Raw genomic sequence first — 46,312 nt, forward strand, 5'->3', positions numbered from 1 at the left:
TTCAGAAAAGAACCGAAAAGAAACAGCCGATGAATACACCAAAGCATCTGTTGAAAAAATGATTGAAACGATAGAAGAGTTAGAAAAAATCAGAGATAAAATCCAAATTATTATTGAAAACGATGAGCAGCTAAAAGCAAAACAAAAAATTCTCTCCACCATTCCCGGCGTAGGCAAAAACACCGCGCAAATCCTACTATCCGTTCTCGTTGATTTAGACAAATTCAGAACAGCAAAACACTTAATCAGCTACTTGGGACTATCGCCCATTATCAGAGACAGCGGCAAATACAAAGGCATGCAAAAAGTCTCAAAAATGGGCGATAAGACATTGAGAAAATCACTGAATATGCCAGCGCGTTCAGCCTGTACAAGAAGCAAGCTATGGCGCGGTTGGTTTAATGAGCAAGTCGCAAGGGGCAAACACCCAAAGCAAGTTTACATTATGATGATGTGCAAAATACTACGCTATGCCTATACCTGCCTGAAAACACAAAAGCCTTTTGACGCAACCATGCACCAAAAAGCAAATAAAATGATTGAAGTGGCTTGATGCCCAATAAAGCGTGCTAGGGCATAGCGGAGCTGTAAAACAGTCAAGGGGGAAGGTTTGTAAAGGCGCAGCCTTTACGAATACCCCCTTGACGGTTTGGAAGCGACCCCACACTCTGCCGAAAGGGCAGGTGAAAGGGGCAACGCCCCGCCCGCCTGCCCGCGCGGCGTCGCAAGTGAGACTGGGGGTGTGGGGGCTAGCCCCCGCAAAGCGGCGAACCCAAAGACAAAGCCAATTCAATGCACAAAAAAGCATGGGTATGGCGGCGCAACGCCATGTAATGGCAAAACATTAACGAAACTTGACTTAAATCAACAATTTTTGCATTTTGTGCTTGACGTGAAATACAGTATCTTTTGTGTGGGGCAACGATAAGGGCAAATATGGAAAACCGCCCGACTATTACCCCAAGCTATCGCTGCGATTTTTAAGCAAGCTATTGAGCGGCTAGGCGGATGCGCGATGGGGCAAAACAAGAGATAATGCGCGGGTTTTTATTTTCAGGCTGCCTATGCTTGTAACCCTGTTTGCGAGCCATGCGGGTAAACAAAAGCAGCGAAAGGAACATCACGATGAAAAAATATTTTTACGCGCTGTTGGCGTGTTTGAGCTTGGCGCAGTTTTCTGGCGCGGCGGTGAACGCAGATGATTTGTTGCCACCTGAACAGGCGTTTGTGCCAACGGTAACCGTGTCGGACAAGGGCGTGGATGTGCAGTTTAAAATTGCCGATGGCTATTATCTGTATCAGGGCAAGATTACGGCGGAGACGCAGCCTGAAAAGCTGTTGCGCGACAAGGCGGCGTTTAGCCAAGGAGAGCAAAAGGAAGATGAGTTTTTTGGCAAGCAAGTGGTGTATCACCGCGCGGCAAATGTGAAATGGGATTACGCCCAGCCTGCGCCGGCATCTTATAAGCTCACGCTGCATTATCAGGGCTGCGCGGAAGCGGGCGTGTGCTATCCGCCTGTGGACACGGAGTTGAACATCAACGGCTCGGGCGTATATGCGCCGCAAGATGGGGCGGGCGATGGTGCAAAGGATATGTTTGTAAAGCCGCAGGGGAGCGTTCAGGCGGATTCGTTAGCCGCGCAAACGCCAGCGGCGGCGCAGAATACTCCCCTTTCGTCCGCAACTGCTGATGCTGATTTCGCCCTATCGCGCGACACGTTGGGCAAAAATTTGCTCACGTTTTTTGTGTTTGGCTTGGGGCTGAGTTTCACCGCGTGTATGTATCCGCTGCTGCCGATTGTGTCCAGCATTATTGTGGGCGACAAATCGGGCAGCAAGCGGCGGGCATTTGCGCTGTCGCTGGTGTATGTGCAAGGGCTGGCGGTTACTTATGCGGCGGTGGGCGTGCTGGCGGGGCTAACGGGCGCGTTGCTCACCGTGTGGCTGCAACAGGCTTGGATGGTGCTAACGGCTTCGGGCTTGATGGTGCTGCTGGCGTTGTCTATGTTTGGCGTGTTCAATTTGCAACTGCCCAACGCGCTGCAAAGCTATTTTCAAAATCAAAGCAACAAGTTATCAGGCGGCAAGGCGGCGAGCGTGTTTGCGATGGGGATGTTTTCCGCGTTAATCGTAGGGCCGTGCGTTGCGCCGCCGTTGGCGTTTGCGCTGGGCTATATTGGGCAAACAGGCGATGCGCTGCTGGGCGGCGCGGCGTTGTATGCGATGGCGTTGGGCACGGGCGTGCCGCTGGTGCTGGTGGGCACGTTTGGCGGGCATATTTTGCCGCGTGCGGGCGATTGGATGAACGGCATCAAATATGCGTTTGGCGTGATTTTGCTGGCGGTGGCGGTGTATTTGGCGGCGGGCTTTTTGCCCTACGCGCTCACTGCCACGCTTTACACGGCGTTGATGATTGCACCCGCGCTGTATTGGTTTTGGCGATTGCCCAAACTATCAGGCAGCCTGAAAACCATTTCGGCGGTGCTGGCGACGGCATTGGCAATCGGCGGCGCGTGGTTTGGCTGGCAAAGCGCAAATGGCGGCACCACCGCGCTGCACGAATTTCTGACGCTGCATCGCGCTGATGCGAATGTGGCGCATGGCAAGAAGTTTACCGATGTAAGCGCGTTGAAAACGGCGATTCAGGCTGCCTTTGCGGAGAACCCCAATCAGCCTGTGCTGCTGGATTTTTATGCCGATTGGTGCACATCGTGCCGCGAAATGGAAGCGAAAACGTTTACCGATGCGGGCGTTCAGGCGGCTGTGCCGTTGCACCGCTTGATGCAAATTGATGTTACCCAAGCCACGCCCGAACAAAAGGCGTTGTTGCAGGAATATGGCTTGTATGGCCCACCTGGGTTGTTTGTGCTAAAAGCAGACGGCAGCCGCAGCAAACCGCTGTTGGGCTATGCGGCGGCGGATAAGTTTGTGGCTTGGTATCAGCAGCAGTAGGCACTTGGGGCAGCCTGAAAATGGGATTTCATTTTCAGGCTGCCTTTTTTGCATTCAAAGGCAGCCTGAAACCCCGCTATAATCCCCACCTTTTCCATCCGCCCCCACCACCATGCTCCCCAAACTTGACCGCATCTGGCAAATCCCCGCCGTCTATTTCATCCTGCTCACCGCACTCGCGCTCGCCACGCCGCTCACCTTTGCCCCGTATTACCAATTTTGGCTGATGCCGCTGCTGTTTGGCGGCTTGGTGCGCCTGATTGAGCTCAAACCCCACCGCGCCGTGCGTTCTGCCTATTGGTTTGGCTTCATCGGCTACACCGCGCAATTTTGGTGGATACACACCGCGCTACACGGCATCGCCAAGCTGCCCGAATACTTCGCCCTGCCGCTCACCCTGCTGCTGCCCGCCTTTTTGGGGCTTTACCCCGCGCTTGCCTTTTGGCTCTATCGCCATTTCGGGCTGCCGCGCAGCATCGGGCTGGGCATCGGCTTGCCCGTGCTGTGGACGCTCACCGAGTTCGCCCGTGAACGCTTGCTCACAGGCTTTGGCTGGGGCGCGTTGGGCTACTCGCAAATCGCCGATAACAGCCCGCTGGCAGGCTTCGCCCCCATCGGGGGCATCCATCTGGTAACCTTTGCCACCGCGCTGGTGGGCACATGGCTGGTGTTGTTGGTGAACAGCCGCGCCGCCAAACCGCGCATCGCCGCCGCCATCGGCATCACCAGCCTATTGCTTTCAGGCTGCCTATTGCGCACCATCGCGTTCACCCAGCCCACAGGCCACCCCACCACCGTAGCCCTAGCGCAAGGCAATATTGAACAGCGGCTAAAATTTGCCCAAAACCAGCTTTTTCCCACCTATCAACGCTATCTTGGCCAAGTTGCCAGCACCCGCGCCCAAATCGTTATCCTGCCCGAAACCGCGCTGCCCGTGTTCCTGCAAAACACCCCCAGCGACATCCTGCAAGATTTCGCCCAAACCGCCCGCCGCAACGGCAGCAGCCTAGCCGTGGGCGTGCCCATGTTTACCCCCGATAGCGAAAATTATCTCAACGCCATCGTCAATCTCACCGACTACACCGCGCAAACGCAGCCTGAAACGCTGCCCATCTACGCCAAAAACCACCTTGTGCCCTTTGGCGAATACAAGCCGCTCAAACCGTTTACCCAGTTTCTCTACAATGCCATGAATATGCCCTTGGGCGATTTTCAACAAGGCGGCGCAGCGCAAGCCCCGTTTAGCATGGCAAACCAAAAAGTCGCGTTTAACATCTGCTACGAAGATGGCTTTGGCGACGAGCTGATTGCATCCGCCCGCCAAGCCACCTTGCTTGCCAACGCCAGCAACATGGCATGGTATGGCGACTCCAACGCCATGTGGCAACAGCTGCAACAATCGCAAACCCGCGCCCTAGAACTCGGACGCTACATGATTCGCGCCACCAACACAGGCGCAACCGCCATCGTTTCGCCGCAAGGCAGCATCGTCAAACAAGCTACGCCCAACACCGCCACCGTGCTAGAAGGCAGCGTGCAAGGCATGGCAGGCGAAACCCCGTTTATGCGGTTCGGTGGCTCGCTGCCCTTGATTGGCTTGCTTGCCGCCATCGCAGGGTGGTTGAAATGGCGGTTTAGGCAGCCTGAAAACGAGTAAAGCGAGTTTGAGCACAGCTAAAACAATTAGAACCTGTATTCACTATTTTCATAGGCAGATTTGATGACATAAAAGCGTGGATACAAGGCAAAAAGCACAGCAAGGTTGGACACCTTGCGAGCATTTTTAACGCAGTAGCCGCGTTTTTAGGGCATAAAAGATGACTATGAAAATAGTGAATACAGGTTCTTAAACCGTTTGATGTCATGCCAACTACGTTTTTACTGAATAGATTAACTTTCAGGCTGCCCCTATCCCAAGGCAGCCTGAAACCCATTAACCGCGTATAATCCGCGCCTTTCCCATTTGCAAAGCAACCCACCATGTTTAGAACCCTACTCGGCGGCAAAATCCACCTCGCCACCGTAACCCAAGCCGACTTAAACTACGTTGGCAGCATCACCATAGACCAAAACCTGCTAGACGCAGCAGGCATTTGCGTGAACGAAAAAGTGCAAATCGTGAACAACAACAACGGCGCACGCTTTGAAACCTACACCATCGCAGGCGAGCGCGGCAGCGGCATCGTGTGCCTAAACGGCGCAGCCGCGCGGCTGGTGCAAGCGGGCGATATTGTCATCATCATGTCGTATGTGCTGCTGTCCGAACCCGAAATCGCCGCGCATCAGCCCAAAGTGGTGCTGGTGGATGGCGCAAACCAAATCCGCGAGATTATTCATTACGAGCCAGCCAATACGGTTTTGTAGCGTTAAGGCAGCCTGAAAAACAAAGCCGTTTGGCATTGCACCAAACGGCTTTTTACTGGATAGATTGGCTTTCAGGCTGCCTATCCCCGCCCCGCCGCCAGCCGATACACCCACACCGCAGCAGGCGGCGAATTGCGCCACACCACCGCGTGCCGAAAGCTCTCAATGCCCGTATCCGCCGCCAACAGCGGAACCGGATTTTTCAGCCCATAAGTAAACTGCACCAACACCGACTGCGGGTTTTTGTGCAATTCGCTCTGCAAAAACAAGCCAATAGCCCGCGCCTCATCTTTCGCCAAACTGCGAAACGGCAGCGACGACACAATCGTTTTGTTGCCCGCCTCCTGCCAATGCGGCAAATCCTGCACCTTGCAACACGCCACCTCAATCTCAGGCATTCTACGCTGCAATTCCAGCGCAAGCGGCTCCAAAAACTCGCACGCCACCAAGCGATTTTTCTGCGCCAGCGACTGTGCCAACACCCGCGTAATCGCCCCATTGCCCGCGCCCGCCTCAATAAACAACGCATCCCGCGCCCCATAACGCAACGCCGCCGAAGTCATCGCCCGCCCCAGCATTTTGGAAGACGGCAACACGCTGCCCACATTGCGCGGATGGCGCGCATAGCGTTTCAGCCAACCTGCCGCTTCATGGCTTTGCTGCGAAACATGGCTAAACAAACGAGAAACAAAACTAGGCTTCATAGCGATAACGTTTTCAATAAAAAGATTTGAGATTATAACCAGTTATCACGCGTTATAGATAACGCCTTTCAGGCTGCCTAAAATAAATACTTTAATGCCATCCATTAAGCAAATTAAGTTCCAAATCAACAAACCCCGCTGCTATTTTTGATATAGTAGGCAGCCTGAAAATCATCCATCCACCCCATCCACGAAAGCCCAACCATGATTACCAAAGCCCAATACCAAGCCCAAGCCGCGCAAGGCTACAACCGCATCCCGCTGGTGCAAGAACTGCTCGCCGATTTAGACACACCGCTGTCGCTGTATCTGAAACTCGCCAACCAGCCGTTTAGCTATCTGCTGGAATCGGTGGTGGGCGGCGAACGCTTTGGGCGGTATTCCTTTATCGGGCTGCCCTGCCGCGACTACATCAAAGTAGCGGGCAATCGCACCGAAATCTACCAAAATCATCAGCTTATCCAAACGCACGATGGCAATCCGCTGGACATCATCGCGCAATACCACGCGCAATTCAAAACACCCTACATCCCCAGCCTGCCCCGCTTCACAGGCGGCTTGGTGGGCTATTTTGGCTACGAGAGCATTTATTATTTTGAACACATCGCCCATAGATTAAAGCAGCCTGAAAAAGCCAACCCTTTGAACACGCCCGATATTTTGCTGATGCTGTCGCAAGAATTGGCGGTGGTGGACAACCTAAGCGGCAAAATCCACCTGATTGTGTATGCCGACCCCAGCCAGCCGCAGGGCTACGAAATCGCGCGCGAGAAGCTGGAAAACCTACGCGAAAAGCTGCGCCAAAGCGTTGCCATTCCGCTGTCGCTGGGCAGCCAACGCACCACGCCGCAGCATCTTACCGGCGAAGCAACGTTTAAAAGCTATGTGCGCCGCGTGCGCGACTATATTCTCAACGGCGATTGTATGCAGGTAGTGCCTGCGCAAAGCATGAAGCTGCCTTTTGCCGACAATCCGCTGCATCTGTATCGCGCCTTGCGCACGCTCAACCCATCGCCTTATCTGTTTTACTACCATTTTAGCGATTTCCACATTGTTGGCTCATCGCCCGAAATTTTGGTGCGCCGCGAACGCGATAAAGTGGTGGTGCGTCCGATTGCGGGCACGCGGCTGCGCGGGGCAACGCCCGAGCAAGACCTTGCCAACGAGCAAGATTTGCTCAACGACCCCAAAGAAATCGCTGAACACACCATGCTGATTGATTTAGGGCGCAACGATGTGGGGCGCATCAGCCAAATCGGCAAAGTGGCGGTTACCGATAAAATGGTGGTGGAAAAATATTCTCATGTGATGCACATCGTTTCCAACGTGGAAGGCAGCCTGAAACCCAACACCAGCAATATGGACATCCTTGCCGCCACGTTCCCCGCAGGCACACTCTCGGGTGCGCCCAAAGTGCGCGCGCTGGAAATCATTGAGGAGCTGGAAACCACCAAGCGCAATATTTTCGGCGGCGCGGTGGGCGTGTGGGGCTTTAATAACGACATGGATTTGGCGATTGCCATCCGCACCGCCATCATTAAGAACGATGAGTTGTTTGTGAGCAGCGGCGCAGGCATTGTGGCGGACAGCGTGGAAGAGAACGAATGGCAGGAAACGCAAAACAAAGCGCGGGCGGTGCTGCGCGCGGCGGAAATGGTGCAGGATGGGCTGGATAAATAAGAAATTTCAGGCTGCCTTGTGAACCGATTAGGCAGCCTGAAAACGTCATTTGGCTATTATTGAATACACCATTTTAGCTTTCAGGCTGCCTAATCGTTGAACAACCAATCAACCCAAAAGAAACCCCATGCAACGCCTAACACTCATTCTCGCTACCCTGCTGCTTGCCACCCCAGCCGTCGCCGCGCCCAAGCTCAAAACCTTCCCCTTGGACGAATCTGGCTGCGCCCAAAACGTGCCAGTCAAAAAAGGCGAACGCTATCGCATCCACGCCGCAGCAGACGGCACAATCTTTACCGTATCCAATGGCTACGCCGCTTATGCCACGCTCTACGCCGCCGCAGGCAAAGCCGTGCCGCCCGAACGCGCCACGCGGGATGACGGCAGCGGCGAGCAATTTGCCGAATTGCGCCAAGGCAACCATGTGCTAAAAATCAACCGCAGCCAAACCATCAAGCGTTTGTGCATCAACGCCGAAAATTAACCGCCCTGCGTTCGTCCCCTCTTTTTTCAGGCTGCCTGTGCATCATATAGGCAGCCTGAAAATTCTGCTAAAATCGCCCCCTTTTTTCACACACACGACACAATGCCTGCCCTATTTATCGCCGTGCTGATTGCGCTGCAACTCTTTATCTATCTCGCCGCCCGCGCCGCGCTGTGGCAATTTCGCATCCAACACCCAGCCCAACGCAAAACGCTCTACATCCTTGCCTACGCGCTGTGCAACGGCTTCACCATCGCCGCGCTGGTGCTGCGCCAAAGCCTGCTGTTTCGGCTCAACGCCGCCATGCTGGTTGCCCTGCTGTATATCGTGCTTACCAGCATCGCCACGCTCATCATCTGGCACATCGCCCGCCCGATTAGGCAGCCTGAAAAGCTCGCCCGCGAGCTGCGCATCCTAGCCCCCGCGCTGCTGATTGCCCTGTTTGCCCTGTCGGTTTACAACGCCTACACCCCCGTGGTGCGCCATATCAGCATCCAAATCAACAAACCGCTTGCCCAGCACATCCGCATCGGCATGGCATCCGACACCCACCTTGGCACGCTGGTGGGCGCGCGCCAGCTAGACAAACTCGCCCGCATCATGCAGCAAGAAAAAGTGGACATCATCCTGCTACCGGGCGACATCATGGATGACGACATCGCCGCCTACACCGCCGAAAACATGAAGCCCCACCTTGCCAAACTGCGCGCCCCGCTGGGCGTGTATGCCACGCTGGGCAACCACGACTACTTCATCAACCCGCAAGCCATCACCCGCGCCATTGAAGACGCAGGCATCCAAGTGCTGCACGACCAAACCGTGCTCATCAACCAGCAATTTTGGCTCATCGGGTGACCCGACAACCTAGACAGCCACCGCCAAAAAACCAGCGAACTCATCAAACACACCAACCCCGCACAGCCCATCATCCTGCTAGACCACCGCCCCGACCAAATCGCCGAACACGCCAATCTGCCCATAGATTTGCAACTATCGGGACACGTTCACAACGGGCAAACCTTCCCCGCCAACTTCATCACCAAAATGCTTTACCCCGCGCTGGCATACTGCTATAAAGCCATCGGCAACGGGCATTTTGTCGTAACCTCGGGCTACGGCTTTTGGGGCGTGCCGTTCCGCCTTGGCTCGCAAAGCGAAGTGTGGATAATTGACGAGAAAGAGAAGTAAGCGGTAATAGGCAGCCTGAAACCCCGCCCAACATTATTTTCAGGCTGCCTATACACCCAGCAGCCTGAAACCACCCCAACCCCAATCATCCTACCCCACCATGCACACCATCCAAGACTATCTCCAAACCCAAGCCCTCACGCTCAACCCCGAAGCCATCGCCATCGCCCGCGCCGCCACCCAAGCCATCATCGCCCACGGGCAAGCCCACATAGACCGCAGCATCCTGCTGCCCAGCCACCTTGCCCCCCTGTTCGCCCAGCAGCCACAAACCGAAGCCCTGCTCAAACCGCTCTACATGGCACTGGATTCCGCCCACAGCCAACACCCCAACCAAACCACCGTCCTTTACGGCAACCACATCCCCAGCCAAAGCCTGATTCGCCTGATTCAACACGGCGCAGCCATAGAAGAACGCATCCCGCTTACCGAACACCACTACTGGCAACATCTCCCCGCCCGCGCCGCGCAATCAGGCTGGGCGCAAATCGCCCCCAACACCCAACAATGGCTTGCCAACGGCGAACTGCACGGCACACACAACCTGCGCAGCTCCAGCCAAACCAGCCTGCCCATCAGCAAAGAAGACGGCATCGTGTACGGCGTGCTGCACCTAGAAACCGCCGCCCCGCTCACCGATGAGCAACTTGCCCATTGGGTAGGCGTAGCCCTTGGCATCCATGCCACCCTAAGCCAACTGCTGCCGCCAGCCCAAAGCGCAGATGAATAGGCAGCCTGAAACCCAGTTCAGCGTAGCAACAACAAAACAGCAACGGCTCATTGCCACAATCTCCCCAGTCAAACCCCTTTTCAGGCTGCCTGCCCCCGATGCAGCCTGAAACCATAAACCCACTAACCACACACAAAGAAAGCAACCAAACCATGCCACTACAACACATCACCTCCTGCCGTCTCCCTACCGAACACGGCATCTACCAAATGCACGGCTACCAAGACAGCCAAACAGGGCAAGAACACATCGCCCTAGTGATGGGCGACATCACCACGCCCGAGCCCGTGCTCTCCCGCGTCCACTCCGAATGCCTAACAGGCGATGCCCTATTCTCACAAAAATGCGATTGCGGCCCCCAGCTTAAAGCCGCCATGCAAGCCATCCAAGCCCAAGGGCGTGGCGTGATTGTTTACCTGCGCCAAGAAGGGCGTGGCATTGGCTTAATCAACAAAATCCGCGCCTACGCCCTGCAAGACAAAGGCATGGACACCGTAGAAGCCAACCTCGCCCTCGGCTTGCCCATTGATGCCCGCGACTTCACCCTTGCCAAAGAAATCTACGACCACCTCGGCATCCACAGCATCCGCCTGCTCACCAACAACCCCGAAAAAGTCCACACCCTGCAACAAGCAGGCATCCACATCACCGAACGCCTGCCCCTACACGTCGGCATCCATCCCGAAAACCAAAATTATCTCAACACCAAAGCCCAAAAACTTAACCACATGAAAGACTAAAATGCTCTATCTCGCCCTACTCTGCGCCGCGCTCACCGCCGCCATCCACTTCTACATCTTCTACCTAGAACTGCTCGCCTACGGCGCAAGCAACTTCCGCCGCGTGTTCCAAATCCCGCCCGAACACCTGCCCATAGTGCGCGCCCCCTTTAACAACCTAGCCATCTACAACATCGCCCTAGCCCTAGCCGCCGCGCTCGGCATCCTGCTGCACATCGTCGCCAACAGCAACTACCTTTACGGCATGGCAAACGGGCTTATCTTCGCCGCCCTTGGCACCGCCACCGCCGCAGGTGTCTATCTGTGGTACAGCCAGCCCAGCAAACAACGCCCCGCGCTGATTCAAGCCGCCCCCGCTCTGCTCGGGCTTATCTGCCTTGCGCTCAGCTAATTGGCAGCCTGAAACGAAGTTCAGCGTAGCTAAAACATCCCAACGCAAGCGAAGCCCAAATAGCGCATTGGCAACTTGGCGACATCAGCCCAATCCATAGCAGAAGTATAGTAAGCCAGAATAAAAGCGGTACAAGTAGGGGGGGTGGCTTTGCCACGCACCATTTGGCTTGGCTAACCGGTGCGCGAACAAGTTCACACACCCTACGCGCCGATTGAATTAGATATTTCTTGATTTATTCCACTATATTTTCAGGCTGTCTTATCCCCAAGGCAGCCTGAAAACAAAACAGCGTGGGCAACCCAAGGGAAGAAGGGTTGCCCACGCTGTTTTGCGGTTTTATAGTCGTTCCACACAGCCTTATACTACGTTGGCTCGCCGTGCTGTACTACTTGTACTATCTGCGGCTCGCCGCCTTGTCTAAGGCTGTGTGGAACGACTATCGCCTTGCGAACTGTTTTTTAGCTACGCTGAGCTTCGTTTCAGGCTGCCTGTATGGTTTCAGGCTGCTTTGGGGTTACTTATCGCTGCCGATGCGTTCAAGTTCGGGGTTGGTGGCGCGAACAGACTCGCCTGCGTATGCCAACTTAATGCGGTCATCATTGCGGAATGAGCCGAAATCGGTGTTTACTGCTTGCAAGGCTGGGATTTCTTGATGGCTGGGTTGTGGTGGCACAGGACGATCAATGATTTTGGCTGCCATAGCGTTGCTTGAAATAACGGCGGCAAGTGCGATTGCGATGATTTTGTTCATGGTGTGGTCTCCAAGTTAAGGGTTAAAAAGTGAACTTTGCGTCATTGTGTTTTCAGGCTGCCTTGGTGGTGCTGCGCTGAAAGTGTGTGCACCATAGGCGATTTATTTTTGCGGAAAAATGCGGTTTTTGGAAAAACGCTTTCAACGTTCAATTTAAAATCGCTTGCTGCTTATGCGCTGTTGTTCAGAAAGTGAGTGCATTGTAGGGGTTGCCCAAAAGGAGAAACAGAGCTGTTTTGACAATGGTTTATTTCTCAATAGGAAATTATGTTGCATTTTAACGGCTTGTAATTCCGCGATAAACGTAATTTAACAACAATTCGCAAAAATAAACGGCTTCCCCGCGTGGATAATCTCTTTTAATATCGTGTTTTTCGTGATTTAGGGCGATTTTTGATGACTGAAAGCATTATTGAACTGCGCCATTTGCGCACTTTGCTGGCGTTGGAAGAAACGGGCAGCGTTTCGCTGGCGGCGCAGCGGGTTTTTTTGACGCAATCGGCGTTGTCGCACCAAATTCGTGCGCTGGAAATTTATTTTGACACGCCGCTGTTTGAGCGCAAAACCACGCCGATTCGCTTTACTCCTGCGGGCGAGCGGCTGCTCAAACTGGGGCATGAGCTGTTGCCGCGCGTGGCGGCGGCGGAGCGGGATTTGATGCAGATTGTGCAGGGCGAAGCGGGCGAAATGCGCATTGCGGTGGAATGCCACACTTGCTTTGATTGGCTGATGCCTGCGATGGGCGTGTTTCGCCCGCAATGGCCGCAGGTGGAATTGGATATTGTGTCGGGCTTTCAGGCCGACCCTGTTGCGCTGTTGCTTACCCATCGCGCGGATTTTGCGATTGTGTCCGAAGCCGCGCCGCAAGCGGGGGTGGCGTATCAGCCGTTGTTTGCTTATGAAATGGTGGGCATTTGCGCGCCCGACCATCCGCTTGCCAGCAAGCCTGTGTGGCAGGCGGAAGATTTTGCGGATGAAACGCTGATTGCTTATCCCGTGCCCGATGATATGTTGGATTTGCTGAAAAAGGTGTTGCTGCCGCGCGGCATCCATCCCAAGCGGCGCAACAGCGAGCTGACGATTACCATTGTGCAACTGGTCGCCAGTAAGCGCGGCATTGCGGCGTTGCCTTATTGGGCGGTGATGCCGTATGTGGAGAAAAATTATGTGGTGCATCGCCCGATTGGCGAGCAGCCGTTGCAAAGCGAGCTTTATGCGGCGATGCGCGAAGGGGACAGCAATCGCGCGTATATCAATGATTTTTGCACGATTATTCGGCAAGAGAGTTTTGCCAATTTGCCTGCGTTGAGCGTGTTGATGATGTGAATACAGGTTCTAAGCCTGTTTACACGCGTTTTCAGGCTGCCTTGGCGGTGACATTAGGCAGCCTGAAAATGAATTGCGCTGTTGCAAGCCTGTTTACTCTTTATTCTCCGCCAACATCGCAGCATCCCATTCAGCTTGGGCGAGAAAATAATCCTGCAAACAGCCTTGCACGGCTTCCTCTTCGTAAAGCAGCGTGCAATCGCCATCCGCGCCCGCCAGCAGCGTCGTGCCATCTATTGCGCCCAATAGCGTGGAAGCGGTATCCAGCATCACCGTCTTAATCAAGCCGATGATGGCGTTTTTTTGCGGGCCATCCAATGGCTGCACTATTTTTCGGACTGCATCATACGTTGTGCCTGTGTCGCCAATTTCTTGGTTTAACAAATGATGTTTGTAGTATTGCATATTGTTGAATAAGCGCGTTGTATATTGCTTCGCTGATTGCTTTATCTTTCATGTTTGCTATTCTTTCTCTATGCCAATTCGCCTTGCGCCATTTTACCTGCCAAAGGTAGCCTGAAACGAAGTTCAGCGTAGCTAAAACCATTTCTTTTACCGCCCCCAAAAGGCAGCCTGAAAATATTTCGGTATAATTTCCACCCCTTTCCCATCCCCCCTTATCTAGCCGTGAAAATCCTGATTTTAGGCTGCGGACAAGTCGGCTCCGCCATCGCCGAAGAACTCGCCGCCATGCCCAGCAACGATGTAACCATCGTGGATACCGATGAACAAGCCCTGAAAAACATCGCCAGCCGCCTTGATGTGCAAACGCTGGTGGGCAATGCCGCTTCGCCCCTGCTGCTGGAACAAGCAGGCGCGCCCGACACCGATATGCTGCTTGCGCTCACCCGCAGCGATGAAACCAACTTGGTTGCCTGCAAACTCGCCGCCACGCTGTTCAACATCCCCCAGCGCATCGCCCGCGTGCGCAATTCTGCCTACCAAGAATACGGCGAAACCGACCAAGACCCCGACACCCTATCCGCCAGCCTGAAAGCCTTTGACATCACCGATTCCATCCACCCCGAGCATCTGCTCACCGAACACATCGCAGGCTTGTTAAGCTATGTGCGCGCCTTGCAAGTGCTGCCCTTTGCCCACGACAAAGTGCGTATGGTGGTGGCGGAAGCCAAAACCGACGACTGGCTGGTGGGCAAAAGTCTGGTGCAAATCAACGCCCAGCTGGGCGAAAACTTGGATTGCCAAATCTCCGCCATCTATCGCAACACCCGCCTGATTGTGCCGCAGCCTGAAACCGTGATAGAAGAAGGCGACGAAATCGCCTTTATGGTGGCATCCAAACACATGGCAGCGGTGATGTATGTATTATTTGAATACAACCAATCCAACCACCGCGTGATGATTGCAGGCGGCGGCAACGTTGGCTTTCGGCTGGCGAAAAAAATGGAAGGCAAATTCAACATCAAAATCATCGAAGAAGATGCCCACCGCGCCGAATGGCTTGCCGAACAGCTAGACAACACATTGGTATTACACGGCTCCGCCACCGATGAAAACCTGCTCACGCGCGAATACATCAACGAAATTGACGTATTCTGCGCCCTAACCAACGACGACGAAAACAACATCATGGCAGGCTTGTTGGCCAAAAACCTAGGCGCAAAACGCGTGATTAGCGTCATCAACCGCGCCCGCTATGTGGACTTGCTCACAGGCAACCAGCTAGACATCATCGTCTCGCCGCACCAAATCACCATCGGCAGCGTGCTCGCCCATGTGCGCCGTGGCGACATCGCCGCCATCTATCCCCTGCGGCGCGGCACAGCCGAAGCCATTGAAGCTGTTGTCCACGGCGACCGCGCCACATCATCGCTGGTGGGGCGGCGCGTGGACGAAATCAAATGGCCACCCGCCTGCCACATTGCCGCCATCGTGCGCGACGACCAAGTCATCATGGGGCGACACCACGACCAAATCCTTGCCGATGGCGACAGGCTGGTGCTGTTCGTTTCCCGCCGCCGCATCTCGCGCGAATTGGAAAAATTGATACAAGTGAAGATGGGTTTTTTTGGCTGATGATTTGTTTTCAGGCTGCCTTGGGGTGGATATAAAAGGCAGCCTGAAAACTATGTTACAATTACAAATCAACAAAATATATTGACACTAATATGAATAAATTACTTTTATTATTAACTGTAAATATGGCATGGTTGCCAATGACTTACGCCCAACAACCTTTATCATCTCAACCACAGAAAGCGAGTAAAAACATGGAAATTTCAAATGAAGATTTAGAGTTTGAGAAAAATAAAACAACATTGCAAAAAATGATTTCGTTTCCAAACGATAAAATCAAAGCAATTAATTTATTAGCGATAGAGTTACATAGTATATACGATTTAAAATTTGATAAAAAAGTCTTCATGCACTATAAGCAAGAAAATACCAATGGGTGGAGAGCATCATTTAATGGTGCTGAGGCAGATGGATGGTTCCGCATAGAAAATGAAAAAATAAACAGTGTTTTCAATGCTATAAAAAATATACCTGCATTACCAAGAAATAACGAACATTACATTTGGCTGGGAGAAATGATTGAAATAGAATATTTTAATCAAAAACCTGTCTACATTATTATTGAGGGACAAAATTCATCTAAACAGAAATATTTAATAGCAGAAATTGAAGGTATATCAGATAAACCCATACGAATTACTGTTCCATTAAAAGATATTCAAAACTTATTTTATTCTATTGATAATACACATATTTTATTTTCTTATTTTGGCAAGAAAGGCTATTAAATGGTTACGACAAAAGATTTTGAAAAGAATGGTATCGTTATGTCGGTTAATTTCCCTCATAGTACTACACCTGTAATGGCTGATAAAGAAATTTTAGGAAATTATTTAATTAATATGATTGATTTTAATCAAAATGACAACAATCAAAATGGCAACAATTTTCCCAAACTAAATCATAAGTTTGTACAAACATTTATACCTAATGCAACAAGTGCTCATTCAGATGATATTAAAAAGCTGGATACTGCATTAGCATATTTGCAGCAAAATCCAAAAGCAGCCAAATTAATTGAACAGACCGTAAAAAATGGAGTTAGTATTGTTATGGTAAACAAAGGGCACGGTCATTATTATCGATTAAATGATGGTGATGCCGATGGAATTATTTTTTGGAATCCCAACGAATCTTTGGAATTATTTGAGGACATTAACGGGCAAAGGGTGTCGCTAGGTAAACAATCGCCTGCTAATGTGTTACTCCATGAATTAGTCCACGCAACCGATCCTAATCTTGTTGGATTAAAAGTGGATATTGATAAATATGGAGAAGTTTATGATAAAAACGATGTAAATTTTAAATATTTCAATGCCGCTGAATACAGAGCAGTTACCACAGCCAACGAACTGGTCAGCAAGTACCATAATGAGCCTATCCGTCCTGACTATGACCATCCAAACTATACCAAGGTAGCTCCTGCTGTTGCCAAAAGCCCAATTGATTTCCATACAATTGAATACAATAAAAAAGGAGAAATTGAGCGAGAAATAACGCAAACTTATGATGATAAAAAAGGGATTGTTTCAAGAAAAACAGTTGATTTTTATCCTGATGAGCCAAATAAACAGCAAACAGTTACAGAAACTTTGACGGATATTCATGGCAAACCTATTTCGCAGGATAAACAAAAGGCTCAATCGCTTATTTCACCCAAAGAAATTGATTGGAACAAAATTTCTAATAAGGATTTATACGCAGCAATATTATCAGGCGATACGCAATCACGTGCTGCTCTTTCGGCTAGCTTTGCGCAATCGGATGCGGGAATGGCATTAAAAGCACGCGGTGCGGAGCTTTATGCGGAACAACAGGAGGAGCAACGCCAGCAAGCATTTCAACGTGAATTGGAACAAATGCGAGAACAAGCAGAACAACGTCGCCAACAAGAAGCGGAGCAGCAACAATCTCAATCACTATCTCGTGGCATAAGACGTTAAGCATGATTGATGAGCAGCAGACTGAAAAAGTCTGCTTTTGTTTTATATAACCCCATTTTTTAATTGTAAGGAAAATAAATGGAATATGCTGATTATGATGAAACAGATGCGCTTAATGATTTGAATGATGAATTGCGTGTAGCTATTCAAACTTTGATGGTTTTAAGTGCGGAGATGACTGAACGCGAGCAAAGAATATCTCAAATGTTGATTCAAAATTCTAACGAAATTCGCCATAAGTTAAACCAAGAATCAACTCAATTTAGCAAGCATTTAATGGAAGAAACACAAAGAGTTTTACCACCGCTGGTTCAGAAATACGACAGTATTGTATCGCCCGTTTTTGATAAGGTAAAACAAACGCATAGAACAGTAAAATTTTGGATATTGGGGATTATTGGGGTGTTTATTGCATTGGGGATAATGTCTTGGTTTTTGATACGGCAATATAAAAATGAATTTATACGCTATCAAAATGCTGTGGAGATTGTGCGGGCGTTTAATAGTTCGGATGCGGTGGTTTGTGATGGGCGGATTTGTATTAAGGCAGAATCGGGCACGGGGTATAAGCCTTATTTGAGAGCGAAAGCGCGGGAGTGAGTATATACATGCCCACCATCCAATCCCTACACAACCCCCAGCTCAAACACCTTGCCAAAATCCTAACCGCGTCCAAACACCGCCGCACACATCAGCAAGCTGCGTTGGAAGGCACGCATCTGCTCGCCGCCTATTTAGACGCAGGCAACACCCCGCAGCAGGTTTACATCCCCGAACCCAAGTTTAGGCAGCCTGAAACCGCCGCGCTCATCGCAAGGCTGCCTGAAAACCGCATCACACCCGTTGCGCCCAATCTACTGCAAAAAATCAGCAGCTTAGACCACGCTGACGACATCATCAGCCTGATTACCCTGCCCCAACCCGCCCCGCCCAGCAGCGGCGACTGCATTGTGTTAGACGCGGTGCAGGACGCGGGCAATGTGGGCACGGTGCTGCGCAGCGCGGCGGCGGCAGGCATCCGCAATGTAGTGCTGGGCTTGGGCTGCGCCGATGCTTATTCGCCCAAAGTGCTGCGCGCGGGCATGGGCGCGCATTTTGCGCTTGCGCTGCACGAGCGCGTGAACCTGCGTGACTGGCTGGCAAACTACCCCCAGCGCACGCTCGCCACCGCGCTCACCGAACACAACAATTTTTCCTTATACGACCTAAACTTGCGCCAGCCATCGGCATGGATTTTTGGCAACGAAGGCAGCGGCGTATCGCCCGACATCCTTGCCGCCGCCGATGCCACAGTAAAAATCCCGATGCAAGGCGCGGTGGAATCGCTCAACATCGCCCAAGCCGCCACCATTTGCCTGTTTGAACAAATGCGGCAACGTTTGGCAGCCTGAACCGGAGTAGGCAGCCTGAAAACGTAAACCCTGCCAAAAAGTTGCCCCTGCCCGCAATACTCTCTACAATGCCCGTGTGCCGCCCCGCGCGGACTATTTTTATAACGAACGAAAGGAATCTTATGAAACAAAAACTTATCCTAGCCACTCTTGCTGCTGCTTTGCTTGCCGCCCCCGCGCTTGCTGCGCCCACCGCGCAACAGCAACAACAACTTAACGAAGACTGCGCCATTGTTGCCAACATTGCTTTGGATTCCATGGGGCAATTTCAAACAGGTAAAAACCAAGCTACCGCGCTGAAAACGCTGCAACAAAAATACGTTAAACCCGCCAAGCCCGAAGCGCAACAAATGGTGGGGCGCGTGGTGGAAAGCATCAACAATATGCTGTACAAACAGCCCAAAGGCGCAATTGAAATCGGCCAAACCGATGCCGAACGCCAAGACCATATGCAAGCATGGGCAGCAGCGGTTTACACCACTTGCATCAACAACGGCAAATAACGCGATAATTTGTGTAACAAAACGCCCGTCAGCTGGATTGACGGGCGTTTTTTGGTTTTCAGGCTGCCTATTTGTGTTCAACCAACAAGGCAGCCTGAAAAACAAGCCCATGCAATTGCGCATGGGCTTTATTGATGGCTCAAAATGGATATGAGCTAGCGGCGATTAACGTTAGTAATTGGGGCGGGCAACCAGCGTAATATCGCCATTTTTTGCCCACTCGCCCATTTTGTGAACCGTTACGCCTGCACCAGAAGCAACGACGTAAGAATCAATTACCAAATCGTTGCCCTGCGCGTCTTTGCCGTAATACATGGCAACGTGATACACGTTGGCAAAATATTTGCCGCTGGTGCCTTCGCCTTCGGGGTCTTGTTTGGAATAGGCGAGCAAATCGCCGCGTTTAAATTCGTTGGTTTCGTTGAGCCACACATCGCCGTTGGCAAAACATCGCCGTTGGCAAAGAACCAGCGCACTAAGCCATAGGCTTGGTGTGGCGGATAGCTATACGCGGTGGTATCTATGCGCTCATTTTTGTCACTTGCGTAGGTGAAGTGGTGATAGTCGTAGCCTTGCAGCACTAAATTAAGGGGTAGTGTCCTAAAAAGTATGCTGCACTGCTGTTCCTTCCCCCGCTGGCGGGGGAAGGAACAGCAGTGCAGCATACTTTTTAGGACACTACCCATGGTTGAATAATCGGAAGGTTGGACCTGATCGTCTGGGTTTTCAGGCTGCCTTTGGGCTTAATTGTTTCAACACCGCCCTTACGGTTCTCACCCGCGCTTCCACATCTTCCATCACCGCGCTCACGCGCAGTTTGTCCGCCCCCGCCATGCGGTAGTTTTTATTGCTCTGCATCAGCAAAATAATATCGGCAGGCTCGACGCTGGTGTGTTTGCCGAAGGTGAGCGTGAGCGCGTCGGTGGACGCATCAATCGCGGTGATGCCGAAGGCTTTGGCGGCTAGGCGCAGGCGGTGGCTGTCAAGCAGGGTTTTGACGGGCTGTTCGGGCAGGCCGAAGCGGTCTACCAGTTCTTCGTGGATGCTGTTGATTTGCCCTTCGGTTTCGCAGGTGGCGAGGCGTTTGTAGAGGACGAGCCGTTCGTGGATGTCGGGGCAGTAGCCTTCGGGCAGCAGGGCGGGGCTGTGCAGTTTGATTTCGGTGGTGATGCCCAGCGGCGCGTCGAGGTCGGGCTGGCGGCCTTTTTTGAGGTCGCGCACGGCTTGTTTGAGCATTTCGGTGTAGAGCGTGAAGCCGACCTGTATCATTTCTCCGGATTGTCCTTCGCCGAGGATTTCGCCTGCGCCGCGGATTTCCAAATCCTGCATGGCAAGGGTGAAACCTGCGCCGAGTTCGTCTGCCGCCGCGATGGCGTCGAGGCGTTTTTCTGCGTCTTTGGTGATGTATTCGGGCGTGAGCAGGTAGGCGTAGGCTTGGTGGTGGCTGCGGCCGACGCGCCCGCGAAGCTGGTGCAGTTGCGCCAGCCCGAATTTGTCGGCGCGGTTGATGATGATGGTGTTGGCGTTGGGGATGTCGATGCCGGTTTCGATGATGGTGGAACAGAGCAACACGTTGAATCTTTGCTGCAAAAAGTCGCGCATGACTTGTTCTAGTTCTCGCTCGCGCAGTTGTCCGTGTGCCACGCCGATGCGGGCTTCGGGCAGCAGGGTTTCCAGCCGCTCGCGCATGTTTTCGATGGTATCCACTTCATTGTGCAGGAAAAATATCTGCCCGCCGCGTTTGAGTTCGCGCAATACGGCTTCGCGCACGCTGCCTTCGCTGAACGGTTTGACAAAGGTTTTGACGGCGAGGCGGCGGCTCGGCGCGGTGGTAATCAGCGAGAAGTCGCGCAGACCTTCGAGCGCCATGCTGAGGGTGCGCGGAATCGGCGTGGCGGTCATGGTGAGGATATCGACATTGGCGCGCAGGCGTTTGAGCTGCTCTTTCTGGCGCACACCGAAGCGGTGTTCTTCGTCGATAATCACTAAGCCTAAGTTTTTGAATTTGATGTCGTCCTGCACCAGTTTGTGCGTGCCGATAACGATATCGACCGTGCCGTCTGCCATGCCTTCCAGCGCGGCTTTGGTGGCTTTGCTGTTGTTGAAACGCGAAAGGCTGGCGACTTTCACGGGGAAATCGGCGAAACGGTCGGCGAAATTTTGCGCGTGCTGCTCGACCAGAAGCGTGGTCGGGGCGAGTACGGCAACCTGTTTGCCGCCCATTACCGCCACAAACGCGGCGCGCAGGGCGACTTCGGTTTTGCCGAAACCAACATCGCCGCACACAAGGCGGTCCATCGGCTTCGCCTGCGTTAAATCTTTAATCACGGCGGCGATGGCGGCGGCTTGGTCTTCGGTTTCCTCGTAGCCGAAGCCGTCGGCAAAGGCGCGGTAGTCGTCTTCGCTGAACGGGAATTTGTGCCCTTCTTGCGCGGCGCGTCGGGCGTAGAGGTTTAAAAGCTCGGCGGCGGTGTCGCGGGCTTTTTCGGCAGCCTTGCGCTTGGCTTTGTTCCATGTCGCGCTGCCGAGTTTGTGCAGTTGCACGTTTTCATGCGCCTGGCCGGAGTAGCGGCTGATTAAATGCAGTTGCGAAACAGGCACATAAAGCTGCGCTTCACCTGCGTATTCCAGCAGCATCATCTCCTGCGCTTCGCCGCCCAAATCCATCGTTACCAAGCCCATATAGCGGCCGATGCCGTGTTCTTCGTGGACAACGGGGTCGCCGATGCTGATTTCGGCAAGGTCGCGCAGCAAACCATCGGACACGGCGGCGTGCTTCTTGCGGCGTGTGCTGCTGCGGCTTTTGGCGACGTATTGGTAGAGGTCGGATTCGGTGATGATGGCGAGGGCGGGGGTTTTCAGGCTGCCTTTGGGGGCGTCTGAAATATTTGGTAGGTTGGGTCTTGACCCAACATTTGCGGCGGATTGTTGGGTCTCGACCCAACCTACATTGTTTTCATGCTGCCTTTCAGACGGCGTTTCTCCGTTTTCAGGCTGCCCGCCCAATCTAAACCCATACGCCAGCGGCGTTACCGTAATGCACAGCCGCGCATCGCTCTGCAAAAACGCCTGCCAGCCGTCCACATTTTTCGGCTTCAAACCGTGCTGCGCAAAAAAGCCCAGCATGGTTTCGCGCCGCCCCGCGCTTTCGGCGGTAAGCAGAATCCGCCCGCCAAAGGCAGCCTGAAAATCCTGCAACGCCTGCAAAGGCTGCTCCGCCTGACGGTTCACCGCCACATCGGGCAGCGCAAACGCCCCACCGCCCAATTCGGGGTGGATTTGCGGATAGGCTTTCAGGCAGCCTGAAAATTGGTCGGCAGCGAGATACAGATGCTGCGGCGGCAGCGGCGGATAGGTTTCGTCGCACTGCGCCATTTGGAAACGCGATTTCACTTCCGCCTCAAACCGCCGCGCCTCGGCGTGCACATCGCCCACGCACACCGCCAGCGCGTCCGCGCCCAGATAGTCAAACAGCGTCGCGCAGCCGTCTTCAAAAAACAGCGGCAGATAATATTCCACCCCCGCGCCAAACTGACCGCCGCTCACGGCTTTGTACACCGCCGCCTCGTTCGGATTGCCGTTCACCTCCTCGCGGAAACGGCTGCGGAAGATTTTTTGCGCCGCGTCGTCGGTGGGGAATTCGTGCGCGGGCAGCAGGCGGATTTCCGACACGGGCGCGATGGTGCGCTGGCTGTCGGGGTCAAACGTTTTGATGCTGTCAATCTCATCGTCAAACAAATCAATGCGATACGGCGTGTCGCTGCCCGTGGGGAACAAGTCCACAATGCCGCCGCGCACGGCAAATTCGCCGCCCGCCACCACATTCGACACCGCACTGTAACCCGCTTCCACCAGATTCTGCCGTAGCGCGGCAATGTCCAGCCGCTGCCCCGTTTTCAGCCAAAACGTGCGTCCCAACAGAAACGGCGCGGGCGCAAGACGCTGCATCGCCGTGGCAACGGGCACAAACAGCGCGTCCGCCAGCCCGTTTTTAAGCTGCCACAACACCGACAGCCGCTCCGACACCAAATCCTGATGCGGCGAAAACCGCTCATAAGGCAGCGTTTCCCAGTCGGGCAGAAACAGCGCGTTGTCCTGCGGGCGGAAAAACTGCCACGCCGTTTGCAGCCGCAGCGCGGTTTCCGCGTCGGGCGTAAGGATAAGTTTCGGCGGCTTGGGCGGCAGGTTTTGCGTTAAGAAATAAGGCAGGCTGCCGGCGGTGAGATTGAGCCAGCGGGTGCGCGGGGCGGATGGGGTGGGGAGGGGAAAGGTCATGGTTGGTTTTTTGGGGGTTAAAAAACGTTTTAGGCAGCCTGAAAACAGGGACGGGTTTTGGGTTTCGCAGAAGCCCGTAAACTTGCTTTCAGGCTGCCTTGGATTTTATAAGCCGTAGTTTCGTAGCGACTTACAACGTGCCAACAAACAAAAATGAATAAAGATTTTCTCGGTTGATTTTTAATTCGGCGCAGTCAAGCAGTTGCTGGATTTCAGCAAGATAGTCTTCATCTTCATTCAGGAAGTAGTTTTCATCGCACTCCCCGTCTATTGTGTTGGCGGCAATATATTTGATGGAAATGTCCATCATATCGGACAAGACGCAAATAAAATCTGCAAGGGTTTGGGCGATGGGGAATTTTTCATTTGTGCCGAAAGTCATGGCAAATAATTCTCCCGTTTCGCTGTCAATCAATATTGGCTGGTCGTCCTGATTGAGCAAATATAAAAAATGTTCGTCTTTTCCGTCCAGCCAGCCGCGATGGTTTTGCATATCGTCCCACGATTGGAAAAAGAACAAATTAAAAGGATTGCCGATTGCGATGAGATTATGGGATGGGTGCAGGGTGTTCATAAAATTTGCTGCATCGCTTTTGTTGGCATCATACAAATCAGGGTTAAAAACCAACGTTCCGTTATCAAATTCTGCCCTGCCTTCTTTGCCGTAAACGTTTGAAAAATGGTGTAGCGCGTTTTTTATCAACATTTTTCTTTCTTTGTTGCGGGTTGCGGTTGCGTCAGTCGGATACTCGTATCCAACAAACATTCAATGCTGCGCCAAGGTCGGATTTTAGAACCCGACTTGCTTAGAACCTGTATTCACTATTTGCATAGGCAGCCTTGCTTTTGAAAAGCGTTGTTCAGCCGTTTGTCGTTGCCTGCGAGCCGCATTGTGTCGCGTTTCGGGCAGAAGCTGAGGTAGGTGCGGAACAGGATATCTTGGCGCAGGATTTCGTTGCGGCATTCTTCGGCGGTGATGGTGCGGACGTTTTCCGGCATTGCCGGAACTTCGTCGGAAGGCGGCTGTGCGGCGGCGTGGGTGGTAAGCAGGGCGAGGGTTTTCATGGGATTTCCATTTGAGTGAGCCAAGGTTTTTTCAGGCTGCCTTTGCGCGGGCGGTACTTTGCTTTATAGTGCGCCTTTTCACACGCGCATAGGAGTATGACGATGGGTTTGATTGGTATGATTGTGATTGGTTTTTTTGTTGGGCTGGTGGCGCGGGCGATTATGCCGGGTAACAACAAAATGGGCTTTTGGCTGACTTCGGGGCTGGGGATGCTGGGCTCGGTGGTGGCGGGCTTTCTAGGGCAGCAGCTGGGCTGGTACAGCATCGGCGAGCCTGCGGGCTTTGTGGCTTCGGTGGTGGGTGCGCTGCTGATTATGGCGGTGTTGGGCGGGGTGCGCCGTTAGGGTGCTTTCTTGCTCTTTAAGGCAGCCTGAAAACGGGCGAAGCGAGTTTTAGCGAAGCTAAAACGGCAGCTCAATTTGTTTTCAGGCTGCCTTTTTTGTTGGGTTATTTTCTTTTCAACACCAGCGTGAATACGCCGTTTTCTTCGCGGCTGTCTAGCAATTCGTGTCCTGTGTGTTGGCAGAAGGCGGCGAAGTCGGCGGGCGCGCCTGCATCGGTGGCGAGTATGGTGATGATGGCACCGCTGTCTAGGGTGGCTAGGGCTTTTTTGGCGCGGAGAATGGGTAGCGGGCATTTTAAGCCTGTTAGGTCTAGGGTTGGCATGGGAGTTCCTTTGGGTGGGGCAGTCTGAAAGGGCTTTTTAGTGCTTTTCAGGCTGCTTTGATGGGGGGGAATGAAAGGGGGAGATTTTATCAAAGTTTGGGGCGGGGATTGGGCGTTTGCGCGTTTTCAGGCTGCTTGATGATTGCGCGGGGTGTTGTATTTTAAGGCAGCCTGAAAACGTGAAATTGCAGTTTCAGGCTGAAACCTTTGCAAAACCCAAAACACAACAAGAAATAGTCAATTCTCCGTCATTCCAGCGTAGGCGGGAATCTTGGTTAAATTCACACAATGGGTTGTTTTTTCATAAATTTATGAATATTGGACGAGATTCCCGCCTGCGCGGGAATGACGGCATTTCTTGTTTTCAGGCTGCCTTTTGTGTGGCTGGCGATGGCGGGATGGCGTGGATGGGATGGTTTCAAGGCTGCCTGAAACGCGGGTGCAATCGTGGCAGCCTGAAAACGCTTGCCCCGCGTTCCTACGGCTTGCTTGCAAGCCGTGCGCTGGCAAAATAAAAATAGCGGATTAGGGGATTGGGCTTTTCAGGCTGCTTTTGGGCTTTATGCCTAGGTTGCAGCCTGAAATCGTGTTCGCAAGCCAACCTGCCCTACTCTGCCACCACCATCACTCGCAATTCTTCGTGCCAGTAGCCATCGGGGCGGGGGGCGACTTGGGCGTACAGCGCGGCGGGGGTGATTTGGCTGCGGCTGATGGTTTCGGGCTGTGTGATGCGGGCGGGGGCTAGGTATTCGGTGCGGTTTAGGCGGTAGTAGCGGGCGTGTTCGGGCAGGATGTGGGCGGTGGTTGTCCAGATGCCGCTCCATGCTTGCGGCGGGAAGGGGGGTGGCAGCTTGCCTGTAGCGGTGAAGCCGATGCCGCGTACGATGCTGGCGCTGCGGATGGGTTCAGAGGCGATGTTGTGTTGGCGCAGGGTTGCTTGGGCTTGGGGGCTGGCGAGTAGGGCGAGTTGGCGTTGTAGCTTGCGTTGCTTGCGGGCTAGGGTGTCGCGCGGGTTGAGCCCTGCCATCTGTTCGCCTGTTGCGCTGCCGTGGTATTTGCAGGCGAGTTCTAGGTGGTAGGGCGTGCCGTTGAGCTCTACGATGTAGTCTATTTCGCCCAGCGTACTGTTGCCATCCGCATCATGGTTGTAAACGGGCAGATTGGCGGCGAGCAGCTTGGCGTGTGGGACGTGGGTGAACCAGTAGGCAAGCAGGTCTTCGGCGTATTTGCCGAGTGCATAGCGGTTGCGGGTTAGTTTTTCAGGCTGCCTTTGCGGGTCGCGCTGCCATTGTTCGTCCCATTGCAGCAGCAGCCTGAAACCGTGTTCGCCGAGCAATTCGCGCGTGGGCAATTCGCAGCCTGTGTGCCACAGCGGCGGGGCGGTGAGCAGGCTGGCTAGGTCGCGGATAGTGGGGTGGGCAAGCCGCCACCATAGGGCATCTTGGGCGTAGTTCATGGGGTTGTCCTTGGGATGGTTTTATTGTTTGCAAGCGGGCAAGTATAACGCGGATGGGGCTTGGCGGAACTTTGTTTCAGGCTGCCTATGCCATTTCACTTTTGCTGCGGATGGCGCAGCAAGGTAGCGCGGCAGATTTATGCCATAATCTGCGTTTTCTTGTTTACCGCAGCCTGAAAATGCCTTGCTATCTGAAAATCGCGCTCAACACGCCGCTTGGTTTGCTCACTTATTCCCACCCCACGCCGCTGCCACGCGGCACGCGCGTGCTGGTGCCGTTTATCAACAAAACGCTGGCGGGCATTGTGTGGGGCAGCGAAACGCAGCCTGAAATCGCCGCGCACAAAATCCGCGCCGTGCAACAAGTGTTGTCGGACGAGCCGCCGCTGCCCGAAAGCTGGCTCGCGCTGATTGAGTTTGCCGCGCGTTATTACCATTACCCCATCGGGCAAACCGCGTTCACCGCGCTGCCGCAAGCCCTGCGCGAAAACCAATCCGCCAAAATCCCGCAGCCTGAAACCTTTTACACGCTCAACGAATTAGGCAAACAGCAGCCTGAGCCGCCCGCGCGTTCGCACAAACAACGCGCCCTGTGGCAAGCCCTGTTTTCAGGCTGCCTAAACCTGCCCGCGCTGAAAAAAATCCATCCGCAAGCCGCCCATCTGATTAACGAATACGCCGCGCAAAACTGGCTTACCATCAGCACGCAAGGGCAGCCTGAAATCGCAAAATCCGCCCACACGCTCAACCCCGAGCAGCAAACCGCGTCTCACCAAATTCAGGCTGCCTTGGGGCAATTTCAGCCCTTTTTGCTGTACGGCATCACAGGCAGCGGCAAAACCGAAGTCTATTTTGATGCCATGGCAACCGCGCTCGCGCAAGGCAAGCAAGTGTTGCTGCTGCTGCCCGAAATCAACCTGACCCCCCAGCTTTTGCAGCGTGTTGCCAACCGCTTCCCCAGCCTGCCCACCGCCGTATTGCACAGCCAAACCGCCGCAGGCAAGCGCAGCCAAGATTACCTGCGCGCCATGCTCGGGCAAGCCAAGCTCATCATCGGCACGCGCCTAGCCGTGTTCACCCCGCTGCCCGATTTAGCCCTGATTGTGGTGGACGAAGAACACGACGCTTCGTTTAAACAAGACAACGAACTGCGCTACCACGCCCGCGATTTAGCCATCTGGCGCGCCCAGCAAGCCGCCTGCCCCATTGTGCTCGGCAGCGCGACCCCCAGCCTAGAAAGCTGGCACAAAGCGCAAACAGGCGCATACCGCCTGCTCACCCTGCCCCACCGCGCCAACCCCCGCGCCCAGCTCCCGCACATCCAGCTATTAGACATCCGCCCCACCACGCTCAACAACGGCATTTCCCCGCTCGCGCTCAAAATGCTGCACGACAACCACGCCCAAGGCGGGATGTCGCTGGTGTACCTTAACCGCCGTGGCTTCGCCCCCGCCCTATTCTGCGGCGACTGCGGGCACACCTTCGGCTGCCCCCATTGCTCCGCCAAAATGGTGTTGCACCAACGCGCCCGCCAGTTGCGCTGCCACCATTGCGATTTCAGGCTGCCCATCCCCATCGCCTGCCCCGACTGCGGCAACCAAGATTTAACCGCCATCGGACAAGGCACGCAGCGCATAGAAGACACCCTACGCGCCGCCCTGCCGCAAGCCCAAATCGCCCGCGTGGACAGAGACAGCACCAGCCACCAGCGCGATTGGAGCGAACTCTATGCCGCCATCCACGCAGGCGAAATTGATATATTGGTCGGCACGCAAATGCTCGCCAAAGGGCACGACTTCGCGCGGCTCAACCTTGTTATCATCCTAAACGCCGATGGCTCGCTGTTTTCCAGCGATTTTCGCGCCCCCGAGCGGCTGTTCGCCGAGCTGATGCAAGTATCAGGACGCGCAGGGCGCGCCGAAACCGCAGGGCGCGTGCTCATCCAAACCCGCCTGCCCGAACACCCCGTGTTCGCCGCCGTGCAAGCGCAAAACTACCCACTCTTCGCCGACCACGAACTTGCCCAACGCGAACTCTTCGCCCTGCCACCCTACGGTTTTCAGGCTGCCATCCGCGCCGATGCCCCCAGCCAAGCCGAAGCCAGCCAGTTTCTCAACGACATCCGCGACTGCATCGCCCCCATGCTGCCCGACAACGTCCACCAATTTGGTGCCGTCCCCATGCAAATGGCGCGCCTAGCCGAACGCGAACGCGCCCAAGTGTTCCTAGAAAGCCCCAGCCGCAAAGCCCTACACCACGCGCTCGCCCAATGGGAACAAGTGTTAGCGCAATACAAAAGCGGCAATGTGCGCTGGCATATAGATGTGGATACGCAGGAGATGTAGGGGGCTGTTAACATTCAACATTTTGGCAGCCTGAAAACATCAGCCCTATACCTTTCCTTTACATAAAATGATAAAATGCCCGCCATTTCCGATTGTCCAGCCAACTAGCACAACAGATTTAGAAAGAACCCATAATGAACCTACAACGCTTCGTTGATAAAATGCTTACGCTCAAAGGCGCGATTGCCGCAGCAATCGTGGATTTTGAGAGTGGAATGCTCATGGCATCAGGCAGCAACGACCCCGCTTTTGATTTGGAAGTGGTGGCGGCGCGCGGCAGCGAAGTGATGCGCGCCAAAATCAAAACCATGCAAAAGCTGGAAATGGACGATGAAATCAACGACATCATGATAACCACCACCAGCCAATATCATTTTCTCTGCCCCGTTAAACAACACCGCAATATGTTTATCTACCTTGCCGTAAACCGCAAAAGCGCCAATGTATCGCTCTGCCGCCAAATGATGTTTGCCGTAGATAAAAATCTGGTTTAACCCAAACAAAAATCCTGCTCCATCGGCAGGATTTTTTGTGTACGGCTATCAGTAAATTCAAGGCAGCCTGAAAACAGGATGACGCAACAACAGCAATCTCATTTCCGCTTCGCCAAACTCCATTTAAGGCTGCCATAATCATCCAAGGCAGCCTGAAAACGATAAACCACAAAGCCCCAACCCATTTTCAGGCTGCCTTATCCCGCTGTTCATCCCGCCCGCGCAACACATCCCCCAAGCTCCCCCGCAATCCCGCCATACACCCGCGCATCAAGCCATCCAGCCCTTCATCCGCGCACACGCTATTGTCCACATCAAACACAAACGCCCGAAACAAATCCCCCAGCCCAATCTCATCAGGCGTGCGGCACAACGCCCAGCCACGCGAACACCGCGCCACATAGCCCAAATGCTCCAAGCGCAGCAGCAACCATTCCGCGCGGTCATAGCCCACATTCAACTGCTGGCGAAAATCACGCAGCGTCAACACCCGATTCTCTCGCGCCAAAAGCAGCAGCAACGCCAACACATCATCCAACACCGTATGCGCCGTGTGCGTGCGCAAAAACGCATTGCCCTGCCAATAATTGCAACACGCCGTAAACAACGCCCCGCCCAACACAATCGTCCACAAAACGTGCAGCCAAATCAAAAAAATCGGCACAATCGCAAACGCACCATACACCAGCTCATAGCTATGAAAATGGCGCAAATACACCCCAAAGCCCCACTTCGCCACTTCCAACAACGCCGCCGTTAGCCCCGCTCCCAGCACAGCGTGCCGCATCGGCACATAACAACTGGGCGTAACCCGAAACACCAAAGTCAACGCCAGCATATCCAACAACACCTGATGCACCACTTTCAGGCTGCCTGAAAACCAAGCAGGGCTTTGCGCCGCACCAAAAAACAACAAATTCGTTGACAGCGACACGCTCACCCCCACCACCGCAGGCACCAGCACCACCAGCACCAAATACACCGGCAAACGCACCCACCAAGACCGCCGCTGTTGCACCCGCCAAATCTGATTAAACGTCTGCTCCACCGTGTTCACCATCATCAACACCGTAACCACCATAATCCCCACCCCCAAAGTCGTCAAACGCCCCGCCTGCAATTTAAATTCATTCAAATAATCCACCACCGCCGACACCCCGCTGGGCACAATCGTCCGATTCAAAAACAGCATAAACGCATTCACCATATCCCCAAACAGCGGAAACACCGTAACCACCACCAACAGCACCGTCAAAATCGGCACCAACGCCAACAGCGTGGTAAACGTCAAACTCCCCGCCGCTTGCAACACATCCACTTCATTAAACCGCCGCCACAAAAACCGTGCAAACCCCATCACCCGCCAGCGGCTCACACCCTTGCTCTCCAACATCGTCAATCCAATCCACACAATTCAGGCTGCCCATCACACAAGCAGCCTGAAAACACACATATATATATATATAAAGTATCCATTCATACCAGTAAGGCAGCCTGAAACGCCCCATTCCCCATTTCAGGCTGCCTTAGAACCTGTATTCACTATTTTCATAGGCATCTTTTACACCCTAAAACCGCGGCTACAGCGTTAAAAATGCTCGCAAGGTGTCCAACCTTGCTGTGCTTTTTGCCTTGTATCCGCGCTTTTATGTCATAAAATCTGCCTATACAAATAGTGAATACAGGTTCTTACTTCAACTAAATAGAAAAATCTTCCACCGCAGGTGCAAACAACAACCGATTCACCCGCTCCCGCGTCAAATTCCCATTCAGCAAGCCCATAAAATCATAAGCAAAACCACGCAACACCCCATCCGAGCGCACCACCACCTTATATTCCCCCAGCTCAAACAAATGCCCCACATCCACCGCCACCAAATCCCCATACCGCTCCCCATCAAACCCCGCTCCATCAATCAACCCCGCCCCCAGCCCCAAGCGCACATAATCCAACAACACCGCACCATCATCCGACTCAAACACCGTATGCCAAGACAACCGCGCCCGCGCAAACGCCCGCGCCGCCAAAGCCCCCGCTTCAAACGCAAAACCATAAGTCAAAAGCGGCAACGAAGCCAAATCCGCCAACGAAATAGCTCCTCTTTCCGCCAACTCATGCCCACGCGGCAACACCAACACATACCGCCACTCCCCAAACGGCAAACCACGCAAATCCCCCCAATCCCCCGCCGCATCCATCGTCAAAGCCAAATCCACTTCCCCATTAAACACCATCCCCATCAACTCCGCAGGACTTCCCTGCTTCAACACCAACCGCACATCAGGAAACAAATCCCGAAACCCCGCCAACACACTAGGCAGCCTGAAACGCAACAAATCATGCGTCGCCCCCACCGTAAACGACCCACTCTCCGTTTTCGCAAACTCCCCACCAATATTCTTAATATTGCGCACCCCCCGCAACACCTGCTCCGCCGTCTCCAAAATCGCCACCCCCACCTGCGTAACCGCCACAATCCGCTTGCCGCTACGAATAAAAATCTGCACCCCCAGCTCATCTTCCAACAACCGAATCTGCTTAGACACCCCAGGTTGCGAAGTAAACAACGCCTCCGCCGCCTCCGACACATTCAAATTATGGCGAAACACCTCCACCGCATAACGCAACTGCTGCAACTTCATCACATCATTCCAAAAACAAAAACACACAAATGTAACACGCCCCCCAATACAACGCAAAAACAAGCCCCACACCACCGCCTAACCCCGCCCCAGCAGCAAAAAAACCACACCATCTTGTTGCATTTATGCAACTACACCACCCCATAAACACAAAAATATATGACAAAGAACAGATACTTGGGTATCGTTAAACCGCAACGCGCAACCAGTCAAACGCAAAAAACATTGACAGGACAGCCCCAAATTCTTATAGTAAGCATTGGTAAAAATTTGGGTTCGCGCCGAAGTTTCATTCAAGCAACAGCCTGAAATCTCAACGTGGCAAACACAAAACCTGCCAAAATCATTTTCTTGATGAGGGAATAACATGACTAAACAAATCAAATTGAGCGCATTAATCGTAGCCCTAATGGCTTCCACAGGTGCAATGGCACACGAAGTGCACGGTTACACCACCAGCCAAGGTTCAGGCGAAGTTGTTCGCAACAACTACGGCGAATGCTGGGAAAACACCTATTTAGACAAAGCCACTAACGGCTTGGTTGAATGTGGCGATAAAGCCCCAGAAGCACCTGTTCCTCAAACCGTTACTGACCGAGTAAACGAAACCATTTCTTTGCAATCTGAATTCCTATTCGGCTTTGACAAATCTAACTTGCGTCCAGAAGCCATCACTACTCTGAACGACTTGTCAGCTAAATTGTCTCAAAGCAACGTACAATCTGTGCGCGTTGAAGGTAATACTGACTTTATGGGTTCAGAACAATACAACCAAGCATTGTCTGAGCGTCGTGCTACTACTGTGGCCAACTACTTGGTACAACAAGGCGTTCCCGCTGACCGCGTTTCTGCTGTTGGCTTGGGCGAAAGCCAAGCTCGCATGACTGAACAATGTCAAGCAGAAGTGGCTAAATTGGGTAAAAAAGTATCCAAAGCTAAAAAACGTTCAGCACTTATCGCATGTATTGAGCCTGACCGTCGCGTAGATATTCAAGTTGAATCTTTGGTAACACGCGAAGTTCAACGCGAAGTGGCTGCTCCCGCTCCTGCTGCGCAATAATCGGTTGTTAAAATGATTTGAAACTGGATTCTTAAATCTTTTTTAAGAATCCAGTTTTTGCAATTTGAAAAACGAAAGAACGCGATGCAGCAAGTAACCTTGTACACAGGCACATTTTGCCCTTATTGCACAATGGCAAAGCAGTTGTTAAAACAAGTCGGCGTGAATGAAATTGAAGAAATCAACGTTAGCCGCTCGCCTGCTGATTTTGCCCAAATGCAACAATTAACAGGTTTGCGCTCTGTGCCACAAATTTTTATTGGTAAAACCCACATAGGTGGTTTTACTGATTTGTATGCTTTGCATCAAAAAGGTGATTTGCTGCCTTTGCTCCAAGCTGAATAATTTTTTAACCCCCTCACAAAGGAATCATCATGAGTGAACAAAATCCTGCTCCACAACAAGAAACTGCATCTGCGCAACCTGTGTTTAGCGTAGAAAAATTGTATGTGAAAGATTTGTCTTTGGAAGTGCCACACGCACCCAAAATTTTCTTGGAACAAGAAACGCCCGAAGTGGATATGCGCATCAATACTACCGCTTCGAAAATTGAAGAGAACTTTTATGAATGCGTGGTTACGGTTACTGTTACCGCTAAATTGGCGGATAACCGCGTGGTGTTTTTGAACGAAGTGAGCCAAGCGGGGATTTTCCGTTTGGAAAACATTCCTGAATCGGATGTGAACATTTTGCTGGGCGTGGCTTGCCCGAACATTTTGTTCCCTTATGCGCGCGAAGTGGTTTCTTCAACGGTTACGCGCGCGGGCTTCCCACCTGTGTTGCTTGCGCCAATTAACTTTGAAGCGATGTTTAACCAAGCGCAAGAAGAGCAAGCTGCGGCTTGATGCGGTTAAGATAAGGCAGCCTGAAAACGTGAAATGGCGTTTTCAGGCTGCCTTTTTGTGGCTGATGTGTTTGCTATGCTGTTTTCAGGCTGCCTATTCACACTTAGGCAGCCTGAAAATCATTTTATAGTCGTTCCACACAGCCTTATACAGCGTTGGCTCGCCTTGCTGTACTACTTGTACTATCTGCGGCTCACCGCCTTGTATAAGACTGTGTGAAACGACTATAACGCTTCGGCGTTTGCCAACCATGCGGGGGGTTGTTCTGCGCTGCCGTCGGTGTAGAACTCTTGTTTCCAGATGGGCACTTCGGCTTTAACGGTGTCGATGATAAAGCGGCAGGCGGCAAAGGCGGCATCGCGGTGTGCTGCGCTCACGCCCACGAATACGGCGATTTCGCCGATGGCAAGTTTGCCCACGCGGTGCACGCAAACTGCGTCTTCAATGGCAAAGCGTTGCTTGGCTTGGGCGATGATGGCTTCGCCTTGGCTTTGCGCCAGTTGGGCGTAGGCGGTGTACACCAAGTAATCCACGGTTTTGCCGTCGTTGTGGCGGCGCACCCAGCCTTCAAAGCTGTTGAACGCGCCGCAGCGTTCGTTTTGCGTGAGTTGCTCGCGCAGAGCGCGGACGTTGATGGGCTGGTCGGTCAGGGCAAACATGGCTAGCCTCCTGCCACGGGCGGGATAAACGCGATGATGTCTTGCTCGGCGATGGCTTCGTGCCAATCGCAGAAAACGTGGTTGCGGGCGGCGCGTAGTGGCACGGCGGGAAAGGTGTAACGCTGTTGCAGCTCGGCATAGAGTTCGGCGATGGTGTGGGCGGCGGTGGCGTAGTTTTCTTGGTCTTTGCCTGTGGCTTCGCGCAGGGCGGCGAAATAGAGTAAGGTGATGTTTTTCATGATTTTAATGCAGGGATAAGGCAGCCTGAAAACGGGGTAAATCCTTTTTCAGGCTGCCTTTGGGGTTTGATTAACGTGTTTTAAGGTTCTAGTTTTTCCAAACCGCCCAGATACGGGCGCAACGCGGGCGGAATATTGATGCTGCCATCGGCATTTTGATGGTTTTCCAGCACGGCAACCAGCGTGCGTCCCACCGCCAAGCCCGAACCGTTGAGCGTGTGCAGCAGGCGGTTTTTGCAGTCTTCGCCTTTAAAGCGCGCTTTCATGCGCCGCGCTTGAAAATCCTCGCAGTTGGAGCAGCTTGAAATCTCGCGGTAGGTGTTTTGCGCGGGCACCCACACTTCCAAATCATAGGTTTTCGCCGCGCCAAAGCCCATGTCGCCCGTACACAGCGTAATCACGCGATAGGGCAGTTCCAGCAGCTTCAAAATGTTTTCTGCGTGCGACACCATCTCTTCCAGCGCGGCATACGAGTTTTCAGGCTGCACCACTTGCACCATTTCCACTTTGTCAAACTGATGCTGGCGGATAAGCCCGCGCGTGTCTTTGCCGTGCGAACCTGCTTCACTGCGGAAACAAGGCGAATGCGCGGTAAACTTCAATGGCAAATCCTTCTCCGCCACAATCTCGTCGCGCACGATGTTGGTCAGCGTAACCTCCGCCGTGGGAATCAGGTATTGCGACAACTTGCTTTCATCGCCGCCGCGCGTAACGTGGAACAAATCCTCGGCGAACTTGGGCAACTGCCCTGTACCCAGCAGCGCGGCATCGCTCACGATATACGGCGTGTAGCATTCGGTGTAGCCGTGCTGTTGCGTGTGCGTGTCTAGCATAAACTGCGCCAGCGCACGATGCAGCCGCGCCACTTTGCCTTTCATCAGGCTAAACCGCGCACCCGACAATTCCGCCGCTTTCTCAAAATCCAGCCCCAACACCGCGCCCAAATCCACATGGTCTTTAACGGCAAAATCAAAGGTTTTGGGCGTGCCCACCTTGCGCACTTCCACGTTTTCCGTTTCGTCCTTGCCCACAGGCACGCTCGCGTGCGGCAGGTTGGGAATGCGCAACAGCAAGTCATCCAAGGCAGCCTGAACGCACGGCAAATCTTGGTTGAGCTGCTCTTGCAATGCCTTAACCTGCGCCACTTCGGCTTTCACCGCTTCGGCTTCATCGCGCTTGCCCTGCTTCATCAGCTCGCCAATTTGTTTGGACAAGGTGTTCACTTTCGCCTGCGCTTCTTCGCTTTGCACTTGCAGGGTTTTGCGCTGGTGTTCCAGTTGCTCAAACGCGGCGGTGTCCAGCGCAAAGCCGCGCGTGGCTAATCGCGCCGCCACGCCTGCCAAATCGTTGCGCAGTAGTTGGATGTCTAACATGGTTTTTCCTTGTTTTGTTAATTTATGAAAATGGGTATTTTAAACTAAATTGGGGTTTCAGGCTGCCTTTGGGGCGATGGGGCAGCCTGAAAACGGCAAGCTGCCAATGCGCTATTTTGCCATTTCAGGCTGCCTTTGGATTGGCTGGCATGGTGGGGCTACACGGCGTGGTACGCGGCGCAACGCGTGAAATGGCAAAAGCAAGGGACGATGATTTTAGCTTAGCAGAAACTCGCGTTTCTCGTTTTCAAGCTGCCTCTGGGCTTGGGCAAAGATTTCAGGCTGCCTATTTCTGTAAACCAGATTAGGCAGCCTGAAAACGCTGTGGCGCGATGGGCAACAGATGGCTTTTTTGCGTGAAAGAGCAGGCGATTTTCAGGCTGCCAATTTCGCCAGCAGCTTCTCATGTATCCCGCCGAAGCCGCCGTTGCTCATGATTAGGATGTGGTCGCCTGTTTGCGCGGCGGCGGCGATGCGGTTGATAAAGTCGTCCAACTGCGTGCCGATGTGGGCTTGGCTGCCCAGCGGGGCGAGCGCGGCGGCTACGTCCCAGTCCACGCCGCCTGCGTAGCAGAATACTTGGTCGGCGGTTTTCAGGCTGCCTGCCAGCGCATCCGCCATTGTGCCGAGCTTCATGGTATTGGAGCGCGGTTCCAACACGGCGATGATGCGTGCGCTGCCGACTTTCTGCCGCAGCCCTGCCAGCGTGGTGGCGATGGCGGTGGGGTGGTGGGCGAAGTCGTCGTACACGGTGATGCCGCGCACGCTGCCTTTGATTTCCATGCGCCGTTTGACGTTTTTGAACTGGCTTAACGCTTGGCAGCTGTGTTCTACGCGCACGCCGACGTGTTGCGCTGCGGCAATCACGGCTAGGGCGTTCAGGCGGTTGTGGTCGCCGAGCAAGTCCCATGCGATGTGCCCCACAGTACTGCCTTGATATTGCACGTCAAACACGCCGTCGGGCTGCACGTTGGCGATTTGCCAATGGGCGTTGTCGCCAAAGGAGGCGACGGGTGTCCAGCAGCCTTGCGCCAACACGGTTTTCAGGCTGCCTGAATGGGCGTTGGCAACGATTAAGCCTTCGCTGGGCACGGTGCGCACAAGGTGGTGGAACTGGATTTCTATGGCGGCGAGATTGGGGAAGATGTCGGCGTGGTCGTATTCCAGATTGTTGAGAATGGCGGTGCGCGGGCGGTAGTGGACGAATTTGCTGCGTTTGTCAAAAAAGGCGGTGTCGTATTCGTCGGCTTCAATCACGAAAAAGGGCGATTCGTTTTGCGGCAGGCGGGCGGAAACGTTGAAGTTTTGCGGGATGCCGCCAATCAGAAAGCCCGCGCCCAAGCCCGCGTATTCCAGCACCCACGCGAGCATGGACGCGGTGGTGGTTTTACCGTGCGTGCCCGCCACGGCAAGCACCCAATGCTGGCGCAACACGTTTTCGGCAAGCCATTGCGGCCCCGAAATATAGGGCAGATTGCGGTTGAGAATGGCTTCCACCACTTCCATGCCGCGCTTGGCAACGTTGCCAATCACATAAACATCGGCGGGGAACTGGTCTAGCTGCGCGGCATCAAAGCCTTCGTGCACGCCGATGCCGAGCGATTCAAGCTGGGTGCTCATAGGGGGATATATTTTGGCATCGCAGCCTGTTACCTTGCAGCCTGCCTGCTGGGCGATGGCGGCGAGCCCGCCCATAAAAGTGCCGCCGATGCCGATGATGTGGATGTGGGTCATGGTGTTTGCCGATGTGAACAAAAGGGGGCGATTATAGCGCAAATGCTTGGCTCGCTTGGGCAAAAGACAAGGCAGCCTGAAAAGGGGAGAGCGTCGGTAGGATGGATTTCAGGCTGCCTTGTCTTGTAAACATAGGCAGCCTGAAACGCCCAATCGCCCCATCCGCTATGCTTATTTTGCCAGCGCACGGCTTGCAAGCAAGCCGTAGGGGGCGCGGGGCAAGCGTTTTCAGGCTGCCACGATTGCACCCGCGTTTCAGGCTGCCTTTGGCGGAGAATAATCGGCGCGTAGGGGATGTGGCTTTGCCACGCACCATCACACAAGCATGGCTAAACGATGCGTAGCAAAGTCGCACCCTACAACATTTCAGGCTGCCTATGCGGTAAACATAGGCAGCCTGAAACCTTATCCAACCAATAAAAAACCGTTTGGCGCAACACCAAACGGTTTTTTTCAGGCTGCCTACCCCCAAGCATCCAAAAACACGCCCCAATGCTCCTTATCTTCCGATAACGAAAACAAATACTCGTGCAGCTTTTCCACTTCGTTTTCGTATTCATCGCCCGAAAGCGCGCCCGTCATCATGCGAAAGCGTTGGTACACCAAATAAGTATTCGCCACATCGGTTTCGCAGTAATCGCGGATGGTTTCAATTTCGCCGTTTTGATATGCCTGCCACACTTGCCCGCCATCCATGCCGAGCTTACCAGGAAAGCCGCACATTTTCGCAAGCTCATCCAGCGGCGCATTGGCGCGTCCCGTGTACATCGCCAGCAAATCCATCAAATCGCAATGGCGCGTGTGGTAGCGGTTCAGGTAATTGTTGAATTTGAAATCGCGGCTGTCGCGAAAATCGCCGTCGCCCATGTCCCAATAACGCGGCGCGGCGATGCCATGCACCAGCGTACGATAATGCAACACAGGCAAATCAAAGCCGCCGCCGTTCCAGCTCACCAACTGCGGCGTGTATTTTTCAATCAATTTAAAAAATTCGGCGATGATTTCGTCTTCATTGCTGTTGGGCTTGCCCAGCGTGCCGATGTGGATTTTGTCGCCCCAGCGCAGGCAGCAGGAAAGAGCAACGATGCGCTGCAAATGATGCGGCATAAAATCGCTGCCCGTTTTGGCGCGGCGTTGCTGCAAGGCAAATTCGGCGACTTCGCTGTCGGATAGGCTGGCAGGCAGCTCGTTGAGCAGGCGAACGCTGGCGATGTCGGGGATGGTTTCAATATCAAATACAAGAATGGGGGTCATGATGGGCTTTCTGTGGATGTTGGACAGGATTGTGCGGTATCAGGGGCAGCCTGAAAACGGTTGGGCGGTATTCAATCATATTTTCAGGCTGCTTCAAATAGGTTTTCAGAACCTATCTTTGCATAGGTAGATTTAGAACCTGTATTCACTATTTTCATAGGCATCTTTCATGCCCTAAAAACACGGCTACTGCGTTAAAAATGCTCGCAAGGTGTACATACAACCTTGCTGTGCTTTTTGCCTTGTATCCGCGCTTTTATGTCATCAAAATCTACCTACGAAATAGCGAATACGGGTTCTTAGCGCGAATACAAGGCAAAAAACCTGAACACCTTGCGCTCATTTTTAACGCAGTAGCCGCATTTTAGGGCATATTAAAGATACCCATGCAAATAGTGAAGACCGATTCTAACGATATTTTGAGCAAATCTATTTGCTATTTGCTTGTTTTATTGGTTATATTACGCGACTTTTATTCACGCGAGAGAAAGCAATATGAAATTTCGTTCAACCCTTGCCGCTGCGGTGGTTTTAGCCATCGCCGCTTGTGGCGAAGCCCCTGTTGCCAATGGCAAACCCGCTTCTGCGCCCGCCAAAGCAGCATCAGCAGCGGCTAAACCTGCGGAAGCCGCCGCCGTTTCCGCCAAAAATGTGCCCGCCGATGTCGCCAAAACGATTACCAGCAAGCTGGAATCGCGCTACGCCGACCGTAAATTGAAAGTGGAAGAAATCGCCGCCGCGCCCGTGGCAGGCTGGTATGAAGTGGTGGTAAACGGCAAGAATTTGGTGTATGTGGACGCGAGCGCGGAATATATGCTGGTGGGCGATTTGATTTCCACCCAAGACGGCAAAAGCCTAACCGAAGAGCGCAAAGCGGTGTTGAACAAGATTGATTACGACAAGCTGCCGTTTGACAAGGCGATTAAAGAAGTGCGCGGCAATGGCAAGCTGCAAGTGGCAGTATTCTCCGACCCCGATTGCCCGTTCTGCAAAAAGCTGGAACACGAATTTGGCAAGATGACCGACATCACCATCTACAACTTTATGATGCCGATTCCGCAGCTGCACCCCGATGCGGCGCGCAAAGCGGTGCAAATTATGTGCCAGCCCAACACCACCAAAGCTTGGATTGAATGGATGCGCGAAGGCAAAATGCCCGCCAGCGTGGCAGAATGCCCAAACCACGTTGCCGAAACCACCGCGCTGGGCGAGAGCTTTGGCTTTAACGGCACGCCCACCATTGTGTTTCCCAATGGGCAAGTGCAAAGCGGCTTTGCGCCGTTGCCGCAGCTGGAAGAAGTGATTAAAGCCAATCAGAAATAAGCAGTTGGCGCATAATAAAGGCAGCCTGAAAACGTGTTTGTGGCGTTTCAGGCTGCCTTTTTGCGTTGATTATTTCTTCAAAATTTTCGGATTAGAATTGCCCCACATGGTGTACACATCGGCAAACAGCACATCGGTAATCTCTTCAATTTCCGATTGCTTGATTTCCGCCCTGCCCTGTTTACCAAAAATCACCACTTCATCATTGACTTTAATATCAGGGAAATCGGTTACGTCCACCATCGTGGTGTTCATGGAAATTTTGCCCACCACAGGCACTTTATGCCCGCGAATCAACACGTGTCCCTTGTTGGTGAACGCGCGGCGATAGCCATCGGAATAGCCAAACGGCAAATTTGCCAAGCGCGAATCGCGTTTGAGCGTAAACGTGCGGTCGTAGCCCACGGTTGAGCCTTTGGGATAGCGGTTTACGCTGCCCACGCGCGATTTAAACGCCATCACATATTCCAACTGCTTGCCGCCAATCGGCTCGCCATACAGCAATGCCCCAGGGCGCACCATATCAAACCGCCCTTCTGGCACGGAAACGGTGGTAAACGAATTGGCGGTGTGCAAGGTTAATTTGCTGCGGTCTAATTTGGCAGCCTGAATCAGCCATTTGCTTTGTTCATCAAAGCGTTGCACGCCTTTTTTCACATCAGCCGCATCTTCAACGGGAAAATGCGTCATGATGCCGACAATGTTCAAATGCGGCAGCTTGGTAATCGCCAGCGCATCGGCTTTGCCCAATTCGGTGTCCAATGCCAAGCCGTTTCTGTCCATGCCGCCCGAGTTGAGCGCAAGATGAATATTGAGTTTTCTGCCTTGTTTGGCGGCGGTGGCATCGGCAAGCTGGGCGGCTTTTAGGTTGCCAAACAGCTCTTCAATGTCGTATTGAAAGCCGTCTTGGATTTCGCCCAAGGTGGTGGTACGCAGCCGCGCAACCGTGCCTTTGTAGCCGCTGGCGCGCACCACGCGGGCTTCATCGTTGCTGGTGATGCCCACGCAAGGAATGTTGTGTTTGATAATTTGCGGCATCAACAATTCAATGCTGTGCCCATAGGCATCGCCTTTTATCACGGCGCAGATTTTTTGCTTCCCGCCCAGCATTTTTTTAACGGCTTCCAAATTGCGCCCAAACGCGGCGGCATCAATTTCTAGCCAAGAATTAGCGGTTTGCAGGGAAACGGTTTCAGGTGTGGCGGGATTGCCATCGCCCAAAACAGGCGCGGCTTGGGCGATTTGCGTGACAAATGCGCTGGCCAGCGCGGCGACGATAAGGGTTCTGCGGAAAGTTGCCATGATTAACTCCTTTTATCTAGACGGTTGAGAATGTTAAGTGTACACCAAAAGGAGTAGGAATGTGAGTTTAGGCTCTATTTTCAGGCTGCCTTTGGTGTCGCGCAGCAATTCGGTGGCAGATTGCTGATTGGGGAAACCGATGATTGCGCCGCGCTTGTTGCATAACGGCAGTACAATTTCAGATTGCGACAGCGAAGAGCAAGACTTTGATTTGGGCGGCTACATAGACGGCGTGCATGGCGGGTCTCTCTAAAATATGATTGAAAGGCAGCCTGAAACGCGATTTCGGCTGAGAAACAGGCGGCTTGTAACATATTGATGCAAAAGGAATACAAAAGAAATGCAGATAATGGCTTTGTGGCTGCTAATTCGCCCGCGCACTTTGTGGCTCACGCTGGGCGTGGTGCTGGCGGCGGCAATGGGCGCGTTTGCGTGGCCGCCGTTTGCGCTGTCGCTGCTCACGGTGTTGCTGCTGCAAATTTTGTCCAATATCGCCAACGATTACGGCGATGCCTTGTGCGGCACAGATGCCAATCGCAGCCAAAATGCGCCCACGCGGGCGGGGGCTTCGGGGCAGTTGAGTGCGACGGCGGTGCGGCGATGGTTGGTGGCGACTGCACTGGCAGTGGCAGTAAGCGGCGTGGCGTTGCTGCGGGTGTGCCTGCATGGTTGGCGCGATTGGCTGGTGTTTTTGCTGCTGGGCGCGCTGGCAATTGCGACGGCGTTGGCTTATACGTTAGGGCGGCGACCGTATGGCTATCGCGCTTTGGGCGAAGTGGCGGTGTTTTTGAGTTTTGGTTTGCTGGGCGTGTGCGGCAATGTGTATTTGCAAACGCATACGCTGCCTGCCGCTGTGTTGCTGCCCGCAGCGGGGAGCGGGCTGCTGACGGCAAATGTGTTGCAGCATATCAATAATATCCGCGATTTATCCAGCGATTGGGCGGCGGGCAAACACACGTTGGCAAACAAAATCGGCTTTTCAGGCAGCCTGAAAATGCATCGCGCATTGCTGCTGGCGGGGTTGGCGTGTTACGCGCTGTATGCCGTGGCAGCGTGGCAAAGTTTGCTGTGGCTGCTTGCGCTGCCGATGATGGTTCGCCATGCCCGCCGCGTGTCCGCCGCGCGCAGCGAAGCCGAATCAGGCGCAGAATTGGGCGCGGCGGTGATGTTGCATTTTGCGCTGAATGCGTTGTTTGCGATTGGCGTGTTGCTCACGTAAAAAAACCAAAGGCAGCCTGAAAATGGGTTTACAAATTTTGCTAAGCAAAATGTCATCACTCATTTTCAGGCTGCCCTTGTTGATTAAATCCCCTGCGCTTTCACTTTCGCGTCCTTGTCTAATTTAGACAACGCCGATAAATACGCCCGCGTGGTCGCAATCAACACATCGGTATCCGCGCCCTGCCCGTTCACAATCTTGCCGTTTTTAGACAAGCGAACCGTGGTTTCGCCTTGGCTTTCTGTGTCTTTGGTAATCGCGTTCACCGAATACAATTCCAGCGTTGCGCCGCTGTTTGCCACGCTTTCAATCGCTTTGAACACCGCATCCACAGGGCCTGAACCTGTTGCTTCGGCACGTTTCTCCACTCCATCCACGCTAAACACAATTTGCGCAATCGGCAGTTCGCCCGTTTCGGTAACGATGCGTTGCGAGATGAATTTATAACGGTCGGGTGACAAATTAGACATTTCGTCTGAAACCAACGCGTGCAAATCTTCATCAAAAATTTCACGTTTTTTGTCTGCCAGCTCTTTAAACCGCGCAAATGCTGCGTTCAACGCTTCTTCGCTGCCCAACTCAATGCCCAATTCTTGCAGCTTGGTTTTAAACGCATTGCGTCCCGATAGTTTGCCCAAAGTCAAGCGGTTGGCCGACCAGCCCACGCTTTCGGCAGACATGATTTCATAGGTTTCGCGGTGTTTCAGCACGCCGTCTTGATGGATGCCGCTTTCGTGCGAGAATGCATTTGCGCCCACAATCGCCTTGTTCGGCTGCACGGGGTAGCCCGTAATCGTGGAAACCAGTTTGGAAGTCGGCACGATTTGTGCAGTGTCGATGCCGGTTTCCAAGCCGAACAAATCATGCCGCACTTTCAGCGCCATCACGATTTCTTCCAGGCTGGCATTGCCCGCACGTTCGCCCAAACCGTTGATGGTGCATTCGATTTGGCGTGCGCCCGCCTGAATTGCCGCCAGCGAGTTCGCTACCGCCATGCCCAAATCGTTGTGGCAGTGGCTCGACCAGACAACGTTACTGCTGTTGGGCACGCTGTTGATGATGGCGCGGATGCGTTCATACCACGCAGAGGGAATCGAATAGCCCACGGTATCGGGAATGTTGATGGTGGTGGCGCCCGCTTCGATAACGGCCGTGAAAATTTCCACCAGAAAATCGTGTTCGGAACGCACGGCGTCTTCGGCGGAAAATTCCACGTCATCGGTATATTCTTTGGCGATTTTCACCGCTTTCACCGCGGCTTCCACTACTTGCTTCGGCTTCATTTTCAGCTTGTGCTCCATGTGGATGGGGCTGGTGGCGATGAAGGTGTGGATGCGGCGTTTGGGCGCGGGGGCAAGCGCTTCGCCTGCTTTTCGGATGTCGTTTTCCACCGCGCGGCACAACGAGCAGACGGTGGAATTTTTCACGGTTTTGGCGATTTCGTGCACGGCTTCCCAGTCGCCTTCGCTGGCAGCGGCAAAACCCGCTTCAATCACGTCCACACCCAGTTTTTCCAACTGGCGCGCCAAACGCAGCTTTTCTTCTTTGGTCATGGATGCGCCGGGCGATTGTTCGCCGTCGCGCATGGTGGTGTCGAATATGATGACGCGGTTGCTTGTGTTCATGGTGGGTTTCTCTAATTGGTCTTGTTGTTGGATAAAAGCGTTTAAATCCAAATGTTTACCTTGTGTTTCTGCCAGCGCGGTTAATTTTTGCAACTGATGCAAGGGCAACGAGCCGCGTGTGCGCCATTTATAAATGGCTGCGGTGGAAGCGGCGTTTTCGGGGTCTTGTTGTTTTAAGGCTTCGGCAAGCGCATTTACGCCGCCAAAGTAGGCGATTAAGCGGTCAATGTCTAATTGCATGATGACTTGTCCAATTGGCAGTAAAGATGGGTAGATTATACAATAATCGGACAAATTGGCAAGTGCATTTTGGATTTTTTGACGTGCTCGTTTGTTTTTGGACAAATTATCGTGCTGATGGTTTTCAGGCTGCCTATGCTCATCCGCCAAAGGAAGCCTGAAAATGCTATACTCGCGCTTCCTACATTTCACTACACGAGCCAAACCATGACCACACTCACCCAATTTCTGCGCGAACACGCCGCTCAACACGCCATTGCGCCCGATTTAATCGCCACCGTTTCCAGCATTGTCCAAGTCTGCACCCAAATCAGCGCACGCGTGCGCTTGGGCGCGCTGTCTGGCGTACTCGGCGAAGCGGGAACGGGCAACATCCAAGGCGAAACGCAAAAAAATCTGGATGTGCTCGCCAACCAACTGTTGATTGACGCGCTGCAAGCCACACCCAGCGTAGCAGGGCTGTCCAGCGAAGAAGAAGACACCTTTGTCGCCTGCAACGAAAACGGCAGCCATCTGGTGTTGTTTGACCCATTAGACGGTTCGTCCAATATTGATGTAAACATTTCAATCGGCACCATTTTTTCCATCTTACCCAAGCCCCAAGGCAGCCTGAAAACCGAATCTTTCTTGCAACAGGGCAACGCCCAAATTGCCGCAGGCTATGTGTTATACGGCGTGCAAACCCTGCTGATGCTCACATTCAAACACGGCGTGTACGGTTTCACGCTCAATGCGCAAAACGAATTTATCCTGACCCACACCCCGCAAATCCCTGAACACACAGCAGAATTTGCCATCAACGCGTCCAACCAACGCCATTGGGAAGCCCCTACACAGCACTACATCGCCGAACTGCTCGCGGGCAAAGACGGCACACGCGGCAAAAATTACAATATGCGCTGGGTCGCCAGCATGGTGGCAGAAGTACACCGCATCCTGATGCGCGGCGGCGTGTTTCTCTACCCAAAAGACAACCGCGACCCCAGCAAAGCAGGCAAACTGCGCCTGATGTATGAAGCCAATCCCATGAGCCTGCTGGTTAGCCAAGCAGGCGGCGCAGCCAGCAACGCCCATCAGGACATTTTGTCCATCCCACCCACCGATTTGCACCAGCGCGTTGCCGTGATACTGGGCAGCAAGGAAGAAGTGGAACGTGTAAACCAGCTATACGCAGCCTGAAAAAGGCAGCCTGAAATCGGTTATAATGCCACGCTGCGAAAAAGGCGCGGCTTTTTTATGGCGGTTTGTAATGTTAGAACCTGTATTCACTATTTTCATAGGCAGATTTTATGAAATAAAAGCGCGGA

At 53.3% G+C, this 46,312-nt stretch carries 50 protein-coding genes (1 of these 50 only partly in view); 30 read left to right on the plus strand and 20 right to left on the minus strand.

Annotation, left to right across the window (positions count from 1 at the left end):
* The 4 genes from Q4A85_RS00650 to panD all read left to right on the plus strand — a co-directional run.
* On the plus strand, positions 1-553 hold the 3' portion of the coding sequence (locus Q4A85_RS00650; protein WP_303107032.1) for an IS110 family transposase. It extends 419 nt beyond the left edge of the window; 553 of the gene's 972 nt are visible here — the last part of the coding sequence; its start codon lies off the left edge, out of view; the stop codon is at positions 551-553.
* 572 nt (positions 554-1,125) lie between these two features.
* On the plus strand, positions 1,126-2,952 hold the full coding sequence (gene dsbD / locus Q4A85_RS00655; RefSeq protein WP_303107033.1) for a protein-disulfide reductase DsbD: 1,827 nt from the start codon (positions 1,126-1,128) through the stop codon (positions 2,950-2,952).
* Positions 2,953-3,064: 112 nt separating this feature from the next.
* Positions 3,065-4,609, plus strand: coding sequence for an apolipoprotein N-acyltransferase (gene lnt, locus Q4A85_RS00660; protein WP_303107035.1), 1,545 nt, complete (start codon positions 3,065-3,067; stop codon positions 4,607-4,609).
* Between the two features lie 323 nt (positions 4,610-4,932).
* A complete protein-coding gene (panD, locus tag Q4A85_RS00665; RefSeq protein ID WP_303107037.1) occupies positions 4,933-5,316 on the plus strand; it encodes an aspartate 1-decarboxylase in 384 nt (127 codons plus the stop codon).
* A gap of 80 nt (positions 5,317-5,396) precedes the next feature.
* On the opposite strand, the gene Q4A85_RS00670 is transcribed toward panD, so the two are convergent.
* Positions 5,397-6,020, minus strand: coding sequence for a class I SAM-dependent methyltransferase (locus Q4A85_RS00670; RefSeq protein ID WP_303107039.1), 624 nt, complete (start codon positions 6,018-6,020; stop codon positions 5,397-5,399).
* A gap of 204 nt (positions 6,021-6,224) precedes the next feature.
* Between Q4A85_RS00670 and Q4A85_RS00675 the strand changes: the two genes are divergently transcribed.
* The 7 genes from Q4A85_RS00675 (at position 6,225) to Q4A85_RS00700 (ending at position 11,233) form a co-directional block, all read left to right on the plus strand.
* Entirely contained in the window at positions 6,225-7,700 is a 1,476-nt protein-coding gene (locus tag Q4A85_RS00675) for an anthranilate synthase component I family protein (protein WP_303107041.1), read from the plus strand.
* Between the two features lie 127 nt (positions 7,701-7,827).
* Positions 7,828-8,184: a hypothetical protein gene (locus Q4A85_RS00680; protein WP_303107043.1), complete on the plus strand. Its 357-nt coding sequence runs from the start codon at positions 7,828-7,830 to the stop codon at positions 8,182-8,184.
* A 102-nt stretch (positions 8,185-8,286) separates the two neighbouring features.
* On the plus strand, positions 8,287-9,039 hold the full coding sequence (locus Q4A85_RS00685) for a metallophosphoesterase (RefSeq protein WP_368500159.1): 753 nt from the start codon (positions 8,287-8,289) through the stop codon (positions 9,037-9,039).
* Positions 9,040-9,168: 129 nt separating this feature from the next.
* Positions 9,169-9,372, plus strand: a complete 204-nt coding sequence (locus tag Q4A85_RS13205) for a hypothetical protein (protein WP_368500160.1) — start codon at positions 9,169-9,171, stop codon at positions 9,370-9,372.
* Positions 9,373-9,472: 100 nt separating this feature from the next.
* The gene (locus Q4A85_RS00690; RefSeq protein ID WP_303107046.1) at positions 9,473-10,102 is read left to right on the plus strand and encodes a hypothetical protein; all 630 of its coding nucleotides are present in this window, start codon (positions 9,473-9,475) and stop codon (positions 10,100-10,102) included.
* A gap of 152 nt (positions 10,103-10,254) precedes the next feature.
* On the plus strand, positions 10,255-10,842 hold the full coding sequence (ribA, locus tag Q4A85_RS00695; RefSeq protein WP_303107107.1) for a GTP cyclohydrolase II: 588 nt from the start codon (positions 10,255-10,257) through the stop codon (positions 10,840-10,842).
* A 1-nt stretch (position 10,843) separates the two neighbouring features.
* Positions 10,844-11,233, plus strand: a complete 390-nt coding sequence (locus Q4A85_RS00700) for a DUF1304 family protein (RefSeq protein WP_303107048.1) — start codon at positions 10,844-10,846, stop codon at positions 11,231-11,233.
* 517 nt (positions 11,234-11,750) lie between these two features.
* Here the strand turns inward: Q4A85_RS00700 and Q4A85_RS00705 are convergent.
* Positions 11,751-11,987, minus strand: a complete 237-nt coding sequence (locus Q4A85_RS00705; RefSeq protein WP_303107050.1) for a hypothetical protein — start codon at positions 11,985-11,987, stop codon at positions 11,751-11,753.
* Between the two features lie 396 nt (positions 11,988-12,383).
* On the opposite strand from Q4A85_RS00705, the gene Q4A85_RS00710 reads away from it, so the two are divergent.
* Positions 12,384-13,313 carry a LysR family transcriptional regulator gene (locus Q4A85_RS00710; RefSeq protein WP_303107052.1) on the plus strand — a complete coding sequence of 310 codons (930 nt, stop codon included), beginning with the start codon at positions 12,384-12,386 and terminating at the stop codon, positions 13,311-13,313.
* A 93-nt stretch (positions 13,314-13,406) separates the two neighbouring features.
* Here the strand turns inward: Q4A85_RS00710 and Q4A85_RS00715 are convergent, their stop codons facing one another.
* Positions 13,407-13,718, minus strand: a complete 312-nt coding sequence (locus Q4A85_RS00715) for a hypothetical protein (RefSeq protein ID WP_303107053.1) — start codon at positions 13,716-13,718, stop codon at positions 13,407-13,409.
* Positions 13,719-13,940: 222 nt separating this feature from the next.
* On the opposite strand from Q4A85_RS00715, the gene trkA reads away from it, so the two are divergent.
* The 6 genes from trkA to Q4A85_RS00745 all read left to right on the plus strand — a co-directional run bounded on the left by trkA (position 13,941) and on the right by Q4A85_RS00745 (position 19,187).
* Positions 13,941-15,350, plus strand: a complete 1,410-nt coding sequence (trkA, locus tag Q4A85_RS00720) for a Trk system potassium transporter TrkA (RefSeq protein WP_303107055.1) — start codon at positions 13,941-13,943, stop codon at positions 15,348-15,350.
* 92 nt (positions 15,351-15,442) lie between these two features.
* Positions 15,443-16,078 carry a hypothetical protein gene (locus Q4A85_RS00725; RefSeq protein ID WP_303107056.1) on the plus strand — a complete coding sequence of 212 codons (636 nt, stop codon included), beginning with the start codon at positions 15,443-15,445 and terminating at the stop codon, positions 16,076-16,078.
* Entirely contained in the window at positions 16,079-17,293 is a 1,215-nt protein-coding gene (locus Q4A85_RS00730; RefSeq protein WP_303107057.1) for a M91 family zinc metallopeptidase, read from the plus strand.
* A gap of 78 nt (positions 17,294-17,371) precedes the next feature.
* Complete coding sequence (locus tag Q4A85_RS00735; RefSeq protein WP_303107058.1) at positions 17,372-17,893, plus strand: hypothetical protein; 522 nt, start codon at positions 17,372-17,374, stop codon at positions 17,891-17,893.
* Between the two features lie 8 nt (positions 17,894-17,901).
* Complete coding sequence (locus Q4A85_RS00740; protein ID WP_303107109.1) at positions 17,902-18,684, plus strand: RNA methyltransferase; 783 nt, start codon at positions 17,902-17,904, stop codon at positions 18,682-18,684.
* A gap of 122 nt (positions 18,685-18,806) precedes the next feature.
* Positions 18,807-19,187: a hypothetical protein gene (locus Q4A85_RS00745; protein WP_303107059.1), complete on the plus strand. Its 381-nt coding sequence runs from the start codon at positions 18,807-18,809 to the stop codon at positions 19,185-19,187.
* A 171-nt stretch (positions 19,188-19,358) separates the two neighbouring features.
* Here Q4A85_RS00745 and Q4A85_RS00750 read toward each other — a convergent pair whose 3' ends face one another.
* From Q4A85_RS00750 to Q4A85_RS00765, 4 genes are all read right to left on the minus strand, one after another.
* Positions 19,359-19,619: a hypothetical protein gene (locus tag Q4A85_RS00750; protein WP_303107060.1), complete on the minus strand. Its 261-nt coding sequence runs from the start codon at positions 19,617-19,619 to the stop codon at positions 19,359-19,361.
* A gap of 294 nt (positions 19,620-19,913) precedes the next feature.
* Entirely contained in the window at positions 19,914-23,462 is a 3,549-nt protein-coding gene (gene mfd / locus Q4A85_RS00755) for a transcription-repair coupling factor (protein WP_303107061.1), read from the minus strand.
* A gap of 130 nt (positions 23,463-23,592) precedes the next feature.
* A complete protein-coding gene (locus tag Q4A85_RS00760) occupies positions 23,593-24,228 on the minus strand; it encodes a hypothetical protein (RefSeq protein ID WP_303107062.1) in 636 nt (211 codons plus the stop codon).
* Positions 24,229-24,284: 56 nt separating this feature from the next.
* Positions 24,285-24,527, minus strand: coding sequence for a hypothetical protein (locus tag Q4A85_RS00765; RefSeq protein ID WP_303107063.1), 243 nt, complete (start codon positions 24,525-24,527; stop codon positions 24,285-24,287).
* 102 nt (positions 24,528-24,629) lie between these two features.
* Between Q4A85_RS00765 and Q4A85_RS00770 the strand changes: the two genes are divergently transcribed.
* Positions 24,630-24,872, plus strand: a complete 243-nt coding sequence (locus Q4A85_RS00770; protein ID WP_303107064.1) for a GlsB/YeaQ/YmgE family stress response membrane protein — start codon at positions 24,630-24,632, stop codon at positions 24,870-24,872.
* A gap of 103 nt (positions 24,873-24,975) precedes the next feature.
* On the opposite strand, the gene Q4A85_RS00775 is transcribed toward Q4A85_RS00770, so the two are convergent.
* Entirely contained in the window at positions 24,976-25,194 is a 219-nt protein-coding gene (locus Q4A85_RS00775; RefSeq protein WP_303107065.1) for a sulfurtransferase TusA family protein, read from the minus strand.
* 311 nt (positions 25,195-25,505) lie between these two features.
* Here Q4A85_RS00775 and Q4A85_RS00780 point away from each other — a divergent pair, with 311 nt between their 5' ends.
* The gene (locus tag Q4A85_RS00780) at positions 25,506-25,709 is read left to right on the plus strand and encodes a hypothetical protein (protein WP_303107066.1); all 204 of its coding nucleotides are present in this window, start codon (positions 25,506-25,508) and stop codon (positions 25,707-25,709) included.
* A gap of 92 nt (positions 25,710-25,801) precedes the next feature.
* Here Q4A85_RS00780 and Q4A85_RS00785 read toward each other — a convergent pair whose 3' ends face one another.
* Positions 25,802-26,650, minus strand: a complete 849-nt coding sequence (locus tag Q4A85_RS00785; protein ID WP_303107067.1) for a DUF1853 family protein — start codon at positions 26,648-26,650, stop codon at positions 25,802-25,804.
* A gap of 179 nt (positions 26,651-26,829) precedes the next feature.
* Here Q4A85_RS00785 and Q4A85_RS00790 point away from each other — a divergent pair, with 179 nt between their 5' ends.
* Together Q4A85_RS00790 and Q4A85_RS00795 are read left to right on the plus strand one after the other, a co-directional pair.
* Positions 26,830-28,995, plus strand: coding sequence for a primosomal protein N' (locus Q4A85_RS00790; protein ID WP_303107111.1), 2,166 nt, complete (start codon positions 26,830-26,832; stop codon positions 28,993-28,995).
* A 134-nt stretch (positions 28,996-29,129) separates the two neighbouring features.
* Entirely contained in the window at positions 29,130-29,489 is a 360-nt protein-coding gene (locus Q4A85_RS00795; RefSeq protein ID WP_303107068.1) for a hypothetical protein, read from the plus strand.
* Positions 29,490-29,676: 187 nt separating this feature from the next.
* Here the strand turns inward: Q4A85_RS00795 and Q4A85_RS00800 are convergent, their stop codons facing one another.
* From Q4A85_RS00800 to Q4A85_RS00810, 3 genes are all read right to left on the minus strand, one after another.
* Complete coding sequence (locus tag Q4A85_RS00800; protein ID WP_303107069.1) at positions 29,677-30,846, minus strand: YihY family inner membrane protein; 1,170 nt, start codon at positions 30,844-30,846, stop codon at positions 29,677-29,679.
* Complete coding sequence (locus Q4A85_RS00805) at positions 30,812-30,997, minus strand: hypothetical protein (protein WP_303107070.1); 186 nt, start codon at positions 30,995-30,997, stop codon at positions 30,812-30,814. The genes Q4A85_RS00800 and Q4A85_RS00805 overlap by 35 nt, the downstream gene beginning before the upstream one ends.
* Before the next feature lie 190 nt (positions 30,998-31,187).
* Positions 31,188-32,132, minus strand: coding sequence for a LysR substrate-binding domain-containing protein (locus Q4A85_RS00810; RefSeq protein WP_303107071.1), 945 nt, complete (start codon positions 32,130-32,132; stop codon positions 31,188-31,190).
* A gap of 367 nt (positions 32,133-32,499) precedes the next feature.
* Here Q4A85_RS00810 and Q4A85_RS00815 point away from each other — a divergent pair, with 367 nt between their 5' ends.
* From Q4A85_RS00815 to Q4A85_RS00830, 4 genes are all read left to right on the plus strand, one after another.
* Complete coding sequence (locus Q4A85_RS00815; RefSeq protein ID WP_303107072.1) at positions 32,500-33,192, plus strand: OmpA family protein; 693 nt, start codon at positions 32,500-32,502, stop codon at positions 33,190-33,192.
* An 84-nt stretch (positions 33,193-33,276) separates the two neighbouring features.
* Positions 33,277-33,537: a glutaredoxin 3 gene (gene grxC / locus Q4A85_RS00820; protein WP_303107073.1), complete on the plus strand. Its 261-nt coding sequence runs from the start codon at positions 33,277-33,279 to the stop codon at positions 33,535-33,537.
* A gap of 29 nt (positions 33,538-33,566) precedes the next feature.
* Positions 33,567-34,037: a protein-export chaperone SecB gene (secB, locus tag Q4A85_RS00825; RefSeq protein ID WP_303107074.1), complete on the plus strand. Its 471-nt coding sequence runs from the start codon at positions 33,567-33,569 to the stop codon at positions 34,035-34,037.
* A gap of 57 nt (positions 34,038-34,094) precedes the next feature.
* On the plus strand, positions 34,095-34,256 hold the full coding sequence (locus Q4A85_RS00830; protein ID WP_303107075.1) for a hypothetical protein: 162 nt from the start codon (positions 34,095-34,097) through the stop codon (positions 34,254-34,256).
* A 5-nt stretch (positions 34,257-34,261) separates the two neighbouring features.
* Here the strand turns inward: Q4A85_RS00830 and Q4A85_RS00835 are convergent, their stop codons facing one another.
* The 3 genes from Q4A85_RS00835 to serS all read right to left on the minus strand — a co-directional run bounded on the left by Q4A85_RS00835 (position 34,262) and on the right by serS (position 36,308).
* Entirely contained in the window at positions 34,262-34,696 is a 435-nt protein-coding gene (locus Q4A85_RS00835; protein ID WP_303107076.1) for a molybdenum cofactor biosynthesis protein MoaE, read from the minus strand.
* A 2-nt stretch (positions 34,697-34,698) separates the two neighbouring features.
* Positions 34,699-34,935: a MoaD/ThiS family protein gene (locus Q4A85_RS00840; protein ID WP_303107077.1), complete on the minus strand. Its 237-nt coding sequence runs from the start codon at positions 34,933-34,935 to the stop codon at positions 34,699-34,701.
* An 80-nt stretch (positions 34,936-35,015) separates the two neighbouring features.
* Positions 35,016-36,308, minus strand: coding sequence for a serine--tRNA ligase (serS, locus tag Q4A85_RS00845; protein ID WP_303107079.1), 1,293 nt, complete (start codon positions 36,306-36,308; stop codon positions 35,016-35,018).
* 49 nt (positions 36,309-36,357) lie between these two features.
* Between serS and Q4A85_RS00850 the strand changes: the two genes are divergently transcribed.
* Positions 36,358-36,498, plus strand: a complete 141-nt coding sequence (locus Q4A85_RS00850) for a hypothetical protein (protein WP_303107080.1) — start codon at positions 36,358-36,360, stop codon at positions 36,496-36,498.
* Positions 36,499-36,683: 185 nt separating this feature from the next.
* On the opposite strand, the gene mpl is transcribed toward Q4A85_RS00850, so the two are convergent.
* The 3 genes from mpl to Q4A85_RS00865 all read right to left on the minus strand — a co-directional run bounded on the left by mpl (position 36,684) and on the right by Q4A85_RS00865 (position 39,296).
* Entirely contained in the window at positions 36,684-38,042 is a 1,359-nt protein-coding gene (mpl, locus tag Q4A85_RS00855) for a UDP-N-acetylmuramate:L-alanyl-gamma-D-glutamyl-meso-diaminopimelate ligase (protein ID WP_303107082.1), read from the minus strand.
* Entirely contained in the window at positions 38,039-38,365 is a 327-nt protein-coding gene (locus Q4A85_RS00860; RefSeq protein WP_303107083.1) for a hypothetical protein, read from the minus strand. Before Q4A85_RS00860 ends, mpl begins: the two co-directional genes overlap by 4 nt.
* Before the next feature lie 139 nt (positions 38,366-38,504).
* Positions 38,505-39,296 carry a 3'-5' exonuclease gene (locus Q4A85_RS00865; protein ID WP_303107085.1) on the minus strand — a complete coding sequence of 264 codons (792 nt, stop codon included), beginning with the start codon at positions 39,294-39,296 and terminating at the stop codon, positions 38,505-38,507.
* Between the two features lie 495 nt (positions 39,297-39,791).
* Here Q4A85_RS00865 and Q4A85_RS00870 point away from each other — a divergent pair, with 495 nt between their 5' ends.
* A complete protein-coding gene (locus Q4A85_RS00870) occupies positions 39,792-40,619 on the plus strand; it encodes a DsbC family protein (protein WP_303107087.1) in 828 nt (275 codons plus the stop codon).
* Positions 40,620-40,688: 69 nt separating this feature from the next.
* Here the strand turns inward: Q4A85_RS00870 and alr are convergent, their stop codons facing one another.
* Complete coding sequence (alr, locus tag Q4A85_RS00875; RefSeq protein ID WP_303107089.1) at positions 40,689-41,921, minus strand: alanine racemase; 1,233 nt, start codon at positions 41,919-41,921, stop codon at positions 40,689-40,691.
* A gap of 349 nt (positions 41,922-42,270) precedes the next feature.
* Here alr and menA point away from each other — a divergent pair, with 349 nt between their 5' ends.
* Positions 42,271-43,140 carry a 1,4-dihydroxy-2-naphthoate octaprenyltransferase gene (menA, locus tag Q4A85_RS00880; protein WP_303107091.1) on the plus strand — a complete coding sequence of 290 codons (870 nt, stop codon included), beginning with the start codon at positions 42,271-42,273 and terminating at the stop codon, positions 43,138-43,140.
* A gap of 83 nt (positions 43,141-43,223) precedes the next feature.
* Here the strand turns inward: menA and Q4A85_RS00885 are convergent, their stop codons facing one another.
* Positions 43,224-45,005: a 2-isopropylmalate synthase gene (locus tag Q4A85_RS00885; protein ID WP_303107093.1), complete on the minus strand. Its 1,782-nt coding sequence runs from the start codon at positions 45,003-45,005 to the stop codon at positions 43,224-43,226.
* Between the two features lie 207 nt (positions 45,006-45,212).
* Between Q4A85_RS00885 and Q4A85_RS00890 the strand changes: the two genes are divergently transcribed.
* Entirely contained in the window at positions 45,213-46,184 is a 972-nt protein-coding gene (locus Q4A85_RS00890; RefSeq protein ID WP_303107113.1) for a class 1 fructose-bisphosphatase, read from the plus strand.
* Positions 46,185-46,312: the final 128 nt, after the last annotated feature.

The organism is Kingella sp. (in: b-proteobacteria) (assembly GCF_030527935.1).
Lineage (GTDB): Bacteria > Pseudomonadota > Gammaproteobacteria > Burkholderiales > Neisseriaceae > Kingella_B.

Excerpts from the sequence above, each read along its gene's own strand:
- dsbD (WP_303107033.1), top strand. The coding sequence starts at position 1,126 with ATGAAAAAATATTTTTACGCGCTGTTGGCGTGTTTGAGCTTGGCGCAG.
- lnt (WP_303107035.1), top strand. The coding sequence starts at position 3,065 with ATGCTCCCCAAACTTGACCGCATCTGGCAAATCCCCGCCGTCTATTTC.
- panD (WP_303107037.1), top strand. The coding sequence starts at position 4,933 with ATGTTTAGAACCCTACTCGGCGGCAAAATCCACCTCGCCACCGTAACC.
- Q4A85_RS00670 (WP_303107039.1), bottom strand. The coding sequence starts at position 6,020 with ATGAAGCCTAGTTTTGTTTCTCGTTTGTTTAGCCATGTTTCGCAGCAA.
- Q4A85_RS00675 (WP_303107041.1), top strand. The coding sequence starts at position 6,225 with ATGATTACCAAAGCCCAATACCAAGCCCAAGCCGCGCAAGGCTACAAC.
- Q4A85_RS00680 (WP_303107043.1), top strand. The coding sequence starts at position 7,828 with ATGCAACGCCTAACACTCATTCTCGCTACCCTGCTGCTTGCCACCCCA.
- Q4A85_RS00685 (WP_368500159.1), top strand. The coding sequence starts at position 8,287 with ATGCCTGCCCTATTTATCGCCGTGCTGATTGCGCTGCAACTCTTTATC.
- Q4A85_RS00690 (WP_303107046.1), top strand. The coding sequence starts at position 9,473 with ATGCACACCATCCAAGACTATCTCCAAACCCAAGCCCTCACGCTCAAC.
- ribA (WP_303107107.1), top strand. The coding sequence starts at position 10,255 with ATGCCACTACAACACATCACCTCCTGCCGTCTCCCTACCGAACACGGC.
- Q4A85_RS00700 (WP_303107048.1), top strand. The coding sequence starts at position 10,844 with ATGCTCTATCTCGCCCTACTCTGCGCCGCGCTCACCGCCGCCATCCAC.
- Q4A85_RS00705 (WP_303107050.1), bottom strand. The coding sequence starts at position 11,987 with ATGAACAAAATCATCGCAATCGCACTTGCCGCCGTTATTTCAAGCAAC.
- Q4A85_RS00710 (WP_303107052.1), top strand. The coding sequence starts at position 12,384 with ATGACTGAAAGCATTATTGAACTGCGCCATTTGCGCACTTTGCTGGCG.
- Q4A85_RS00715 (WP_303107053.1), bottom strand. The coding sequence starts at position 13,718 with ATGCAATACTACAAACATCATTTGTTAAACCAAGAAATTGGCGACACA.
- Q4A85_RS00725 (WP_303107056.1), top strand. The coding sequence starts at position 15,443 with ATGAATAAATTACTTTTATTATTAACTGTAAATATGGCATGGTTGCCA.
- Q4A85_RS00730 (WP_303107057.1), top strand. The coding sequence starts at position 16,079 with ATGGTTACGACAAAAGATTTTGAAAAGAATGGTATCGTTATGTCGGTT.
- Q4A85_RS00735 (WP_303107058.1), top strand. The coding sequence starts at position 17,372 with ATGGAATATGCTGATTATGATGAAACAGATGCGCTTAATGATTTGAAT.
- Q4A85_RS00740 (WP_303107109.1), top strand. The coding sequence starts at position 17,902 with ATGCCCACCATCCAATCCCTACACAACCCCCAGCTCAAACACCTTGCC.
- Q4A85_RS00745 (WP_303107059.1), top strand. The coding sequence starts at position 18,807 with ATGAAACAAAAACTTATCCTAGCCACTCTTGCTGCTGCTTTGCTTGCC.
- mfd (WP_303107061.1), bottom strand. The coding sequence starts at position 23,462 with ATGACCTTTCCCCTCCCCACCCCATCCGCCCCGCGCACCCGCTGGCTC.
- Q4A85_RS00760 (WP_303107062.1), bottom strand. The coding sequence starts at position 24,228 with ATGTTTGTTGGATACGAGTATCCGACTGACGCAACCGCAACCCGCAAC.
- Q4A85_RS00765 (WP_303107063.1), bottom strand. The coding sequence starts at position 24,527 with ATGAAAACCCTCGCCCTGCTTACCACCCACGCCGCCGCACAGCCGCCT.
- Q4A85_RS00770 (WP_303107064.1), top strand. The coding sequence starts at position 24,630 with ATGGGTTTGATTGGTATGATTGTGATTGGTTTTTTTGTTGGGCTGGTG.
- Q4A85_RS00775 (WP_303107065.1), bottom strand. The coding sequence starts at position 25,194 with ATGCCAACCCTAGACCTAACAGGCTTAAAATGCCCGCTACCCATTCTC.
- Q4A85_RS00780 (WP_303107066.1), top strand. The coding sequence starts at position 25,506 with ATGAATATTGGACGAGATTCCCGCCTGCGCGGGAATGACGGCATTTCT.
- Q4A85_RS00785 (WP_303107067.1), bottom strand. The coding sequence starts at position 26,650 with ATGAACTACGCCCAAGATGCCCTATGGTGGCGGCTTGCCCACCCCACT.
- Q4A85_RS00790 (WP_303107111.1), top strand. The coding sequence starts at position 26,830 with ATGCCTTGCTATCTGAAAATCGCGCTCAACACGCCGCTTGGTTTGCTC.
- Q4A85_RS00795 (WP_303107068.1), top strand. The coding sequence starts at position 29,130 with ATGAACCTACAACGCTTCGTTGATAAAATGCTTACGCTCAAAGGCGCG.
- Q4A85_RS00800 (WP_303107069.1), bottom strand. The coding sequence starts at position 30,846 with ATGGGGTTTGCACGGTTTTTGTGGCGGCGGTTTAATGAAGTGGATGTG.
- Q4A85_RS00805 (WP_303107070.1), bottom strand. The coding sequence starts at position 30,997 with ATGGGGCGTTTCAGGCTGCCTTACTGGTATGAATGGATACTTTATATA.
- Q4A85_RS00810 (WP_303107071.1), bottom strand. The coding sequence starts at position 32,132 with ATGAAGTTGCAGCAGTTGCGTTATGCGGTGGAGGTGTTTCGCCATAAT.
- Q4A85_RS00815 (WP_303107072.1), top strand. The coding sequence starts at position 32,500 with ATGACTAAACAAATCAAATTGAGCGCATTAATCGTAGCCCTAATGGCT.
- grxC (WP_303107073.1), top strand. The coding sequence starts at position 33,277 with ATGCAGCAAGTAACCTTGTACACAGGCACATTTTGCCCTTATTGCACA.
- secB (WP_303107074.1), top strand. The coding sequence starts at position 33,567 with ATGAGTGAACAAAATCCTGCTCCACAACAAGAAACTGCATCTGCGCAA.
- Q4A85_RS00835 (WP_303107076.1), bottom strand. The coding sequence starts at position 34,696 with ATGTTTGCCCTGACCGACCAGCCCATCAACGTCCGCGCTCTGCGCGAG.
- Q4A85_RS00840 (WP_303107077.1), bottom strand. The coding sequence starts at position 34,935 with ATGAAAAACATCACCTTACTCTATTTCGCCGCCCTGCGCGAAGCCACA.
- serS (WP_303107079.1), bottom strand. The coding sequence starts at position 36,308 with ATGTTAGACATCCAACTACTGCGCAACGATTTGGCAGGCGTGGCGGCG.
- mpl (WP_303107082.1), bottom strand. The coding sequence starts at position 38,042 with ATGACCCACATCCACATCATCGGCATCGGCGGCACTTTTATGGGCGGG.
- Q4A85_RS00865 (WP_303107085.1), bottom strand. The coding sequence starts at position 39,296 with ATGACCCCCATTCTTGTATTTGATATTGAAACCATCCCCGACATCGCC.
- Q4A85_RS00870 (WP_303107087.1), top strand. The coding sequence starts at position 39,792 with ATGAAATTTCGTTCAACCCTTGCCGCTGCGGTGGTTTTAGCCATCGCC.
- alr (WP_303107089.1), bottom strand. The coding sequence starts at position 41,921 with ATGGCAACTTTCCGCAGAACCCTTATCGTCGCCGCGCTGGCCAGCGCA.
- menA (WP_303107091.1), top strand. The coding sequence starts at position 42,271 with ATGGCTTTGTGGCTGCTAATTCGCCCGCGCACTTTGTGGCTCACGCTG.
- Q4A85_RS00885 (WP_303107093.1), bottom strand. The coding sequence starts at position 45,005 with ATGCAATTAGACATTGACCGCTTAATCGCCTACTTTGGCGGCGTAAAT.
- Q4A85_RS00890 (WP_303107113.1), top strand. The coding sequence starts at position 45,213 with ATGACCACACTCACCCAATTTCTGCGCGAACACGCCGCTCAACACGCC.